The organism is Bifidobacterium amazonense (assembly GCF_018555435.2).
GTDB lineage: Bacteria > Actinomycetota > Actinomycetes > Actinomycetales > Bifidobacteriaceae > Bifidobacterium > Bifidobacterium amazonense.
Map to the genome: position 1 here is coordinate 1 of NZ_JAFEJT020000010.1, position 57,671 is coordinate 57,671.

46 protein-coding genes and 2 tRNA genes (1 of these 48 running past the window's edge) are annotated in these 57,671 nt (G+C 66.1%); 18 read left to right on the plus strand and 30 right to left on the minus strand.

Features of this window, described 5'->3' with window-relative positions; genetic code table 11:
* The 6 genes from JS533_RS03700 to JS533_RS03725 form a co-directional block, all read right to left on the minus strand.
* A partial coding sequence (locus JS533_RS03700) for an Nramp family divalent metal transporter (RefSeq protein ID WP_241513178.1) occupies positions 1-1,234 on the minus strand: 1,234 nt, incomplete at its 3' end.
* 272 nt (positions 1,235-1,506) lie between these two features.
* Positions 1,507-2,265 (minus strand): HNH endonuclease family protein, encoded by a 759-nt coding sequence (locus tag JS533_RS03705; RefSeq protein ID WP_241513179.1) that lies wholly within the window; start codon positions 2,263-2,265, stop codon positions 1,507-1,509.
* Positions 2,266-2,441: 176 nt separating this feature from the next.
* The gene (locus JS533_RS03710; protein WP_241513180.1) at positions 2,442-3,290 is read right to left on the minus strand and encodes an aldo/keto reductase; all 849 of its coding nucleotides are present in this window, start codon (positions 3,288-3,290) and stop codon (positions 2,442-2,444) included.
* A gap of 83 nt (positions 3,291-3,373) precedes the next feature.
* Complete coding sequence (locus JS533_RS03715; protein ID WP_241513181.1) at positions 3,374-4,432, minus strand: LacI family DNA-binding transcriptional regulator; 1,059 nt, start codon at positions 4,430-4,432, stop codon at positions 3,374-3,376.
* A 27-nt stretch (positions 4,433-4,459) separates the two neighbouring features.
* Positions 4,460-6,616: a beta-galactosidase gene (locus JS533_RS03720; protein WP_241513230.1), complete on the minus strand. Its 2,157-nt coding sequence runs from the start codon at positions 6,614-6,616 to the stop codon at positions 4,460-4,462.
* 280 nt (positions 6,617-6,896) lie between these two features.
* Positions 6,897-11,087, minus strand: coding sequence for a thiol reductant ABC exporter subunit CydD/CydC (locus tag JS533_RS03725; protein ID WP_241513182.1), 4,191 nt, complete (start codon positions 11,085-11,087; stop codon positions 6,897-6,899).
* A gap of 260 nt (positions 11,088-11,347) precedes the next feature.
* Here JS533_RS03725 and JS533_RS03730 point away from each other — a divergent pair, with 260 nt between their 5' ends.
* Positions 11,348-12,919, plus strand: a complete 1,572-nt coding sequence (locus tag JS533_RS03730; RefSeq protein ID WP_241513183.1) for a M81 family metallopeptidase — start codon at positions 11,348-11,350, stop codon at positions 12,917-12,919.
* 132 nt (positions 12,920-13,051) lie between these two features.
* Here the strand turns inward: JS533_RS03730 and JS533_RS03735 are convergent, their stop codons facing one another.
* Positions 13,052-14,626: a sugar porter family MFS transporter gene (locus JS533_RS03735; protein WP_241513184.1), complete on the minus strand. Its 1,575-nt coding sequence runs from the start codon at positions 14,624-14,626 to the stop codon at positions 13,052-13,054.
* Positions 14,627-15,133: 507 nt separating this feature from the next.
* Positions 15,134-16,597: a glycoside-pentoside-hexuronide (GPH):cation symporter gene (locus JS533_RS03740; protein ID WP_241513185.1), complete on the minus strand. Its 1,464-nt coding sequence runs from the start codon at positions 16,595-16,597 to the stop codon at positions 15,134-15,136.
* Positions 16,598-16,991: 394 nt separating this feature from the next.
* Between JS533_RS03740 and JS533_RS03745 the strand changes: the two genes are divergently transcribed.
* Positions 16,992-18,812, plus strand: coding sequence for an AMP-dependent synthetase/ligase (locus JS533_RS03745; protein WP_241513186.1), 1,821 nt, complete (start codon positions 16,992-16,994; stop codon positions 18,810-18,812).
* A 75-nt stretch (positions 18,813-18,887) separates the two neighbouring features.
* Here the strand turns inward: JS533_RS03745 and JS533_RS03750 are convergent, their stop codons facing one another.
* On the minus strand, positions 18,888-19,841 hold the full coding sequence (locus JS533_RS03750; RefSeq protein ID WP_241513187.1) for a hypothetical protein: 954 nt from the start codon (positions 19,839-19,841) through the stop codon (positions 18,888-18,890).
* 192 nt (positions 19,842-20,033) lie between these two features.
* Here JS533_RS03750 and JS533_RS03755 point away from each other — a divergent pair, with 192 nt between their 5' ends.
* Positions 20,034-20,711 (plus strand): response regulator transcription factor, encoded by a 678-nt coding sequence (locus JS533_RS03755; protein ID WP_241513188.1) that lies wholly within the window; start codon positions 20,034-20,036, stop codon positions 20,709-20,711.
* Positions 20,712-20,715: 4 nt separating this feature from the next.
* On the plus strand, positions 20,716-22,377 hold the full coding sequence (locus tag JS533_RS03760; RefSeq protein WP_241513189.1) for an ABC-2 family transporter permease: 1,662 nt from the start codon (positions 20,716-20,718) through the stop codon (positions 22,375-22,377).
* Between the two features lie 302 nt (positions 22,378-22,679).
* Here JS533_RS03760 and araA read toward each other — a convergent pair whose 3' ends face one another.
* From araA to pgi, 11 genes are all read right to left on the minus strand, one after another.
* Positions 22,680-24,197 (minus strand): L-arabinose isomerase, encoded by a 1,518-nt coding sequence (araA, locus tag JS533_RS03765; protein WP_241513190.1) that lies wholly within the window; start codon positions 24,195-24,197, stop codon positions 22,680-22,682.
* Between the two features lie 157 nt (positions 24,198-24,354).
* Complete coding sequence (locus tag JS533_RS03770; protein WP_033494540.1) at positions 24,355-25,047, minus strand: L-ribulose-5-phosphate 4-epimerase; 693 nt, start codon at positions 25,045-25,047, stop codon at positions 24,355-24,357.
* A 173-nt stretch (positions 25,048-25,220) separates the two neighbouring features.
* Complete coding sequence (locus tag JS533_RS03775) at positions 25,221-26,864, minus strand: xylulokinase (protein ID WP_241513191.1); 1,644 nt, start codon at positions 26,862-26,864, stop codon at positions 25,221-25,223.
* A gap of 298 nt (positions 26,865-27,162) precedes the next feature.
* On the minus strand, positions 27,163-28,245 hold the full coding sequence (locus JS533_RS03780) for a LacI family DNA-binding transcriptional regulator (protein ID WP_420838616.1): 1,083 nt from the start codon (positions 28,243-28,245) through the stop codon (positions 27,163-27,165).
* A 179-nt stretch (positions 28,246-28,424) separates the two neighbouring features.
* Positions 28,425-29,138: a ribonuclease HII gene (locus JS533_RS03785; RefSeq protein WP_241513193.1), complete on the minus strand. Its 714-nt coding sequence runs from the start codon at positions 29,136-29,138 to the stop codon at positions 28,425-28,427.
* 148 nt (positions 29,139-29,286) lie between these two features.
* A complete protein-coding gene (gene lepB, locus JS533_RS03790) occupies positions 29,287-30,042 on the minus strand; it encodes a signal peptidase I (RefSeq protein WP_241513194.1) in 756 nt (251 codons plus the stop codon).
* 146 nt (positions 30,043-30,188) lie between these two features.
* Complete coding sequence (gene rplS / locus JS533_RS03795) at positions 30,189-30,554, minus strand: 50S ribosomal protein L19 (protein WP_241513195.1); 366 nt, start codon at positions 30,552-30,554, stop codon at positions 30,189-30,191.
* Between the two features lie 557 nt (positions 30,555-31,111).
* Positions 31,112-31,588 carry a DUF1893 domain-containing protein gene (locus tag JS533_RS03800; protein WP_241513196.1) on the minus strand — a complete coding sequence of 159 codons (477 nt, stop codon included), beginning with the start codon at positions 31,586-31,588 and terminating at the stop codon, positions 31,112-31,114.
* 74 nt (positions 31,589-31,662) lie between these two features.
* Positions 31,663-32,253 (minus strand): ECF transporter S component, encoded by a 591-nt coding sequence (locus JS533_RS03805; protein ID WP_241513197.1) that lies wholly within the window; start codon positions 32,251-32,253, stop codon positions 31,663-31,665.
* Positions 32,254-32,416: 163 nt separating this feature from the next.
* Positions 32,417-33,319 (minus strand): DUF362 domain-containing protein, encoded by a 903-nt coding sequence (locus JS533_RS03810; RefSeq protein ID WP_241513198.1) that lies wholly within the window; start codon positions 33,317-33,319, stop codon positions 32,417-32,419.
* 200 nt (positions 33,320-33,519) lie between these two features.
* On the minus strand, positions 33,520-35,220 hold the full coding sequence (gene pgi, locus JS533_RS03815; RefSeq protein ID WP_241513199.1) for a glucose-6-phosphate isomerase: 1,701 nt from the start codon (positions 35,218-35,220) through the stop codon (positions 33,520-33,522).
* A gap of 347 nt (positions 35,221-35,567) precedes the next feature.
* Between pgi and JS533_RS03820 the strand changes: the two genes are divergently transcribed.
* Positions 35,568-35,640: transfer RNA gene (locus JS533_RS03820), tRNA-Thr, on the plus strand.
* 78 nt (positions 35,641-35,718) lie between these two features.
* Here JS533_RS03820 and JS533_RS03825 read toward each other — a convergent pair.
* The 6 genes from JS533_RS03825 to JS533_RS03850 all read right to left on the minus strand — a co-directional run bounded on the left by JS533_RS03825 (position 35,719) and on the right by JS533_RS03850 (position 40,957).
* Positions 35,719-36,720: an AEC family transporter gene (locus JS533_RS03825; protein WP_241513200.1), complete on the minus strand. Its 1,002-nt coding sequence runs from the start codon at positions 36,718-36,720 to the stop codon at positions 35,719-35,721.
* An 82-nt stretch (positions 36,721-36,802) separates the two neighbouring features.
* Positions 36,803-36,883: transfer RNA gene (locus JS533_RS03830), tRNA-Leu, on the minus strand.
* Positions 36,884-37,022: 139 nt separating this feature from the next.
* Positions 37,023-38,294: an aminoacyltransferase gene (locus tag JS533_RS03835; protein WP_241513201.1), complete on the minus strand. Its 1,272-nt coding sequence runs from the start codon at positions 38,292-38,294 to the stop codon at positions 37,023-37,025.
* A 219-nt stretch (positions 38,295-38,513) separates the two neighbouring features.
* Positions 38,514-39,242, minus strand: coding sequence for a non-canonical purine NTP pyrophosphatase (locus tag JS533_RS03840; RefSeq protein WP_241513202.1), 729 nt, complete (start codon positions 39,240-39,242; stop codon positions 38,514-38,516).
* A 25-nt stretch (positions 39,243-39,267) separates the two neighbouring features.
* Positions 39,268-40,032, minus strand: a complete 765-nt coding sequence (rph, locus tag JS533_RS03845; protein WP_241513203.1) for a ribonuclease PH — start codon at positions 40,030-40,032, stop codon at positions 39,268-39,270.
* Between the two features lie 289 nt (positions 40,033-40,321).
* On the minus strand, positions 40,322-40,957 hold the full coding sequence (locus tag JS533_RS03850) for a Pr6Pr family membrane protein (protein WP_241513204.1): 636 nt from the start codon (positions 40,955-40,957) through the stop codon (positions 40,322-40,324).
* Between the two features lie 133 nt (positions 40,958-41,090).
* Between JS533_RS03850 and JS533_RS03855 the strand changes: the two genes are divergently transcribed.
* Positions 41,091-42,410 carry a nicotinate phosphoribosyltransferase gene (locus tag JS533_RS03855; protein WP_241513205.1) on the plus strand — a complete coding sequence of 440 codons (1,320 nt, stop codon included), beginning with the start codon at positions 41,091-41,093 and terminating at the stop codon, positions 42,408-42,410.
* Positions 42,411-42,424: 14 nt separating this feature from the next.
* On the opposite strand, the gene JS533_RS03860 is transcribed toward JS533_RS03855, so the two are convergent.
* Positions 42,425-42,724, minus strand: a complete 300-nt coding sequence (locus tag JS533_RS03860) for a DUF3039 domain-containing protein (protein ID WP_420838617.1) — start codon at positions 42,722-42,724, stop codon at positions 42,425-42,427.
* Between the two features lie 207 nt (positions 42,725-42,931).
* Between JS533_RS03860 and coaD the strand changes: the two genes are divergently transcribed.
* From coaD to JS533_RS03915, 11 genes are all read left to right on the plus strand, one after another.
* Complete coding sequence (gene coaD, locus JS533_RS03865) at positions 42,932-43,459, plus strand: pantetheine-phosphate adenylyltransferase (protein ID WP_241513206.1); 528 nt, start codon at positions 42,932-42,934, stop codon at positions 43,457-43,459.
* Between the two features lie 2 nt (positions 43,460-43,461).
* Positions 43,462-44,490: an ATP synthase F0 subunit B gene (locus JS533_RS13770; RefSeq protein WP_338024159.1), complete on the plus strand. Its 1,029-nt coding sequence runs from the start codon at positions 43,462-43,464 to the stop codon at positions 44,488-44,490.
* Positions 44,491-44,493: 3 nt separating this feature from the next.
* Positions 44,494-45,108: a YceD family protein gene (locus JS533_RS03875; protein WP_241513207.1), complete on the plus strand. Its 615-nt coding sequence runs from the start codon at positions 44,494-44,496 to the stop codon at positions 45,106-45,108.
* Positions 45,109-45,290: 182 nt separating this feature from the next.
* Entirely contained in the window at positions 45,291-45,485 is a 195-nt protein-coding gene (gene rpmF / locus JS533_RS03880; RefSeq protein ID WP_033494557.1) for a 50S ribosomal protein L32, read from the plus strand.
* A gap of 133 nt (positions 45,486-45,618) precedes the next feature.
* Positions 45,619-46,392: a ribonuclease III gene (rnc, locus tag JS533_RS03885; protein WP_241513208.1), complete on the plus strand. Its 774-nt coding sequence runs from the start codon at positions 45,619-45,621 to the stop codon at positions 46,390-46,392.
* 273 nt (positions 46,393-46,665) lie between these two features.
* Complete coding sequence (locus JS533_RS03890; protein WP_241513209.1) at positions 46,666-48,585, plus strand: acetolactate synthase large subunit; 1,920 nt, start codon at positions 46,666-46,668, stop codon at positions 48,583-48,585.
* Between the two features lie 36 nt (positions 48,586-48,621).
* Positions 48,622-49,176 (plus strand): acetolactate synthase small subunit, encoded by a 555-nt coding sequence (gene ilvN, locus JS533_RS03895; RefSeq protein WP_033494561.1) that lies wholly within the window; start codon positions 48,622-48,624, stop codon positions 49,174-49,176.
* A 219-nt stretch (positions 49,177-49,395) separates the two neighbouring features.
* The gene (locus JS533_RS03900) at positions 49,396-49,956 is read left to right on the plus strand and encodes an ArsR/SmtB family transcription factor (protein ID WP_241513210.1); all 561 of its coding nucleotides are present in this window, start codon (positions 49,396-49,398) and stop codon (positions 49,954-49,956) included.
* An 11-nt stretch (positions 49,957-49,967) separates the two neighbouring features.
* Positions 49,968-51,425, plus strand: coding sequence for an MFS transporter (locus JS533_RS03905; RefSeq protein ID WP_241513211.1), 1,458 nt, complete (start codon positions 49,968-49,970; stop codon positions 51,423-51,425).
* Positions 51,426-51,503: 78 nt separating this feature from the next.
* Complete coding sequence (locus JS533_RS03910) at positions 51,504-51,782, plus strand: FitA-like ribbon-helix-helix domain-containing protein (protein WP_241513212.1); 279 nt, start codon at positions 51,504-51,506, stop codon at positions 51,780-51,782.
* Between the two features lie 5 nt (positions 51,783-51,787).
* Positions 51,788-52,222, plus strand: a complete 435-nt coding sequence (locus JS533_RS03915; RefSeq protein WP_241513213.1) for a type II toxin-antitoxin system VapC family toxin — start codon at positions 51,788-51,790, stop codon at positions 52,220-52,222.
* Positions 52,223-52,344: 122 nt separating this feature from the next.
* Here the strand turns inward: JS533_RS03915 and JS533_RS03920 are convergent, their stop codons facing one another.
* The 3 genes from JS533_RS03920 to JS533_RS03930 form a co-directional block, all read right to left on the minus strand.
* Positions 52,345-52,860 carry a type III secretion system chaperone family protein gene (locus JS533_RS03920; protein WP_241513214.1) on the minus strand — a complete coding sequence of 172 codons (516 nt, stop codon included), beginning with the start codon at positions 52,858-52,860 and terminating at the stop codon, positions 52,345-52,347.
* 100 nt (positions 52,861-52,960) lie between these two features.
* Positions 52,961-55,213, minus strand: a complete 2,253-nt coding sequence (locus JS533_RS03925) for an ABC-F family ATP-binding cassette domain-containing protein (RefSeq protein ID WP_241513215.1) — start codon at positions 55,211-55,213, stop codon at positions 52,961-52,963.
* Between the two features lie 281 nt (positions 55,214-55,494).
* Positions 55,495-56,220 (minus strand): type 1 glutamine amidotransferase, encoded by a 726-nt coding sequence (locus JS533_RS03930; protein ID WP_241513216.1) that lies wholly within the window; start codon positions 56,218-56,220, stop codon positions 55,495-55,497.
* Positions 56,221-56,356: 136 nt separating this feature from the next.
* Here JS533_RS03930 and cysS point away from each other — a divergent pair, with 136 nt between their 5' ends.
* Positions 56,357-57,671, plus strand: the 5' portion of a protein-coding gene (gene cysS / locus JS533_RS03935; protein WP_241513217.1) for a cysteine--tRNA ligase. Its footprint extends 335 nt past the window's final position; the window shows 1,315 of its 1,650 coding nt (coding positions 1-1,315); its start codon is at positions 56,357-56,359; its stop codon lies beyond the right edge, outside the window.

The window sequence follows — 57,671 nt, forward strand, 5'->3', positions numbered from 1 at the left end:
CGATCGAGAGGATCACCTGACCGACCACCAGCGCCTGCGTGGGGTTCGGCGCGAACCACAGCACGATCAGCGCCGGCACGAGCGTAACCACACGGCACGCCCACATCGGGGCCTTGATGCGCAGCAGGCCGTGCATGATCTCCGAACCGGCATACGTGCCGACCGACGTGGAGCTCAAGCTCGAGGCCAGAAGCCCGATCGAGAAGATCGTGCCCACGACCGGCCCGAGCACGCTCACGATCGCATGCTGCGCGCCTTCGATCGAATCGGTGCCTTTCATGCCGTACAAGGAATTCGCGGCGATGATGAGCAGCACCACGTTCACCGTGCCGGCCAGCAGCAGCGCCCACGCCACGTCGATCTTCGACCCGTGGAGCAGCTGGCGCACGCTCGGCTTCTTCTCCCCCGGCCCGTAATGGTCGTTGACGAGCGTCGAATGCAGGTAGATGGCGTGCGGCATCACGGTCGCGCCCAGCATCGATGAGGCCATGAGCACCGAATCGGTGGTGGTGAAGTGCGGAATCAGGCCGCGCAGCACCTCGCCCGGGTCCGGCGGCGCGATGAACAGGCCGAACACAAAGCCGAACGTGATGACCAACAGCAACGCGATCACGATCTTCTCGAACAGACGATGCGTCTTGCCGCCTTGGAACCACAGGAGCACGGTGGAGATCGCGCCGATCACCAGACCGCCCACGAACAGGTGCATGCCGAACAGCAGGTTGAGCGCGATGGCCCCGCCGATCACCTCCGCCAGATCGGTGGCGATAGCGATCACCTCCGCCTGCATAAAGAACATGAACCGGCCGGCGTCGCTCATGCGCTCGCCGAGCAGCTCCGGCAGGGATTTGCCGGTGACGATGCCGAGTTTCGCGGACTGGTATTGGATGAGCACGCTCATCGCGTTGGCGAGCACGAGCACCCACACGAGCAGGTATCCGTATCGTGCGCCGGAGGTGATGTTGGCGGCCACGTTGCCCGGGTCCACGTAGGCGACGGCCGCCACGAACGCGGGACCGAGGATCGAGGCGAGCGCGTGCCCCTTGCGCCCGTTGGTGCGTTTGGAGCCGCGGGCGCGCTGTTGTTCGGCGACGTGCTCCCGTTCGATGTCGAGTTCGGCGAGTGGATGCTCGGCGGGGTCGCCCTGGGTGCCGGTGGCGTCGGGGTTCGTGTTGGTGTTCGTATCGTTGGTATTCGCTGCGCTGTGTGCGCGCGCTGCAGTATTCTCTTCCATTCCGCGCCCCGTTATAGCGGCGCAATGTTACATCTGGTCAACACCCAAGTGGACCGGGCGAGAATTCTGGCTACGCATGTATTCCGATGCTCACTGTTTTTCGCATCTTGTCGTATATGGGTGTTGCCGATGCGTCCGCATGGCCTCGGAATCGCGCTGCGCGCGATGCCTGTTTATCGGCGGCCTTGCGGCCGCGGAGCTCCCCCAGTCGAGCTACGCTCGACAGCCCCCTCAGTGAGGGGGGCCGAGGCTCCGCCAGCTTCACTTACCGGCTATGACAGCTCCTGCGCGGGGCAGGCACGCAACACGGCCTGCATGGCCCGGCGCTCCGCGGTGGTGACGGTGAGCCCGTACGCGGTTTTGACGCCGATCTGCCGTGCCACGTACTCGCAGCGGTAGTCGGCGTTGGTGGGCAGCCAGTATGCGGCGGACGCGGACCCCTTGTCCTGGTTGGCCGGCCCGTCGACGGCGAGCAGATTGGCAGGATCGTTGCCGAACCGCATTCGCGTGGCCGCATCCCAATCGCGCGCCCCGGACTGCCACGCGTTCTCGAGTGCGACGACGTGGTCGATCTGCACGGCCGAGCTGGTGTCGCGCCCCCGCTCGAACCGTATGGTCTGCCCGGTGTACGGATCGTCGAGCGTGCCGGACTGGACCTGGCAGCCGCCGGCCGACCGGTAGGTCACGTCGGTCAGGTCGCGGGCGAGGATGTCCTCGCGGATGTCGCAACCGTTGCCGTCGTCATCGGTCTGCCGGTAGCCGAACAGGTCACGGTCATAGCCGGCCGTGCTGGGAGCGTCATCGACGGCGAGCGCCGCAAGCGCGTCGGCCGCGGGTCCGCTGGCCGTGTACAGTCCGGTGATCTGTCCGACGGTCGGGCTCACATGCGGCAGGACCAGCCCGACGGCCACGCCGGCGACCGCCGCGAGCGTGAGCAGCGTGATCAGTCGCCCGCCCGGACTGTTCACGTCGAAGCGACGCGCACGGAAGTGGGTCGGCTGCGAACCGCGATGCGGGCGACGGCTGGGCATGACCGGACTCCTTACTGGCGGGCGACGGCACCGACAACACGCCGGTGCAGCCGACACATTGGCCGGACGTAATGCGCCGGATATGACCACCCCTCAGTCACGTGACAGCCCCCCCTAGCAAGGGAAGCCAAGAGAGCAGAAACGCTTCGGTTTGGCCCCGACACGATAGTGGCGGATCAGGCGTAGGTGAAGGTCATCGGATCGTGGCCGGCGCGGGTGGGGCCGTCGAGCGCATCGATCGCGGCGTGCTCGTCCGGAGTAAGCGCGAAGCCGAACAGGTCGAGGTTCTGCTTCTGGCGGTCGGCATGCACGGACTTGGGGATGATGATCGTGCCGTTTTCGATGTGCCAGCGCAGGATCACCTGCGCTTCGGTGACGCCGTGCGCGGCGGCGATGCGTGCGATCGTGCCGTCGCCGGCGTTGAGGTCGGCGCCGCGGGCCATCGGCGAGTATGCTTCGACGGCGATGCCGTGCTCCTTGCAGAACGCGACGACTTCGCGCTGCTGCCAGGTGGGGTGCAGTTCGATCTGGTCGATGGCCGGCCATTCGCCGGTCTCCCGATGCAGCCGTTCGAGGTGCTCGGGCAGGAAGTTGCACACGCCGAGCGTCTTCACGCGGCCTTCGGCGCGGAACTCGTCGAACGCCTTCCAGGTTTCGCCGCTGCGCCAGTTGAACGGGGTGGGCCAGTGGAGCATGTACATGTCCACATAGTCGACCTGCAGCAGGCCAAGCTGGCGGTCGAAGGCGCGGCGGGCGGAGTCGTAGCCCTGTTCGGAGTCCTTGAGTTTGGTGGTCAGCCACAAGGTTTCGCGCTGCGAGCCCGTGTTGTATCCGGTGGCGGCGAGCGCGCGGCCGACGCCGCCTTCGTTGTTGTAGCCGGCGGCGCCGTCGATGTGACGGTAGCCGGCGGCGAGCGCCGATTCGACGACGGGCACTACGCCGTCGTCGTCGATGCGCAGCACGCCGAGGCCGATCTGCGGGATCGCGTTGCCGTCGTTGAGGGGGATGTTCGGGATGGTCGTCATGGCTTGCTCCTTGGTTTGGGTTACGTTACCTGGATGGCGCCGTTGTTGCGTCGTTGGTCCTGCAAGCCACAATACACGCCCGTTCAGCGCGTGGTGGCGCGCGGGATGACCTCACTGCGGGTGGTGAGCAGCTCGGGCCGGTCGACGTCGCCGCGAATGCGTCCGAGGATGCGTTCGACGGCGGCGGGCGCGGTCCATTCGAGTCGCGAATCCATGGTGGTGAGCGGAATCTGCAGGTATTCGGCCTCTTCGATGTTGTCGAAGCCGATCACCTGCACTTGGTTCGGGATGTCGATCGCGTTGGCGCGCAGGCTGGCGATCGTGCCGATGGCGAGCTGGTCGTTGAGCGCGACCACGCCGTCGAACGGGACGCCAGAGTCGATGAGCCGCTGCGTGACGCGTGCGCCGGAGCCGATCGTCCAATCCTGCCCGGTGTAGCCGATGAGCCTCGGGTCGACGGCCATGCCGCGCCGGTGCGTCTCCTCGATGAATCCGCGCAGTCGTAGCTGTGCGTTGCCTTCGACGGCGCCCAGCAGCGCGGCCTCGTCGTAGTCGTCGCGCGCGCCCACCACGGCGAGCCGGCTGGAGCCGTGGTCGTACAGGTATCCGGCGGCGGTGGCCGCCGCGGCCGTGTCGTCGGGGGTGACGTGGTCGGCGACGCCCCAAGTGGTGCGCGCACCCACCACGACGAGCGGGAAGTCGACGGCGAGGTCTTCGGGTGTGATGTCCTCGACCTCGCTCATGGACAGGATCATGCCGTCCGAGACGGTGGAGTTGAAGTTGCGCAGCAGGTCGCGCGCGCCTTTGGCGGAGCCTTCCGCGTAGGTGGTCACGTAGACGAGGTAGTCGTGCTGGCGGGCCGCGTCGATGATGCGGTTGGCGAGTTCGGCGAGGTAGGGGGCGGTCAGCGACGGCACGGCGAGCGTGATGAAGCCGGTGTGGTCGCGGTTGAGGTTGCGTGCGGCCACGTTGACCCGGTAGCCGAGGTCCTTGATGACCTGTTCGACGCGGGCTCGCGTCTCGCCGCTCATGCGCCCGTTGCCGTTGATCACGTTCGACGCGGTTTTGAGCGACACGCCGGCGGCCTGGGCGACGTCGCGCAGCGTGACGCGCTTCTTGTCCGCTTTGGTCGTGTCTGCCATGGTGCTCTCCTCGCTTGTGCCGTGCGCCTACTTGCGGCTGGTCTTGGTGACGTTGGTCCTGGTGACCAGTATGCCATTGCGGCCGATTGCGCAGGCGTCTGACGCGCCGCTGGCGGCATCAACGCGTTGCGCGACGATCATCTCGCCGGCGATGCCGTTCACCGCGACATGGTCGCGGCTGCGGTTGAGGTAGAAGTCGAAACGGACCGTGTCGGATTCCCGCACGGTATGGATGATGCGCGGATCGGTTTCCGTACCGGCCACGCCGACCACGCCCAGTTCCGCCAGCAGCCGCGCGATGTCGCCACGTTTCAGATCACAGCCGACGTAGATCGCCTCGCCCTTGCCGTACGGATGCCTCACGATCGCGGGTGTGCCGTCCAGCTCCCAGTCGGCGGCGTCCGGCCCGGCATACGAGGCGACCACAGACGCGTCGGGCGCGACTGACGTCACGTCGTTCTGCCACAGGCGTGTCGTCATCCCGTTCGTAAGTGTGATCTCGTCCGGTTCCCCGTCGGCCTCGCCGCCGAGGATGTTGAACTCCTCGCCGCGCACACCGAGCATGTCGCGCAGCAGTCCGCCGCCGGCGCCCGGGTAGCCGCCGAGTCCGACGTGGAACCGGTCGTCGACGAGTCCGGTCGCGTATCCGACGATCGCTCGGCCGCCGTCCCTAACGAACGCCGCGATGCGGCGCACGTCGTCGTCGGACATCATGAGCACGGTCGGCAGCACGATCGTCTCGTATCCATTCCAGTCGTAGGCAAGGGGCGTCACGTCGGCACGCTTCCCCGCGTCGAGGAACGCACGGTACCAGTCGCGCACGTCGTGCCAGTGGCTGAGCCTCATGCTCGGCAGGGTCTGGCTCCACGTGGCCCATTCGGATTCGGCGTGGAACAGGATCGCGGTGCGCGAGCGGCGCAGTCCGGTACCCTGCACACCCGCGTCGGACAGCGTGCGCAGCGCCTCGCCGAGCTCGCACACGCCGCGGTATACGGCGCTGTCCTCGCCGGCGTGCGGGACCATCGCCGAGTGAAACGCCTCCGCGCCGGCCTCGGACTGCCGCCATTGGAAGAAGTTGATCGCGTCGGCGCCCATCGCGATGTGGGCGAGCGAGTCGCGCATCAGCTCGCCACCGCGTTTGCGCGCGTTGAGCGGCTTCCATTGCACGGCGGACGTGGAATGCTCCATCACATACCACGGCTTGCCGAGCGCGAACGAGTCCATGAGCGCGTCTGAGCAGGCGAGTTCGTCGAGATGCGATTCGCCTTCGTGGAAATAGTGGTCGTTGGAGACGAAGTCGACTTCGTTCGCCCATTTCGCGTAGTCCATCGAACACTGGTCGGTGGAGACCATGAAGTTCGTGGTGAACGGCTTGTCGGGGCAGACCGCCTCGATCGCGTCGCGTTCGGCCTTGTAGAAGTCGAGGAGCATGTCGTTGCCGAAACGGGTGAAGTCGAGCTGTTGGGCGGGGTTGACCATCGAGTCGCCGCCCATGTGGTACGGCAGGAGGATCTCGTCGAACGAGTTGACGTGCTGCGACCAGAACGCGGTGCCCCACGCCTCGTTGAGCATGTCGATGGTGCCGTACTTGGCCTCGCACCACCGGCGGAACGCGGCGAGCGAGTCGTCGGAGTAGTCGTTGCGGTTGTTCCAGCCGTACTCGTTGCCCATATGCCATGCGGTGACGGCCGGGTTGTCGCCGTATCGTTCGGCGAGGCGACGGCACAGGTCGAGTGCGTACCGTTTGAACACGGGGCTGGTGGGCCGCCACGACTGGCGTGAGCCGGGGTTGACGACGTGGCCGTACCGGTCGCGCGGCAGAATTTCGGGGTGGGTCTCGTACAGCCACATGGGCGCGCTGGCGGTGGCGGAGGCGAGGTCGACGGCGATGCCGGTCTCGCCGAGCTTGCCGATGATGCGGTCGAGCCAGCCGAAGTCCCACGTGTGTTCCGTTGGTTGGATGCGTGCCCAGCTGAAGATGCCGAGGGCCACGGTGTTGACCCGGGCCTGCTTCATCAGGCGGATGTCGTCGTCCCAGACCTCTTCGGGCCACTGGTCGGGGTTGTAGTCGCCACCGTAGGCGATGCCGCGGCCGGTTTCGGTGAGCAGCGCGGGCCAGCGGAACGGGCGGCGCGCGGACGGCGGGATCGCCGTCGGGGATGCTGCGGCCGTCGACGACGTCATGGCGGACGCCGTGCTCGAAGTGGTCTTCCCGTTCGTATCAATCGTTGCAGTCGTCCAAAGCGTCGCGTTCGCCGCGTTCGCCGCATCCGTCGCCGTGGTTGTCGCGTTTGTCATGGTGGTCATGTCGTACCGTCGTCCTTGCCTGGTTCGTTCGTTATTGATACACCAGTGTATCACTTGCGGTGACTATGATACACCAGTATATCAATGACGTGTCGGCGGACTGAGCGACGACGGACCGTCCGACGACGACGACGGACCGCCCGACGACAGTGAAACGTCAGGCGGCGACGATGCGGTCGGCGATGCGCATGGCGGATTCGCGGTGGGAGACGAGCACGATGGCTGCGTCCCGTTCGCCGGCGAGCGCGTTGATCGACTGGAGGATCACCGCCTCGTTGAGCGCGTCGAGACGGCTGGTCGGCTCGTCGAACAGCACAAGATCGGCCTGCCTGAGGAAGATGCGGGCCAGTCCGATGCGCTGTCGTTCGCCTTCGGACAGTCGGTCGCCGAGCTCGCCGACCGGTGTGTCGAGCCCTGCCGGCAGCGAGTCGATCAAGTCGAGCACGGACGCCTTGCGGCACGCCTCGCGCAGCAGATCATCGACGGACGGCATTCCCGCCGTCGGCGCATCAGCCGCCGAGGCTCCACCAACGGCCGACGCGCGACGCTCGCCGGCATCGGTCTCTGGCGTCGCGACCGGCGCGGCCGCGTCCATCGCCCCGGCTTCAGGCAGGGCGATGAGCAGGTTGTCGCGGATCGTGCCGTCGAACAGGGCGGTCTCCTGGCTCATCATGGTCTGGACGCGCCGGCGGTGGTGCGCGTCGACTCGCGGCAACGGCTCGCCGGAGAGCGTGACTCGGCCGGACTGCGGATCCCAGTAGCGCATGAGCAGTTTGAGCATGGTGGATTTGCCGCGCCCGGACGGCCCCTGAATGCCGAGGATGCCGGTGCGGGGCACGTCGAGCGACACGTCGTCGAGCACCGTGGCCGAGGCTGTGGCAGACGGCGTCACGACGGCATGTCCGTCCGCAGTGGGCGAACCGGCGGAAACAGAGGTCGGGCCGGCTTCACTCGTCGTGCGGAGACGCTCGCCATCGTCGTCCCCACCAGTCATGACCGCCGGATAGGCGAACGTGACATGGTCGAGCGCCATGCCGTCGTATGCGGGCCGGTCGATGCCGGTCTCCGTGACGGCCGGAGCCTCGTCCATCAGCGAGAACAGTCGGCGCGCGGCCGCGAACGTGTTCGTCAGGTTCGCCGGCAGCGCGGCGAGCGCGAGCGTCGGGCCGAACGAGCTGGCGATGAGCACGACGGCGACGACCAGCTTCGGGGCTCCCATAAGCACACCCGCAGTCCCCGTCGAACCGGAAACGCCGACGATGCCGGCCGCGCCAGCGACCGCCAGCAGCGCCGCGACGGCGGTGAACACGAGCACCAGCACGCCGCCTACGCCCGCATAATGCCCGTTGATGCGACTGAGCTTCGCCCGGCGGGCCCACAGGTCGCGAGTGCGTTCGACGATGTCGGTCACGCGCCGCTCCCCCGCACCGAATCGGATGATCTCGCCGATGCCGCGCATGCCGTCGAGCACCTGATTATCAAGCGCGGACGCCGCTTTGCGCAGCCCGTCGCCGATGCCGTGCACGCCGCGCGCGAACAGCCATGGCAGCAGCACGCCGACCGTCAGGTGGGCCGCGACGAGCAGCAGCGCGGACCACGGGTCGAGCGCCAGCAGCGCGAGCGTGTAGATCACACTGGTGGACAGGGCGATGACGACCGGGGAGATGGTGTGTGCGAAGAAGATCTCGAGCATCTCCACGTCGGTGGTGATCAGGGCGATCAGGTCGCCCTTGCCCTTGCCGTCGAGCTTGGCGGGGGCGAGCCGGCGCAGCGCGGCGAACGCCTTGGCTCGGAACAGGGCGAGCAGGCGGAAGGCGACGTTGTGGTTCATGAACTGTTCGGCGTAGCGCATGAGTCCGCGCACGACCGCGCACACGGCCATCGCGACGACGGACGGCGCCACGCCCATGCCCCACACGGGGTGGCCGGCGGCGGCGAACAACGCCATCGTGCCGAACACCGGCAGGAACGTGGCCGCAAGGTGGCCGAGCGTGCCGCACACGCAGGCGAGGATCATGAACCGCGACAGCGGCGCCGCCTCGTGCAGCAGGCGCGGAATGAGCCGGGTGCCGCGGTTCGGCTGCTTCGCGGAACTCACGGACTTCGCGGAACGAGTCTCATCATCCGGACCGGACGGGGTCCGGTCGCCGGTCGCGGAATCGCCGGCCGTATCGGAGACGGCTGTTGCCGTACGAGCGGCTTTGGAGCGCGGCTTCCGCGCCCGTTTCGTCGTGTGCGTCGCGGCATGACGGTCGCTCTCGGCAGCCGATGCCGTCGTCTTCGCGACGGGATCCGCGGCATCGGCCGCATCTTCCGAAACGTCCGCGCCGTCGCGTCGTCCGACCTGTTCGACGGCCTGCTGGGTGCGGAACAGCCTCGCGTACGTGCCGTTGGCGGCGAGCAGTCGGACATGGCTGCCGGATTCGACGACATGCCCGTGGTCGAGTACGACGATCGCGTCCGCGTCGGCCGCGTTCGCCATGCGGTGCGTGATCATGATGACCGTCTTGCCGGCGTCCGCGAGCTCGCGGATCGACGCGAGGATCAGCGATTCGCTGTCCGCGTCGACGCTGCTGGTCGCCTCGTCGAATACGATCACCGGACTGTCGTGCAGCAGCGCGCGGGCGATCGCGACGCGCTGGCGCTGTCCGCCGGACAGGTTCGCCGCGTCCGGCTCGATCGTCATGTCGAGCCCGCCGTGCGATCGCACGAAGTCGTCGATGCGGGCGCGTCGCAGCGCGTCCCACATCGCGGACTCGTCCGGGCCGGCGGTCATGGCCATTGCGAGATCGTCGCGCAGCGTGCCGGCGAACAGGTGGCTGCGCGCGCCGACGACGGTGACCGCACGCATCAGCGATTCGTCCGTCAGGTCGCGGATCTCGTGGCGTCCGGCGAAGTCGAACAGCGCGATCGAGCCGGTGTAGCCGGTCAGCGTGCCGGACAGCAGCGCCGCCGCGGTCGACTTGCCCGAGCCGGACACGCCGACGATGGCGGTCACCTGGCCGGGATTGGCCATGAACGTGGCGTCGGCGAGCGCCGGGCGCGCAGAGGTCACGTCCGTGGTTCCACTGGGCACGGTCGACGTGCCGGACGCCACATCCCCGGCCTTCCCGACACCATCGATGTACCCGGCACCAGCGTTTTCGGCACCGGCAGGCGTGGCCGGCTTGCCATCATCCGCAACAACATCGGCATCCTCGTACGTGAAGCCGACGCGTTCGAACGTGACGACCGGGGCTCCCGAGTCGGCGGGGAGCGTTTCGGTGCCGTGCTGCGGTTCGGGCGCGTCGAGCAGCGCGAAGATGCGCTTGGTCGAGGTCATGCCGTTCATCGCGACGTGGAAGAACGAGCCGAGCTGGCGCAGCGGGATGAAGAAGTCGGCGGACAGCAGCACGATCATGATCGCGCCGGGCAGGCCGAGCGAGCCGGCGGCGAACTGCCAGACCGCGACGCCGATGCCGGCTGCGGCGCCGCCGTAGGCGACCGTGTCCATCGCGGTGAGCGAGCGCAGCTGGATCTGCAGCACGTTCATCGTCATCACGCGGAATTCCTCGGCCTTGCGGTCCATGTCGCGCGCGGCGCGTTCGTCGGCGTCGAAGATCTTGAGCGTTTCGAGGCCCTGTAGGTTGTCGAGGAACGCGGCGCCCATGTCGGTGTATTTGCCCCAGTATTTCTTGAACACGCGGGCCGCGCGCATGGCCACGAGCCCCACGATCACCACGATCAGCGGCGCGCATACGAGCAGCGTGACGGCGCCCGGCAGGTTGACCGGCAGAAGCACCACGAACAGGGTGAGCGGCGCGAGCACCGCGTAGAAGAGCTGCGGCAGGAACAGCTCGAAGAAGCTTTGGATCTGTTCGACGCCTTCGCCGGCGGATTGGACCACGTCGGCGGTTTTGACGCGCGAACCGTACGAGGGGCCGAGCGCGAGCATCTTGCGGTACAGCTTCTCGCGCAGCGACAGTTTGACGCGTTCGGCGGCCTCGAAGCCGAGTCTGGTCGCGCCGCGCGTGGTCGCGTACCGCACGGCCGCGATCAGCGCGAGCGCGAGCAGATACCATGGCAGACGGCCTGCCGCCGTGCCGCCGATCGTCGGCAGCATCGCGTCGATCGCGTCGATCGCGGTGGTCGCGGCCGAAACGCTCCCCTGCGCCGATCCCGACGCCGCATCCGACGTCATGCCCGACACGGCGCCCGGCACGAACGGACGCAGCAGATCGGACAGCATCGTCACCAGCGTCGCTACGAACGCGACGTTGGCGAGCAGTCCCAGCCACATCAGCGCCACCTTGCCGGCGACGAGCCGGCCGATGCCGTCGGCGAGCGAAAACAGCCGCTTATCGAACATTCCCCACCTCAAGTCAGTCGTCATGCACGACGTTCCGGGCGTCGTGCGTCGTGCGGCCGTACCGCGCCGCGAAAATCACCGTGTCCACGGTAACAGCCGCCGCCGGGTTTCGCCAGTGTTTCGCCGCATCTCTTCGATCCCGTCGCGCCCGACACTCCATACCGGCATGTTCGCCTAAGATGACAGCGGATGCACTGCCGATGCAGCTGTTGCAAAGAGGCTGCTGGAAAGCGAGGTTTTCTACTATGGCGAACGATGGCATGCAGAGCACGCACAGGGGGCCGCTCGGCCGCAAGCCGGTGATCGCGATCGCGGGTCTGGCGATCGAGGCGAGCACGTTCTCGCCGGCGCGCACGGACGCGGCCGCATTCCATCCGCGCCGCGGAGACGAGGTGTTCGACGCGTACCCGTTCATGGCTCCCGGCTCGCCGCTGCGCGAGGCGGCGGACTGGCGGCCGGCGCTGGTGGGCCGTGCGCTGCCGGGCGGCATCGTCACGGCGGAGGCGTTCGAGTCGCTGACGGGCGAGATCGTGGATCGTTTGCGCGCGATGCCGCCGCTGGACGGCCTGTGGTTCGACATCCACGGCGCGATGACCGTGGAGGGCATGGACGATGCGGAGGAGGTGCTGCTGCGTCGCGTGCGTGAGGCGGTCGGCCCGGACGTGCTGGTGAGCGCGTCGATGGACCTGCACGGCAACGTGTCGCGTGATTTTGCGCATGACGTAGACCTGATCACCTGCTATCGCATGGCCCCGCACGAGGATGAGCTGGAGACGAAGGAGCGGGCGGCGCGCAATCTGGTCGACCGGCTGGCTTCCGGCCAGGGCCGGCCGCTTAAGGCGTGGATTCCGGTGCCGGTGCTGCTGCCGGGCGAGAAGACGTCGACGCGCGTGGAGCCGGCGAAGTCGATCTACGCGCGCGTCTCCGAGGTGGCGGCGCGCGACGGCGTGCTCGACGCGGCGATCTGGGTGGGCTACGCGTGGGCGGACGAGCCGCGCAACCATGCGGCGATCGTGGTGACCGGCGATGATCGCGCGGCCGTTGCGGCCGGCGCGCAGGAGCTGGCGCAGGCGTACTGGGACGCGCGCGACGAGTTCGAGTTCGTCGCACCGGTCGGCACGCTTGACGAGGCGGTGGACGCGGCGGTCGCCAGTCGCGTGACGCCGTATTTCATCAGCGATTCCGGCGATAATCCGACGGCCGGCGGCGCGGGCGACGTGACATGGACGCTCGCGCGGCTGCTGGCCGATCCGCGCATCACGAACGGCGGGAGGACGGTGATCTATGCGTCGCTGCCGGCTCCCGAGGCGGTCGAGACGGCCGTCGCCGCCGGCGTGGGCGCGACGGTGACGGTGACCGGCGGCGCGGCGGTGGATGCGGTGCACTCGGGTCCGGTGACGATGACCGGCGTGGTGCATGCGATCAAGCACGGCGACCCGCATGCACGGACCGAAGTTGTGCTGCGGGTCGGCGGCGGGGACGGCGACGGCATCATCGGCGATGGCGAGACCGGCGGCGGGCTGTACGTGATTCTGACGTCGCTGCGCAAGCCGTACCATCACGAGCGTGATTTCACCGATCTCAACCTCGATCCGCGGCATGCGGACGTGGTGATCGTCAAGATCGGCTATCTGGAGCCGGAACTGTTCGACATGGCTCGTGACTGGATGATGGCGCTCACGCCGGGCGGCGTGGATCAGGATCTGATCCGGCTCGGCCACCACCGCATCCGCCGGCCGATGGTGCCGTACGATCCGTCCGATTTCGAGCCGGATCTGCACGCGCGCCTTATCCCGCCGTCGAACGAGCCGCTTACCGGACCGGACGAGTGACGCGGAGCGTGACACGGAGCGGGGCATCGTATCATCACCACGGCAGAAACGTTGGAAAATCAACCTTCCGCGGATGACTGCATAATCAGACGCCGCGCCGTGTCACGCTCCGCGTCACAAAACGGGACCGTGTCAGTGCTGCTTTTGGGCGGCGACGAGCGCTTCGGCGGCGGCCTTGGTGGCGATGGCGCGTTCCTTGGCGCGGCGGGCGCGGGCCAGTTCGGCCTCGGCGGCGCGGATGTCGGATTCGGCCTGCTTGAGCTCGGCGGTGGCGCGCACCACTTCGAGCTGCGCGTTGGACTGCTCGGACTTCGGCTTCCACAGTTCGGCGATCTCCTCGAGCGTCTTGTCCTTGGTTTCGGGCACGAACGTGACCACGCCGAGGAAGCACAGCAGGTTGGTGCCGGCGAACACGAGGAACGTGCCCATGCCGCCGATCGAGCTGATCATGACCGGCGTGAACTGGCCGATCGCCCAGTTGGTGGCCCACAGGAACACGGTGCAGATGCCGGTCGCGCGGCCGCGCAGGTAGGTCGGGAACAGCTCCGGGATCATGATCCACGGGATCGGACCCATCGAGAACGCGAACGCGGAGGTGAAGCACATGACGAAGATGAGCATGAGCAGCTGGTAGTTGTTCGCATACGCGAAGCTGATGCCGAGCGCGAAGACGACCATCAGGCCCGAGCCGACGGCCATGAGCTTCTTGCGGCCGGCCGTATCGATCAGGTACATGCCGACGACGGTGAACACGAGCTCGATGCCGCCCACGCAGGAGGAGGCGAGGAATTCGGTGTTGCCGCCGAAGCCCATGTCCTTGAACATGACCGGACCGTAGTAGCTGATCGCGTTCATGCCGATGGCCTGGTTGAAGATGGCGAGGAAGATGCCGATGAGCAGGGCCTTGCGCAGGCCGGGCTTGAACAGGTCGGAGAACTGGGCGTTGGCCTTCTTCTCCTCGGCGATCTGGTTCTGGATCTCCTCGACGTCGCGGCGGGCCTTGTCGGTGCCGTTGATGCGTTCGAGCACCTTGAAGCCCTCTTCGACCTTGCCGGCCTGCACGAGGAATCGCGGGGACTCGGGGCTGAACCACAGCGCGGCGAAGAAGATCGCGGCCGGGATCGCGCCGATGCCGAGCATCCAACGCCAGCCGACGTTCACGCCCCACTGGTGCGAGCCGGAGGAGGCGATGAAGTAGTTGATGACGTTGGTCAGGAAGATGCCCGAGATCGTCAGCAGCTGATAGGCGCTGGTGAGGGCGCCGCGGATGTTGGTCGGGGCCGATTCGGTGATGTACGTGACGGCGAGCGCCGCGGCCAGGCCGATGCCGATGCCGCCGACGATGCGGGCGAGGATCAGCGTGGCCGGGCTGAACGTGAACGCGCTCCACAGGGCAGCGACGAAGAAGAACGCCGCTCCGAACATGAGCAGCTTGCGACGGCCGTAGCGGTCGGACAGGAAGCCGGAGAAGCCGGCGCCGATCACGCCGCCGATCATGATCGACGAGATGACCATGCCCTGCAGCGCGGGGCTGAGCGCGTACTTGGTCTGCAGGAAGTCGATCGCACCGGAGATGGAGACGGTGTCGTAGCCGTATAGCAGGCCGGCGAGGCCGGCGCTCAGCGCGAGGCCGACGATGTAGCGGCCTGAGCCGCGCTGTGCGCGCCCGTCCGTTCCGAGCGCGATGGAATCATTGGGATTGCTCATGGCAAAACCTCATTCACTTTGACTGTTGATTGCCGCACCACAAGTTGCGGGTGGTGCCGCATGTTCTTCTCTCATACTGTTGTGATGGTCGGGCATCATTGTCGCCTGTCACGCGTAGTGAACGCTCACAATCACAAACCGGAACATATAGTAGTCGTTTCCCGACACGATTCAACTCGATATGGCACAACAAGATAACAATTCGGCAAAGCAACACCGCACGTGGCCCGCACGCGCACCGCCGCCGGCACCGTGGGGACGCACGCGCGGTCATGCACGGCGGAACGCGGCAGGAGACAGCGGGACAAAAAACCGCCCGTGGCCCCTATTGCGGGGATCACGGACGGTCATGTATTGTCCGACGGCATACGCCACCGGTCGGGATGGTCGGGGCTGCCGGACGGAACGGCCGGGGCGGCCTGACGGAACGCCGACCTTACGGAACGCCGGACGGACAGAAGCCGCGCGAACGGAACTTCGGACGGACGGAACGCAGGACGGGCCAGATCAGGCCGCGGCGTCCGCGATCGCGCGGCGCTTGGCCAGCTCGGCGCGGATGGCCGGCTCGTTCTTCTCGAACTTGCGGTAGAAGAGCATGATGAAGATGCAGATCGCATAGACGATGATCGGCAGCCAGATGAAGCAGAACTTGATCGCGCCGAGCGCCTGCGCGCTCTGCTGCTGGTTGGCGACGTAGCCGGCGGCGGCCATGATCTTCGACGGGATCAGGTTGCCCAGGCCGGAGCCGAACTGGATGCAGAACGACGCGCCGACGGCGGACAGCAGGCCGGCCGCGCGGATGCCGTTCTTCCACTCGCCGTAGTCGACGGTGTCGGCGAGCATCGCGAACGGCATGGCGAGTGCCATGGCCGCGCCGAGGATGGAGATGGCCCAGAACACAACGAACAGGGCGAAGCTGTTGGAGGCGGTGAGCAGGAGCAGCTGGCCGATGATGGCCATGACCATGCCGAGGATCATAGTGTCGGTCTTGCCGGCCTTGCCGAGGCGCTTGGAGATGACCGGGATGAGGAACGTGGTCACCAGGCCGAGGATCTGCATGCCGTTGAGCACGGTGGCGAGGTTCTCGTTGTTGAGGTTGTACTTCGCGTAGTACACGGCCACGGACATGCGGTCCTCCTGCGCGATCCAGAAGATGACGAACGCGATGATCAGCGTGATCCACGGCCAGTTGCCCTTGATGGCGTGCAGGCTTTCCTTGAACGGCAGCGGGTTCTGGGTCTTCGGGTCATAGTTGTGCTCTCGGATGTTGCGGAACGCGAACCACAGCAGCGCGATGGCGATGACGCCGTAGACCGCGAAGGTGAACATGAAGCCGACCTTCTGGTTGGTCTGGCCGGTGATCGCCTTGCCCGCCCAGTTGACCAGCGGGATGGTGCACACGGCGGTGATGAACGTGCCGAACAGACCGCCGGAGAGGCGGAACGTGTTGGCCTTGACGCGTTCGGCCGGGTCCGGGGTCAGGTTCGACAGGATCGCGGTGATCGGCGTCTGGATGCCGGTGTAGACGAGGCCGGCGGCGAGGATGTAGGTGATGGTGGCGTAGACGACCTTGCCCATCGGCGGCAGGTCGGGCGCGGTGAAGGCGAGGAAGACGGTGAGCGCGAACGGCACGGCCATCCACAGGAAGAACGGGCGGGACTGGCCCCACTTGGTCTTGGTGTGGTCGACGATGGAGCCCCACACCGGGGCGGAGATGCAGTCGCCGATGCGGGCGATGAGCAGGATCCAGCCGGCGGCCGCGGCGGTGATGCCGAACACGTCGGTGTAGAAGAACATGATGTAGGTGCCGAGCGATGAATACAGCAGATTGCCCGCCATATCGGTGCTCAGGTAGGAGATCTTCTCCTTGAGCGGCAGGACGCCGTTGAAGTGGTCGTCCGCCTCGGCTTTCATTGCATGCGACTTGGCGGCGGATGAGCGCGCCAGCCGTTCCGTGGCAGCAGCAGACATGGTTTCCTCTCTTTATGTGAACGCTAACAGCCAAGTATGGTTTACGCTTACTCGATTCAAGTCAAACATGCGGCCAACAATACTTCACAATTTCTTCACACAGCAATGCACACGATGCTCACATCATCCGCACATGGCATCACACGACGGCACAGACGACGCCATACGCAGCGCCACGCCAACGACACACGACCGATCGTCGGCATCGTCGCCGACGTTTGTGGCCGCATACAAACGCGCGGGCGCGAATTCGTGGCCGCCTACAACGCGGCGCAACCTACGGCATCGTAAGTTAGTTGACGGAACAGAAGCAAACGTCAGCCACACCATGACGCAACGGCACAACACCAGGCGACCGGCCGCAACCGGCCGCGGAAACGGAACACGGCACATCATGCGCACCGAATACACCACCCCCGGCTCGATCGTCGTACGCGACGACGAAACCCTGTACTCACTGCTCACCGAACGCATCGAGCGCACCGGCGAGGACACCATCATCGCCTCGCGCAAACTCGGCCCGGGCCGCTGGGACGACATCACCACCGGCGAGTTCCACAAGCTCGTGCTCGCCGCCGCCAAAGGCCTCATCGCGTTCGGCATCGGCAAAGGCGACGCGGTCACGCTGTTCTCCGCGACCCGCTACGAGTGGGGCGTGCTCGACTTCGCGCTCGCCGCGATCGGCGCGGTGAACGTGCCGATCTACGACACCGACTCCGCCGCGCAGGCCGAACGCATCCTCAACGACTCCGCTGTCAAGCTCGCCATCGCCGACGACCGCGAGCGCTTCGACCGGCTCGACTCGGTCAAGGACCACTGCCCTGCGCTGCGGCAGATCCTCATGATGGACGGCAACGCGCTCGGCGCACTGCAGGGCTTCGGCGTCACCGTCTCCGACGAGGAGCTCGACGAGCGCATCGCGTCCGTCCGCGCCGACGATCTGGCGACGATCGTGTACACGTCCGGTTCGACCGGCGCACCCAAGGGCGCGGAGCTCACGCACCGCAACTTCCTGTCGATCGTGCGCGCGGGATACGAGTGCCTGTCGGAGATGATCTGCGACAACCATCCGCGGCTGCTGTTGTTCCTGCCGCTCGCGCACTGCTTCGCCCGCTACATCCAGTACTGCTCGATCGGCTCCGACGACGGCGTGGTCGGCTACCTGCCGGACACGAAGTCGCTGCTGCCCGACCTGCGCTCGTTCGAGCCGACGTATCTGCTCGGCGTGCCGCGCGTATTCGAGAAGGTGTACAACGCGGCCTCGCAGCGGGCCGGCATGGGCTTCAAGGGCCGTCTGTTCGCCAAGGCCGTGGCGGCCGCGCGCCAGTGGAGCCGCGACGAGCAGGCCGGCACGCCGCATTCGGCGAAGGCGATCGCCGAGCGGGCGACGTACGAGGCGCTCGTCTACCGTACGATCCGCGGCGCGCTCGGCCCGCGCATCCGGTTCGTCGCGTGCGGCGGCGCGCCGCTCGACCCCGATCTCGCGCACTTCTACAACGGCATCGGTCTGCCGATGATCCAGGGCTACGGCATGACCGAAACGGCCGCCCCGTTCACGGTGACGCGCGTCGACGACAACGTGATCGGCACGGTCGGACAGCCCGCGCCCGGCTCGTCGGTGCGCATCGCGGAAGACGGCGAGCTACAGGTGAAGGGCGAGAACGTGTTCCGCGGCTACCATAATCTGCCCGAGAAGACGGCGGAGGCGTTCACGTCGAACGGCTGGCTGCGCACGGGAGACCTGGCGTCGATCGACGACGAGGGCCGCGTGACGATCACCGGACGCAAGAAGGACATCATCATCACCGCCGGCGGCAAGAACGTGTCGCCGATCCCGCTCGAGCAGGAGATCGTCAAGTGCCCGATCGTCGAGCATGCGGTCGTGGTCGGCGACCAGCGGCCGTTCATCGGCGCGCTCGTGACGCTCGACCCGGACGGGCTGGCCGCATGGCTGCCGTCGCACGGGTTCGCGGCCGATCTGCCGATCGCGGAGGCGGCCGTGCTGCAGGACGTGCACGACGAGATCCAGAAGTACGTCGATCGTGCCAACGCCACCGTGTCGCGCGCCGAATCGGTACGCAAGTTCGTGATCCTCGACCAGCAGTTCACGCAGGACAACAAGTGCCTGACGCCGAGCCTCAAGGTCGTGCGTCCGGCCGTCAACCGCGTCTTCGCCGACGTGATCGACCGTCAGATCTACGCCGGCAAGCGCTGAATCAGTGCGTGGCGGTTTTCTCTCGCTGAATGTCCGTGAGCGAGAGAAAACCGCCACGCGGGGCAGCCACGCGGGTCAGTCGCCGCCGAGCTGGTAGAGGTTCTCGTCGTATGGCGTGATGACGGTGTCGGTCGAGTCCGGGTCGGCCGGGATCGCAGGCTGATGCTTGAGCACGTAACTGCGGGATCCGGACGAATCGTCGCGCTGGATGCCGCGCGAGAAGCGCTTGTCGGACGTGACGATCTCGCCGTCGCGCCACCACCATTCGCGGATCTGCCCCTTGCCGTCGTGATGGATAACGGCCGGCTGACGGGGATCGTCCTTCTCCGCCCAGTCGGCGGAAACGTTCGGATCGAACCACAGTATGCGCACCGACACGCCTGCCTCGGCCACATTCCCGGATATGGCCGCACCGCCTGACTCGGCCGCGTCCCCGGATGCTCCCGCATCCCCGTAACCGACCGTATCCCCGGACCCGGCCGTGCCGCCGTTCGCATCACCAGCCGAATCGCCGACCGCGCGTGAAGGACCGACGCCACGGACGACCAGTCTGAGCACGGACTCGCGACCTGCACGCACGTCGTCCATGAACCGGTCGATGCGCGCCGGGTCCGCCGTCACATACCGCGGGAACTCGTCGTCGAGGACGATACGCCCGTACTCCCCGTATTCGGCGCGGCCGCCGTACACATACCCCTGCCCGACCAGCTGGTCCACGGTGACGCGCTGATCAAGCGAGACGAGCTCGTCGTAGATCCTCTGCGCGCTCATGCGCGTGGCGCGCTGCCAGACGAACGCGCCGGTGACGATCACCGCGAGCGCCAGAAACGCGGCGAGCAGCCACCACCACATCGGTCGGCGGCTGGCGATCGGCCTTCGGTCCGTGACCGGACGATCTGACACGATCGGGTGACCGGACGCCGTATGCTCCGCCGACTGCGGCGTCGCGCCCAAAGTCACGTCCGGCATCGCGCCGGGCGACGCATCCGATCCGCCTCCGCGCGGATCATGCTTGATCGTGGGGTTCATGGCGACCTCCTTGTCTTCCGTGCGCCCGGTGCCGCGGACCCGCCGCCCGCCGCTTCCGAACCGTCGTCCGGAGCCGGCCTGCCGGCCTGCCAAACTGCCAACCTGCTGGCCTTCCGGTCATCTGCCGTCGCGGCCGGCCCCGTCGATGATTCCACGGTACGACTCCCCCATTGTCGCGCGACAGTGCACGACATGCGGCGCATGACATGGGGTGCCGGCCGCGTGTCGCACAAGCCTAGACTGGACGGCATGGAGCAGTATGCGCAGTCTCGGCCGGTGTCGGTCGCGATCGTGGACAACGATCGCATGGCATTGATGGCGTTGTCGTCGTTGCTGGCCCGCAGCGGATGCACGGTGATGTGGACCGCACAGCTGGGTACGGCCACGATCCAGCGTTGCATTCGTGCGCAGGACCGGCCGAACGTGCTGCTGGTCGACATGGCGCTTGCGGACATGACCGGCATCGACGTGTGCCGTGAGGTGCGCAAGTGGGCGCCGACGCTACCGATGATCGGCGTGACCGCCTACGATCCGGACGTCTACCGTGATGCCGCGGTCGCGGCCGGTGCGGCCGACGTGATCAGCAAGGACGATGTCTCGTCCATCGCCGCCGCCATTCGCGCGCTTTCCACAAGTCAACCATCCGATCCCGCATCGTCAACCCAACCGGAGCGATCGTTCGCACTGTCCTCGCAGCAGGCCGCGATCATGCGACGATACGCGGACGGCCGGTCGACCGACGAGATCGCCACCGAACTCGGCGTATCGAAGGGCACGATCTTCTCGCAGGTCGCGCGCGTGCGGGAGAAGCTGCATGCGCGCGACCGCGACGAGGCCGTCGCCCTGTGCCGCCGGTTTCTAAGGATGTGACGCGATGAGGAACACCACGAACGCCACGAACACCACGAACGTCAGAGATGCCGGCAAGCGCACTGGCAGGAGAAACCGCCGGCACATCGCCGTCCCCATTTCGGGAGTGTCGGCCATCAGGGGACGCTTCCGCAGAAGCATCAGCAAACGTCTGCTGTGGGATTGGCGCACCCGCGTGCTGCTGGCATGCGCGTCGATTCCCGCGGTGATCGAGACCACGTATCTGATCGGCGTCGGTGATGTGGGTGACACTGCTGTGTTGTTCGCGCTGCTGGCGATCGTCGGCTGTCTGCTGATGGCCTTGCTACCGCGCGTCGGCGGGTGGGCGGTCGTCGCCCTGTGGGCGGCGCGTTGCATCACACCGGAGACGACGCCGTTTTCGCTGCTGTTCTGTCTGCTGATGGCCGTGACGATCATGGCGTATCTGGGCATCGGCATGGCGTTGCTGGCGGTGGTTGCGGCCCAGATCGCGGCAACGTCGCGCATGTGGCTGTATCCGTGGGATTCGTCGGTGTTCGTAATCGTCTGCGCGACCGCCGCGTTGTCGATGGTCTCGCTATGGCTCGGGTCGATGATGGGCTGGAGGGAACGGCAGGAGATCGAGGATCAGGAGCGCGCCGAACTACTGCATCGCATCGCCGACCAGCAGCTCGCCACACAGTTGCATCATTCGGTCGCCAACGACCTGACCACGATCCTGCTGCTTACGCGTCAGCTGCATCCGGACGCGGTCGTCGGCGACGAAGCCGATGTCGGCGATTTCGGCAGTCGCGGTAATCCCAGAAATGCTGACGGCCCCGGCAGTCGTGACGACGATCGTGACGATATCGACGGCAACGTACGCACCGGCACGAACCACATCGACGCGAACGCCGACGGCAACGTCGACGATCGCGAGGCGACGATCACGTTGATCGAGCGGACCGCGCAGGACTCACTGCGCAAGGTGCGCATGCTGATCGCAGGACTGGACCGAAGCGACGGTCGGGAGCAGGTCCGACCAAGCCCGACCGGAATCGTCGATCGCGTCGATCGCGCCGGCATTCACGATTTCGACTATCCCGAGCATCCCGACGATTCGGAGGATCGCAACGATCCCAGCGGCGTTGACGGTCCCGAATGTCTTGGGAATCCCATCACTTCCGACGATATTCGCGACACGGTCCGCCGATGCGATCAGTCGCAGCGGCAACTCACCGTGATCACTTCGGATGAGCTGCACACAATCGCAGAGGAATACGATGCACGGCTGCACGCCAACAGGCTGGACGGCTCGATCATCGTCACCGGGGAACGGCGCTGCTTCTGCGCCGCGGGACGCAAGGCCGCGTTGTTCGACATCCTGCGCGAGGTCGTCGGCAACATGATGAAATACGCCGATCCGGCTGCCGGCTACTGCATCGCGGTCGCGCTCGCGCCCGGATTGGCCACGCTGTCGGCGTCCAACGGCGTGCGCGGGCGGAACGGTGCGGCCGGCGGTTCGGCCGTGACCGGCGCGGCAACCGCAACCGGTACAGCAAGCGCAACGGACGCAGACGATGGCGATCTGTCCGGCGGCACGGGACTCGCCCGATGCCGACGGATGGCGGCATCATTCGGCGGCGAATTCACCGCCGAACACGACGACGGGACATGGACCATCCTGCTCAGGCTGCCGCTGGTCTAACCGGATTGCCTGACAACGGCCTGTTGTGAACCGTATCTTGCAGTTCTAGGTCGTCACGCTGGGTATCCGAGGTTTGCGTGATGATCCGATCATTGGAATTCCGCCGTTTTTGGATTTCCGCAAACGCGTGATACTCGGGCTGATGACCTAGAACTGCAAGATGCGGACTCAGCGAAGCCACTGCAGCCCTCAGCGAAGGGGGATACGGATCAAATTACCTGCAGATGACGCAAATAAGGCCGCCCGGCATGGTGCCGGACGGCCTTGTGATCGGCTACCGATCAGCGATCAGGGAATCGCGATCAGTGCTGGTTGTTGAGACGGTGGTACATCTCGGACAGCTGCAGTTCCTTCTCGAACTGGCGGGCGGTGGTGTCCTTGTCGATGACGGCGAGCTCCACGCCGGCGATGCGGGCGAAGTCCTCCCAAGCCTCACGGCCGACGGAGGTGGTCATGCAGGTGTGGTGCGAGCCACCGGCGGTGATCCAGCACTGGACGGCGGTCTTGAGGTCCGGCTGCGGCTTCCAGACGGCGCGGGCGCACGGCAGCTCCTTGAGGGAACCCTGCGGCTCGACGACGTCGACGACGTCCATGAGCAGACGGAAGCGCTCGCGCTCGTCGGCCATGGAGACCACGACCGCGTCCTTCTTCGGGGCGCCGGAGAAGACCAGGCGCACCGGGTCGGCCTTGCCGCCGATGCCGAGCGGGTGGATCTCCAGCTTCGGCTTGGCGATGGTGCCGATGGCCGGGGAGACCTCGAGCATGTGGGAGCCCATGTCGAGCTCGTCGCCCTCGGTGAAGTTGTAGGAGTAGTCCTCCATCAGGGAGGCGCCGCCGTCGAGGCCGTAGCCCATCACGGCGCCGATGCGCACGAGGACGGCGGTCTTCCAGTCGCCTTCGGCGGAGAAGCCCCAGCCGTACTCGGACGGGAAGCGCTGCGGGCCGACGCCCGGCAGCTGCGGGAGGGCGCCGAGGTCCTCGAAGTTGTCAACGCCGGCGGTGCAGCCGTTGGCGCGCATCATGTTGACCATCGCGGCCTCTTCCTTGGCGGCGATGAACAGGGAGTCGTACTTGGCGTCCAGCAGGGCCGGATCGACGTCGTACTTGGCCTTGTAGTCCTCGATGATCTCCTTGACCTGGTCGTCCTTGACGGCGTCGTACGCGGCGACGAGCTCGTTGACGGCCCAGGTGTTGATGGAGGCGCCGAACACGCGCTCGGCTTCGGTCTTGTCGCCTTCGGTGACGGCGACGTTGCGCATGTTGTCGCCCCAGCGCATGACCTTCATGTTGTTGGAGGCGTCCCAGCCGGCGCAGGCGCGGGCCCAGGTGCCGACCTTCTCGGCGACTTCCGGATCGGTGTAGTGGCCGACGACGATCTTGCGCGGGATGCCGAGGCGGGAGACGATGTAACCGAACTCACGGTCGCCGTGGGCGGCCTGGTTCAGGTTCATGAAGTCCATGTCGATGGTCTCCCACGGGATCTCCTTGTGGTGCTGGGTGGCCAGCTGCAGCAGCGGCTTGGTGAGCACTTCGAGGCCGCGGATCCACATCTTGGCCGGGGAGAAGGTGTGGCACCAGGCGATGACGCCGATGACGTTCGGGTTGGCGGAGGCCTCGACCATGAACTGCTTGACGCCGTCGGAGGACTTCAGGGTCGGCTTGAGGACGATCTTGGCCGGGATCTTGCCGGTCTTGTTCAGGTAGTCGACCATTTCCGCGGAGTGCGCGGCGACCTGACGAAGGGCTTCCTCGCCGTACAGGTCCTGCGAGCCGACGCCGAACCAGATTTCCTTGCCCTCAAAGGGGTTTTCCATTGCCATGATTGGCTCCTTTGTTACTTCGTTGTGGAACAGTTTGTTGTTATCTCAGTGCTGACGCAGTCAGCGGTGATTTGGCGCGTGTGTCCGCAAGGCGCGGAAGGCGAAGACGTACGAAGGTACTTCGAGCCTTCCGCAACGCAGCGGACACTCCGCCAAATCAGTGCTGGCCGTAGACGTTCTGGTAGCGGTCGTTCAGCTTATCGATGTCGGCCTGCGGGATCTCGATGATGTCGCCGAGCTGCTTGGCGGCCCACATGGTGTGCGCGACCTCCTCGGTCATGGCGGCGGCCTTGACGGCGGCCTCCGCGTCCTTGCCGATGGTGAACGGACCGTGGTTCTGCATGAGCACGGCCGGGGACTTCGGGTACTTCTTGAGCGTCTCGACGACACCCTCGCCGATGGCCTCGGAGCCGATGAGACGGAACGGGCCGACCGGCACCGGGCCGCCGAACTCGTCGCCCATCATGGTCAGGCCGCACGGGATGTTCTGGCCGGTGGCCGCCCACGCGGTCGCGTAGGTGGAGTGCGTGTGCACGACGCCGTACACGTTCGGCATGTGACGGTAGATGTACGCGTGGGACGCGGTGTCGGAGGAAGGGGCCTCGGTGCCGTCGACGACGTTGCCGTCGAGGTCGCACACGACCATGGAGCCCGGAGTCAGGTACTCGTAGCGCACGCCGGACGGCTTGATGACCATGAGGTCGGCGGTGTGCAGACGCTGGGAGACGTTGCCGGCGGTCCACACGACGAGGTTCCACTTGATGAGCTGCTCGTGCAGGGTGGCGACGACTTCGCGCACCTGCTTGACTTCGGCGCGGACTTCCGGACCGTAATCGGCGAGAGTTGCCATGATTGTTCCTTTCGGTATTGCTTGTTGACGGTTGTTTGTTTTGCGCTGTACTGTTACGTTTTTTTGCAATTACGGACTCGCCTGCGGCGAGACTTGTTGCTACCTCGCGGCTGTCGCCGCTCGGCTGAGCCTACAAACAGCCCACTGGGCTGTTTGCTTAACGGCTCAGCGGTTCAGCCTTCCAGCGGAACCGCGGCGATGGCGGCCTTCTCGATGGGCAGGCCCTTGCCGAAGCGCTCGAAGAAACGCTCGAAGCCGGCCACGTCGTTCGGATCCGGCGTCTCGGTGGTGGACTGCGCGTCCTTGAACACGCGGCCGTCGAGGTAGTCGGCGAGGTTGGTGTGGTCCTCGTTGGTGTTCCACAGGTAGTCGGCGAGCACGGCCATGCCCCAGGCGCCGCCCTCGGCGGCGGTGGTCATGACCTTGATCGGGGTGTCGAACGCGGCGGCGAGGATCTTCTGCGCGACCTTCGGGGTGGTGAAGATGCCGCCGTGGCCGACGAGCGAGTCGATTTCGACGTGCTCGTCCTTGGTCATCACGTCCATGCCGATCTTGACCGGGCTGAACGCGCTGAACAGCTGGGCGCGCATGAAGTTCGCGAGGCTCATGTGGGCTTCGGGGTTGCGCACGAAGAGCGGGCGGCCCTCCTCGAGGCCGGCGAGGAATTCGCCGGAGCGGAACGGATAGTTGATCAGGCCGCCGCAGTCGGCGTCCGCGTCGTCGGAGATGGCGGTGCGGAACAGCGTGCCGTACAGCGTGCCGGCGTCGACCGGCTGGCCGATCGCGGCCGCGAACTGGCCGAACAGGCCGACCCACGCGTTGAGGTCGGAGGTGAAGTTGTTGGCGTGGCTCATGCCCGCGAGGTCGCCGGCCGGGGTGGTGACGAGGTCGACTTCCGGATGCAGGGCCTTGAGCTTGTGCTCGAGGACGACCATCGCGAAGATGGAGGTGCCGGCGGAGACGTTGCCGGTGCGCACGCGCACGGAGTTGGTGGCGACCATGCCGGTGCCCGCGTCGCCTTCCGGCGGGGCGAGCGTGATGCCGGGCTTGAGGGTGCCGGTCGGGTCGAGCAGCAGCGCGCCCGCCTCGGTGAGCGTGCCGGCCGGGGTGCCGGCGACGAGCGGGGTCGGCAGCAGGTTCTCGAGCTTCCACGGCTGGGCGGCGACTTCGGGCAGCGCGTCGAACTTCTCGATGAACGCCTGTTCGTAGGTGTGGGTGGTCGGGTCGATCGGGAACATGCCGGAGGCGTCGCCGATGCCGAGCACCTTCTCGCCGGTGAGCTTCCAGTGCACGTAGCCGGCCAGCGTGGTGAAGTAGGCGACCTTGGAGACGTGCTCCTCCTTGTTGAGCACGCACTGGTAGAGGTGCGCGATGGACCAACGCTCGGGGATGTTGTACTGGAACAGCTCGGAGAGCTTCTCGTGGGCCTCGTGCGTGTTGGTGTTCTGCCAGGTGCGGAACGGCACGAGCAGTTCGCCGTCCTTGTCGAAGGCGAGGTAGCCGTGCATCATGGCGGAGAAGCCGATGTGGCCGATCTTGGTGAGCTTTTCGCCGTAGGCGGTGTGCACGTCGTTGGCCATGGCGGCGTAGGCGGACTGCAGGCCCTTCCAGATCTCGTCGACCGAGTAGCTCCACAGGCCGTCCTCGAGGTGGCTGGCCCAGCTGTAATCGCCGGAGGCGATGGTGGCATACGTGTCGTCGATCAGCACGGCCTTGATGCGGGTGGATCCGAATTCGATGCCGAGCGAGGTCTTGCCGGCGCGGATCTTTTCGGCGATGCCGGCGATCTGTTCGGTGTCGCTCACGGTTGCTGCCATAGTGCGAACTCCTTGTCGTTACCTAAGCTCCCAAGCGCCGCATCCACTCCATCGGAGAACTGTTAGCGCTCACATCAACGGTTTCATTGTAGCGAGGTGGGCGGATGAGCACAACCCCGCCGTGTCTTGTGTTGATAGCCGGCCATAAACGCGGCATATGGCCGTTTTCCCGCGACGTGCACGATGCGCACCGTCAGCGAAACAGCCGATCGCCGAGACATCTGATTGCCGACGACAATCGTTTCCCGATGCCAGACAGCCGGCCCAGCCGGCCAGATCAGCCGGCTGGGCCGCCCGGTCAGCGACGCGGCGCGGCCGGAGCCAGAGACGCGCGGTCGATCACCGCCGCCGGGATCAGTCCCACGCCATGCGCTGAGGCGGGCAGGGAGACGCCCTCGCCCTCCCCCAGCAATCGCAGCGCCTCGCGCATCGCCACGCGGCCGAGCTGTTCGAAATCGGGCCGCACCGTGGTCAGCGGCGGATACATGTTGTCCATCGCGGGCATGTCGTCGAAGCCGACGAGGCTCACGTCCTGCGGAATGCGCACGCCGTGCTCGTGCAGGGCGCGCGCCACGCCGACCGCCATCGCGTCGTTCGCGGCGACGACGACCGTCGGCAGCACGCCGCCGGACCGTCCGATCGAATCGAGCAGATGGTTCATCCGACCGTACGCCTCGGACGAATCCCACGTGTCGCAACGGACCGTGACCGAACTGATCGAGCGCTCACGCGACAGCTTGACCCACGCATCCAGTCGCGTCGTCGCGTCGCGCCATTCGGACGGTCCGGCGAAATACAGCGCACGACGGTGCCCGTACTCGCCGAGCAGACGCACGACGTCCTCCATCGCGCCCCACTGGTCGACGCCGACCATCGACACCTTGCCGTGGTCGCGCGAACGGATCAGCCGCAGCCCCTCGCTCACGCTCAGCGCGCCGTGCGTGGACGTGACGAACACGCGCGGCTGGCTGATCTGCGTGCGGCAGGCCGCCTCGAACATCGCGTCGGTGGGGGTCAGGAAGATGAACGCATCGACGTTCTGCTCGCTGAACGTGCCGCACAGGTCCTCGAATTCGGACTGCGTGCACAGCGCCTCGTGCACCATCATCACCGACATGAACAGGCCGTGCTGGCGGGCGAGCGTCTCGATCGACGTGATCGCCGAGATCGGTCCGAAGAAACGCAGGCCGCCTGCGATCAGGCCGATCGTGCGCGAACGGCGCGAGGCGAGCGCACGGGCCGAGTTGCTGGGATGATAGTCGAGCTGCTTGATCGCGGCCTGCACCTTGGCCCTGGTCGCGTCCGAGACGTCGGGGGAATTGTTGATGACCCTGGATACGGTCTGGTGGCTGACCCCCGCCAGTTTGGCCACTTCGAACATCGACGGGCGCTTGCCCGCCCCGCGCTTGCCTGCCATACGTAAACCTCCCCGCATGTCTGCCTCGGCATCGGTGGTTTCGAGCTTACCGCGTCCGCGGGCGCAACACGGTGAGAACGCTCACAATCGCCGAAAATCACGGAAATCAGCGATAGGTGACACGCGCGCCGCCGCTCAGGTGGTCAGGTGAGCTTCCAGCTGACGCGGTGCAGGGGCGTCGGCCCGAGCTCGGCGATGGCGGCGCGATGCGCGGCCGAACCGTAGCCCTTGTTGTGCTCCCACTCGTACGGGGCCCATTCGGGGTGGGCGTGCGCGAGCTCGACCATAAGCCGGTCTCGCGTGACCTTGGCGATCACGGCCGCCGTGGCGACCGTCGCGCAGTGCCGGTCGGCCTTGACCAGCGTGGTGATGCGCGCGGGCGCAGGCACGTCGGGCGCGTCGAACGTGTCGAGCGTTTTGGTGATGTAGTCGTTCGGCCCGTCGAGGATGCCGGCGACGCGCACGGCGGCATCGGTCCGATCGGCATCGGTTCCGTCGAGTCCCAGCCTGCGTTCCGCTTCGGCGAGCGCGCGCAACGCCGCGACGCCGAGCGCGTGGGAGATGCCCCATTCGTCGATTTCCGCGTTGCTGGCCGACCCGACGGCCCAGGCCGCGCACCATGACTTGAGTTCGTCGACGATCGCCTCGCGGCGGCGTTCGGTGAGCATCTTCGAGTCGGCCACGCCGTCGGGCACGGCGAGCGACGGCAGGTCGCACGCGCGGATCATGGCCGCGCCGACCATCACCGGTCCGGCGAGCGAGCCGCGGCCGACCTCGTCGAACCCGACGATCAGTTCCGCTCCCCCGTCTGCAAGTTCACGTTCCAGCCGCAGCGTCGGCACTTCCTGAATCGACATGGTCTTCCTTTCGTCATCGTCATATCCGGCGGAATGTGACTGTCCACGGCCCGCAACCATCGCGCGAATCACTGCCGCGGTACGGATCGCGGCCGTCGACCGGACCGGACTTGTCGATCGTTCTGTATCGTCGTGCGGACCCCGGCCGTTACGACTGCTGCGATTCACTGCCGTCCGGCACGTCGGCGAACACGTCGTGATGATCGGCGAACGTGCCGATGCGGTCGATCGGCCAGTATCGCGCGATAGCGACGCCGACCACGTCGTTCACCGGAACGAGCCCGTGGTCGCCGTCATCCTGATGGTAGCGGGAGTCGGCGGAATTCGCGCGGTTGTCGCCGAGCACGAAGACGTGGCCGGCGGTGACCTCGACGCGGAACGGGAACGCGCTCGGCTCGACGCCGGGGCGCAGGTAGGAGCTTTCGTCGACGGCGACCCCGTTGACCTTGACCGGCTGACCCGCACCCTCGCATTCGACCACGTCGCCAGGCAGGCCGATGAGCCGTTTGATCAGATAGTCGCCGCCGAGGTTGCCGCTGTGTTCGGCCGACAGCCAGTTGGCCGGATCCTTGAACACGACGACGTCGCCGCGCCGCAGATCGAAGACGCGTGGAGTGAGCTTGCTGGTGACGACCTTGTCACCGGGTTCGATGGTGTTCATCATGGAGCCGGACGGGATCACGTAGCAGCCGATGAGCAGGATGCGTACGAGCAGCACGATGAGCACCGGCACGCCGCACCAGATCAGGAAATCGCGCCAACCGGACGTCTCCGTCCCGTCGGAGGCCGCGTGACCCGCCGGACGGGCGGCCGTATCGAACGCCGCACGCGACGGCAGCGGTTCCGGGTTCACCCCGTGGTCGGACACCATCAGCGTATGCCGGTCCTCGTCGTTCGACTGCATGTGCAACTCCTTGTCCATTCCGCGCCGCGTTCGGCATTCCATCTTACGGGACTCTTGCGGGACTCTTGCGGATCTCCCGCCGGACGAATACGCGAACAGCCCGGAACCAGACGGTCCGGGCTGTTCGTTCACGCGCTAGGCGAAACTCACTTGGCGGAGTTGTCGCGACGCTCGACGATGCGAGCGGCCTTGCCGCGCAGGGAGCGCAGGTAGTACAGCTTGGCGCGACGCACGCGGCCGCGACGGACCAGCTTGATGGAGTCGATGGACGGGGAGTGCACCGGGAAGCGGCGCTCGACACCCGTGCCGAAGCTGATCTTGCGGACGACGAAGGTCTCGTGCAGGCCGGCACCGTGACGGGCGATCACCACGCCGGTGAACGTCTGGATACGGGAGTTGTTGCCTTCCTTGATCTTCACGTTCACGTCGACGGTGTCGCCGGGACGGAAGGCCGGGATCTCCTCGGCCGGCTTGAGGTGCTTGGCGTCAAAAGCGTCAATAGCGTTAGCCATGATATTCCTTAGTCGCTGCCGCATATCAGCCACAGTCAGGGTACGCCCTCGCGTGTTGCGCGGTTGCGAACGCTGTTGCGTATTCGCCCGCCCGCGATCGGCGACCAATGTCGTTCTCCCTCGGGTTTGCCCTCGGGATGCCTGTCAATCCGCCGGAAGTCAGGCGTCCGCATCTCGCGCACGCCGTCCGGCTGGACCCTTGGAGAGACCGGCTTATGCGGCGGCCCGCCTCTCGACACAGCAATCGACAAGTCTATGCTCCTGCCCGGACAGTCCGTCCGGCCAGTGGCACGCCTCCCCGGATCCCCTACTCGACACAAGCCAACGCCGATCCGCCTTCTGTCGTTGGCTCCCGGCGAGCCAAGCCACCCCACTCACCACAAACCAACGCAAACCAACCTCCCCGCGTTAGCTCCCGGCGAGCCGAACCACCCACTCACCACAAACCAACGCCAATCCACTCCTCAGCGTTGACTTCCGGCGAGCCGAACCACCCCACTCACCACAAACCAACGCAAACCGACCCTTCAACGTTGGCCCTTGGCGAGTTGTATGAGCTACCGACGCATGAGCTCGGCCACGGCGGCGCGGATGGCGGGTTCGGCGGCGGCCGGGCTGTCGATGGCGGCCACGGACCGCTCGATCGGGCACATGCCGTCGCCCGCGCGGTTGAGAATCATCGGCACCAGCGTGCCATAGCCCGCCGCGATGCCGTTCGCACGTAGCGTCGCAAGACCGGCCTCGCTCATGGTCTGCGCGTAGACGGCCGCAACGCCGAGCTTCGCATACAGCAGCGCCGCACCTTTGCCGACAACCCGGTCGGCGGCCGAGAATCCGTCGAGACACTGCCCGGCGGCCAGCCATTGCAGCAGCGGACGCACGCCGCGACCCGTGCCGGTCAAGGTCAGCGTCCGCCCGGTCGCATCATCGGTACGGCAGGCCGCGCAGCCCAACTCGTCGTCGCCCAGCAGCACGGCCTTCGCACGCGCAAGATCATCGGGATCGGCGTGCTTCGTCGTCACATCATCGGTCATACAGTTTCTCTCCCATGACAAGGCCCCTCCGGATGGAGGGGCCAACGCAACCCGGCAACGCCGCCTGCGACCGCCTACTTGCGGCGGTCCACCGCGGTCATGACCACGGGCACCAGCACCCACTGCAGCACGAGTCCCGGCAGGCCGGTCACGACGGCGGCCGCGACGGACGCGACGGTCATCGTCGTATTGCCGAGCAGCGACACGGCCACGGCGATCGCCAGCGCATCGACGATACGGCCCGCGACCTGCGCGCCGAGCAGCCTCACCAGCCACGCGATCGGCGACGGCACGGCGGCCGGCAGCCGCACGCCGCGCAGGAGACCGGCGAGCAGGCCGTACGTGACGAGCTCGATCACCATGAACGGCACCATCGGGGCCATCGGCATGCCGGTGAGCAGGAAGCTCACGATCGGGGCGAGCGCGCCGGTCGCGAGCCCGGCGAACGGTCCGGCCAGCAGGCCGACGAGCAGGACGGGCAGGTGCATCGGCAGCAGGGTCTGGCCGATCATCGTGCCGAGGCCGAGCGCCGCACCGGCGACGTGGAACACCTGCGGCAACGCGACCGCGGCCACGACCGCGATGATCGCGGCGGCGGTCTGGAACCTCACGGACGGCAGGGCGGCCGTGAACGTACGGTCGGACGTGGTTTGGGTTGATTGCATGACATGTTCTCCTTGCTTCTTATGGCTTCTGTCTATGGCTTCCGTGACGTTGACGGACACGATGCGGCGGGCGCGGCCGCCTGATTCCCGCAGCCGTTCTCGCGGCGAACACGTTCCACCGGCAACGCGTCACGATCCGGCCCGGCACCTGGCTCGGTCCGGTTCAGCGCTGGTCCAGATCGACGAGCTGGTATTCGCGGCTGCCGAGGTCCATTTCGACGGCGTGTTCGATGGTGTGGATGCCGTGGCGCGATTCGATGCGTTCGACCATCGCGGCATTGTCCTCGTCGGCCGTGTAGATGCGGTCGACGCACGCCTGGTCGACGGCCACCGGGTCAAGCGAGCCGAACACGCCGATGTCGTGCATACACGGCGCGGATGCGTTGCCGTCGCAGTCGCAGTCGACGGACAGGTTGTTCATCACGTTGATGAACAGCATGTTGCCCTTGAGCGCGTCGAACACGGCGGTTGCGGCCTCGGCCATCGCCTCGAGGAACGCGTCCTGGTCGCCGCTGAACGGGTTGTTGAGGATCTTGTCGCCGCCCGAATGCAGCCGGCGCTTGCCGTTCGAGGACGCCATGCCGATCGAGATGTTCTTGAGCGCTCCGCCGAAGCCGCCCATCGCATGGCCCTTGAAATGCGAGAGGACCGCGTAATAGTCGTAGTTTGGGAAATGCGAGCCGACGATGTCGCCGGTGATGCGCCTGCCGCCGGCGACGGGGATGGTGATCTCGCCCTCCTCATCCTGGATGTCGCACGGCGCGATGTCGGTGAAGCCGTGCTCGCGGATCGTCTGCCAGTGATGTTCGCTCGTGTTGCGCGTGCCGGGGTACGCGGTGTTGCACTCGACGATCGTGCCGTCGAGTTCGTGCACGAGGTCGGCGATGAGCGACGGCTGCAGGTAGTGGCTGTTGCCGCCTTCGCCGGAGCTGAGCTTGACCGCCACCTTGCCCTGCGGCCGGGCGCCGAGCGCCTTGTAGACGCGCATGAGTCCGGCGGGGCTGATGTCTCGTGTGAAGTAGACCTTGGCCGCCATCGGATAATCGGTCTGGTAGGTCGTTACCATGCTGCCTCCTTGCTTCATTGGTTGCTCCCATGGTCCACCATACTCAGCCCGCGTTACACGTGCGGAGCAAGGATTCCGGGGAATCATCGGCAGGGGATGACCGGCGGCGCACGGCGGCGATACGACAAAACGGCCCTCCGCCGAAGCGGAAGGCCGTTTCATTCGCTCAGATCCCGTTACGCGACGGAATCAGGACGGAATCAGAACTCGCGGTTGGCGCGGTAGAACTGGATGAGCGCCTGGGTGGACGCATCCTGCTGGGCGAGCGCCTCGTCGTCCTTGGAAATCGCCGGGGTGATCTGCTTGGCGAGCTGCTTGCCGAGCTCGACGCCCCACTGATCGTAGGAGTCGAGGCCCCACACGGTGCCCTCGACGAAGGTGATGTGCTCGTACAGGGCGATGAGCTCGCCGAGCGAGAACGGGGTCAGGGCCACGCCGAAGATCGAGGTGGTCGGGCGGTTGCCGGTGAACACGCGGGCCGGGACGATCTCCTCCGGGGTGCCTTCGGCACGGACCTCGTCGGCGGTCTTGCCGAACGCGAGGGCCTTGGTCTGCGCGAGGTAGTTGCCGAGGAACAGCTCGTGCACGTCCTGGTCGCCGTCCTTGGTCGGGTTCGGGGTGTTGACGAACGCGATGAAGTCGGCCGGGATGAGCTGGGTGCCCTGGTGAATCAGCTGGTAGAAGGCGTGCTGGCCGTTGGTGCCCGGCTCGCCCCAGAAGATCTCGCCGGTCTCGGTGGTGACCGGGGTGCCGTCCCAACGCACGGACTTGCCGTTGGACTCCATGGTCAGCTGCTGCAGGTACGCCGGGAAGCGGTGCAGGTACTGGTCGTACGGCAGCACGGCGTGCGAGGCGGCCTTGAAGAAGTTGCGGTACCAGACGTTAAGCATGCCGAGCAGCACGACGACGTTCTTCTCGAACGGGGTGTTGGCGAAGTACTCGTCGATCTCGTGGAAGCCGTGCAGGAACTCCTCGAAGCGGGCCGGGCCGAAGACCACGGCGAGGGAGGTGCCGACGGCGGAATCGACGGAGTAGCGGCCGCCGACCCAGTTCCAGAAGCCGAACGCGTTGTTCGGATCGATGCCGAACTCGGCGACCTTCTCCAGGTTGGTGGAGACGGCCACGAAGTGCTTCTTGATGGCTTCGGCCTTCTGGGCCTCGTCGCCGTCGGCGATGGCGCCGTTGGCGGTGAGCTCCTCGAGCAGCCAGGTGCGGGCCTCACGGGCGTTGGTGAGGGTCTCCAGCGTGGTGAAGGTCTTGGAGACGATGATGAACAGCGTGGTCTCCGGATCGAGGCCCTTGGTCTTCTCGGCCAGGTCGTTCGGGTCGATGTTGGAGATGTAGCGGGCGGAGATGCCGGCGTCCGCGTACGGCTTGAGCGCCTCGTACGCCATGACGGGGCCCAGGTCGGAGCCGCCGATGCCGATGTTGACGACGGTCTCGATCTTGCGGCCGGTGATGCCGGTCCACTTGCCGGAACGCACTTCGTCGGCGAACTTGTAGATGCGGTCAAGCACCTCACGCACGTCCTTGACGGTGTCCTGGCCGTCGACGATGTACTTGCCCTCGTCCTCGACCGGGCGGCGCAGCGCGGTGTGCAGCACGGCGCGATCCTCGGTGTTGTTGATGTGGACGCCGGAGTACATGGCCTTGATGCGGTCGCCCAGCTTGACCTCGTCGGCGAGGAAGGTGAACAGGCGCAGGGTCTCCGGGGTGATCAGGTTCTTGGACAGATCGAAGTGCAGATCACCGGCGTCGAAGCTGAGTTCCTTGACGCGGTCGGGGTCCTCGGCGAACCACTTCTTGAGGCTGATGCCCTCGGCCTGCAGCTCGTCGTAGTGCTTCTGCAGCGCGACCCACGCCGGGGTCTTCGTGGCGTCGATAGGAGGATTGATGGCCATAGGTATTGGTCCTTTCATCATCACTTAGCGAAGCGGCGCGGCGCTCCGGCCAACCTGACGACGGCCGAATGCCACTCCGGTTACTTCACCTCACAAGATACTCACAAAAGCAGACATGATCACACAAAACAACGATTCGACAACGTAACCGTGAACGCAAAGCAAACGATCGCAGTACAGTATTCCATCGCAGCGCACCCTGCCATACGCGCCAACCGGTACAACGACATCATGCCGCACGCGACACACAGCGCGACACACCGATCGACACGCGATTTGGCGAAATCAAAACCATGCTGTATGCTTTCAGTCTTGTGCGCGGAAAGCGAATGCGATCCGGGTAACAAGCCACTTTAGCTCAGTCGGTAGAGCGGCTCACTCGTAATGAGCAGGTCGACAGTTCGATTCTGTCAAGTGGCTCCCTCCACAACCCCGGTCCAACGACCGGGGTTTTTGCATATTCCGGCATATCCCGCCGAACGTGGCCCGGCAGTCAGGTCAGGAGGGCAGCAGGAACTGCACGCCGGTCATCAGCAGAATCGCGACGATCGCGGACGCGGCGAGCGTGAACCCGGCGAGCTTCGCATTGCCGAGCACACGGTCGGTGAACAGCGTCGAGAACACGGCGGTCGGCGCGAGCGTAAGCATCACCACGGCCTTGCGCACGCCCGCGTCGAACGGCAGCACGAACCAGGCGAGCGCCGAGAACGCAATCCCCAGCGGCAGTCGCCACGCGAGCACGCGCAGCACGTCACGCACGTCCTTGCCGGTCTGCGGCAGATCCATGAGCATGCCCACCATGAACACCGAACAGAACGAGTTCGCGTTCGCCACCGGCTCGAGCAGCGTGGGGATGAACGCGGGGATCGGGATGCGGCAGAACATGACGACGAGCATGAGCATGTAGATGTCGAACGGCACCGATGTGAGGAAGCCCTTCGCGATCTTGCGCAGCTTCGCGCGGCGGGCGAGCCGGCGCGCGTCCCGGTCCTTCGGCCGCGTGTACGGCAGGGTCGGCGCGTTGCCGGCGTGCTGTTCGGTGATCGGCTTATCCATGTCGATGTGCAGCATCGACGTGGTCATCACGTTCGTGCCGGCCGTGACCATGACCGAATTGCCGATGTCGAACATGGAGGCCGTCACCAGCGCGGAGGGGCCCATGAACGCCTGCAGCACCGGGAAGCAGAAATTGCCGACGTTGAAGCCGGACGCGTTGAGCATCAGGAACGCACGGTCGGCGGCCGGTTTGCGCCGCGAGGCGAGAAACGTGAGCGGCAGCGGCAGCAGCGCGCACAGGAACGCGAATCCGGAGATGAGCAGCATGTTCGGATGGTGCGGATTCGTGGCGAACGAGACGATGATCGACGCGGGCAGCGTGAAGTCGAACACGACGACCTGCATGACGCGATAGTCGCGCGGGCGGAACAGTCCGGCGCGCTTGACCAAATACGCGGCGAAGATGATGAGCAGGAACGCGATGGGCTTGAGCATGGCGGACATGGCTGCGTGTTTCCTCTCCCGTACTCGACCCGGCCCGGGCGGGGTGCGGCGGACGCCACGTCACGCGGAAAAGTCGGGGAAGTGCGCGCGATGGGACTCGAACCCACACGTACAAGACACAGGAACCTAAATCCTGCGCGTCTACCAATTCCGCCACGCGCGCGCAAGTCGCCAATCTAGCATAAGCCCTGCCTTACGCGCCGCACGCCTGACTGTACGCCTGGCTGTACTCCGAGACGCACGCCTGGCTGCACGCCCGCCCGCTGCTTCGACCCGGGCCGTGACGCTCCCCCGTCGTCGCGTTACCGCCGCAGCAGCCTGTGCGCGAACTGCTTGACCGCGTACCGCACCGGCATGACCGGCAGGTTGAACTCGCCCGGCATCTCCTCGACGTAGCCCTCGAAGCCCTGCTTGAATTCGAGCACGCCGCGGCCCGGATCGTCCGGGTCGTCGAACACGCCGTCGATGCCGTAGAAGTTGTACCGGCCCACGCCGCGTTCGAGACACTGCATCATCACATGATGCTGGATCGCGGTGGGCGCGTAGAACTTCGCGTACTTCTCGTCGCTGCCGGAGAACAGGTACACGCATTCGCGCGCATGCCAGACGAACAGTCCAGCCGCGACCGGCACGCGCGAGCCATCCTGTTCGATGTATTCGTGCGCCTTCTCGATGCGCTTGAGCGACGCCTCGTACGTGGAGCGCGCGGTGGCGATCTTCTTGTTCACCGTGTCCGGATACTTGGTGGTCTCCAGCGAGCGTTCGAGCTTGTCGATGTCCTTGAGGAAGCCGTCGCGCTTGCGTTCCCACGAGGCGAGGTACTCGTCCATGTCGATCGAGGCGACGAGGAATTCGGCCTTGTCGCCGAACGCGTCGAAGATGGCCTCGAAGTATGAGAGCGGGCGGTTTTCGAAGCCCTGCTTCTCGCAGCTCAGCTCGCAGATGCGGTGGAACACGTCCAGCTGGTCGCGGCGCAGCTTCTCCACATGCACCGCGCTGTTGCGGGCGATCTTCACGTTGCGGCGCGTGTTCTTGGCGTAGGAGTCGAGCAGCGCCTTCTCGTCCTTGAACCCGGCAAGGTCCTTGACGTAGCGCCAGCGCGGCACGGCCGTGTATCCGACGGTGAAGCCGGAGTGCTCGAAGCCCGCCGCCTTGAGCGCATCGACCGTTTCGTCGTCGGGCGCGCCGCCCTGATCGGCCGGCAGTTCGCCGCCGAACGAGTCGCGCAGACGGTACGGCAGTTCGGGCGTGATCTCGAGCTGGGCCGCTCCCTTGGCCTTGGCGTGCCGTTTGAGCTGTTCGACGAGGAACGAGACCAGTTCACGGTCGTGATAGTCGCACAGCGGACCGTCGTGGATGGTCGCGAACGTGGACAGTCGCGACCGGTGCGTTTCGAACAGCATGGCCGCGATCGTCTCGCCATGCTCCTTGACGGCGAGGTATTCGACGTCGACGCCTTGGCCGGCGCGCAGGCGGCCCATGGCCGAGGTCTGCTGGAAGTTGCCCTGCGGATGCGACGCGGAGAAGGCGTCGCATTCATCCGGGGTGAGCGTGGCGAGAGTGAACGAGCGCACTGGTGGGAACCGTCCTTTGACTCGAAGTCTGACTCGATGTCCCGCACGGCCGATTGTCGCCGGCCCATCGCCGGGGCCATGCGGATTGCTCAGCCGATATTAGCACCGGCGTTCCACGTGCGCCCGGGTCTTCGCCCGAGCGCACATCCTTTTCACACCGGTTCGTACCGGTTCATACCGGTTCGCGCCGGTTCTCTCACCGGTCGGGCCGGCTCGCGGCTATCGCAGCAGCCGTTCGACGGCGGGCACGAGCGCGCGCAGGGCCTTGCCGCGGTGCGAGATCGCGTTCTTTTCGGCCGGGTCGAGTTCGGCGCTGGTGAGCTTGCCGTTCATGCCGTCCGTCGCCGCGCGGGCCGGCTGGTCGTCGGGTTCGAACAGCGGATCGTAGCCGAAGCCGTGCTCGCCGCGCGGTTCGCGGATGATACGGCCGGTCATGTCGCCGATTTCGACGATCTGTTCGGCGATCGGATAGCGGTGCTCGAGTTCGGTCTGCGTCTGCGGCGAATCGGACGCGACGACGACCGGGATCTCGTCCGGCAGCGCGTCGACCTGCGGCACGACGAGCGCGGCGGCGCAGCGGAAGCGCGCGGCGCGCTTGTCGTCGGGGATGTCGGCGATCTGGGCGAGCAGCAGCGCGTTGTTGGCCGCGTCGTCGCCGTGGCGTCCGGCCCAGCGGGCCGAGAGGATGCCGGGCGCGTTGCCCATCACGTCGACGATGAGACCGGAGTCGTCGGCGATGGCCGGGCAGCCGGTGCGTTCGGCCACGTCGCGCGCCTTGAGCAGCGCGTTCTCCTGGAACGTGACGCCGGTTTCGACCGGGTCGGGCAGGTTGAGGCTGCCGGCGGAGACGAGGTCGATGCGCTCCGCGTCCGCGCCGAGTCCGGCCTCGAGGATGCGGCGGATTTCGACGAGCTTGCCTTCGTTGTGCGTGGCGACGATGAGTTTCACTGCGTGTTCCCTCCGATCCGATGCGTCAGTCCTGCGCGAGCGCGGCCTGCTGGGCGGCCTGCAGTTCGCGGTTGCCCTTTTCGGCCAGGTCGAGCAGCGTGTTGAGTTCCGCGCGGTTGAACGGGCGGTGTTCGGCGGTGCCCTGGATCTCGATGAACGTGCCGGAACCGGTCATCGCAACGTTCATGTCGGTCATCGCGCGGCTGTCCTCCGGGTACGGCAGGTCGAGCATCGGCGTGCCGTCGATGATGCCGACGGAGACGGCCGACACCACGTCCTTGAGCACGCGGTCGGCGGACCTGATGTGCTTGTTCTTCTCGGCCCAGCGCATCGCGTCGACGAGCGCCACGTACGCGCCGGTGATCGACGCGGTGCGCGTGCCGCCGTCGGCTTGCAGCACGTCGCAGTCGATCTGCACCATGTTCTCGCCGAGCGCCTTCATGTCGACGACGCCGCGCAGGCAGCGGCCGATCAGTCGGCTGATCTCGTGCGTGCGTCCGCCGATCTTGCCCTTGACGGACTCGCGGTCGGTGCGTTCGGCCGTCGCGCGCGGCAGCATCGAGTATTCGGCCGTCACCCAGCCGAGTCCGGAATCCTTGCGCCAGCGCGGCACGCCGGGCGTGAACGTGGCGGTGCACATCACGCGCGTGTTGCCGCATTCGATGAGCACCGAGCCTTCCGGCACGTCGGTGAAGTGGCGGGTGATGCGCACCGGGCGCAGCTGGTCGACCGCGCGTCCGTCGCCGCGCAGCACGGTATCGTTTCCAAGCAAATCCTTGATCTGAGCCATGAGGCCCAACCTAGCACCAACCGCCGAAGCAAGCCCGCCGGACGGACGGACGGGCACCATACTTCACAAAGTTCGCGTGATCCCGATGCGTGCGCGAACTTTGCGAGGATATCGGCGTCCGAAACTTCGCAAAGTTCGCACGGCCGTCGAGATCGCGCGAACTTTGCGAAGTTTTGGACCCCTGTTTCTTCGCAATGTGCGCGCACCCGTCGAGATCGCGCGAACTTTGCGAAGTTCCCGCGGATGGACGACGGACGGGAGCTGGCACCGGCCCGTCAAGCCGGCCCGTTCAGCCGAGCAGCGGCTTGGCGGGCTCGATGCGGTCGATGACGAAGAGGATGAGCGAGACGGCGAAGAACGCGCCGAGTAGTTCGAGGCAGTTGATGCCGAACTGCTGCCAACCGAGCGTCTTGGGATCGATGAACGTGTACGGGTACGGGTTGCCGCCGGCTGCGGGTCCCGAACCGAGCAGCGTCGGGGCGAGCCATGCGCGGCCCATCACGAACGCGAACCAGACGGGCACGTAGATCAGCCAGCTGAACATGTAATGCCATTGGAAGCGCCGATGCGGATCGAACAGGAGAAAATCGACCACGGCCATGATCGGCGCGATGCGGTGCAGCATCGTGTTGGTCATGATGCCAAGCACTTGCGGCACGTAGTTCGGGTCGTCCGGCGGCATGAGCAGGAACGCGACCGCCGCGGTGACCACCGCATACAGGGTCACCACGCCCTTGAGCCATGCCGGCGGCTGAATGCCCTTGAGAATCGTGGCCGCGCCGGCCCAGAGCATCACGAAGTCGAGCACGGCCCCGGTCTGGAACGTGAAGTACACCCACAGCACCGGGCGCTGCCACGCCTCATAGGTGCCGACGAAGCACAGCGCGGCGATCGCCAGCCGCCACAGACCCGCGAAGAATCTCATGCCGCCAAGTCTACGCGCAAGGGGTTCGCTTGGCAGGACACAGGACAGTTCGTTGCCGGCGGACCGTTGCCGACGGTTGAGGGAGGGCCTCTGCAGCGAGTAGGCTGGGAGCATCCGAAACGAGGGAGATTCCATGGACTATTCACCGGCCCTGATGACCGACATGTACGAATACACGATGCTCGATGCGGCGCTGCGCGACGGCACCGCGAACCGCAAATGCGTGTTCGAGGTGTTCACCAGGCATCTGCCCGAAGGCCGCCGCTACGGCGTGGTGGCCGGCACCGGTCGCATCCTCGACGCGCTCGAACGCTTCCGGCTGGACGACGAGGACCTGAAATTCCTGTCCGACCGCAAGGTGGTGAGCCCCGAAACGATCACGTGGCTCGAGAACTTCCGCTTCTCCGGGTCGATCAAGGGCTACCGGGAGGGCGAGATGTTCTTCCCGAACTCGCCGATCCTGCAGGTCGAAGGCACGTTCGGCGAGTGCACGCTGCTCGAGACGCTGATCCTGTCGATCCTCAACTACGATTCGGCCGTCGCATCCGCCGCCAGCCGCATGGTGAGCGCCGCCAAGGACCGCCCGTGCATGGACATGGGCGGGCGCCGCACCAACGAATGGGCCGCGGTCGCCGCCGCGCGAGCCGCCGTCGTGGGCGGATTCAAGGGCACCGCCAACCTGCTCGCCGCGCAGATGTACGGCCTCAAGGCCATCGGCACCGCCGCGCACTGCTTCACGCTCGTGCACGACTCCGAACGCGACGCATTCCGGTCGCAGATCAACGCGCTCGGCCGCAACACGACGCTGCTCGTCGACACGTACAACATCGAGGAAGCCGTGAAAACCGCCGTGGAGGTGGCAGGACCCGAACTCGGCGGCGTGCGCATCGACTCGGGCGACCTCGCCTCGCTCGCGCAGCGCGTACGCAACCAGCTCGACGCGCTGGGCGCGACCAACACGACCATCACCGTCACCAACGACCTCGACGAATACGCGCTCGCCGCGCTGCAGACAGCGCCCGTCGACTCGTACGGCGTGGGCACGATGCTCGTGACCGGCTCGGGCGCGCCCACCTGCGCGATGGTGTACAAGCTCACCGAACGCGAGAACGCGGACGGCGTGATGCAGCCGGTCGCCAAGAAGTCGAAGAACAAGGCGACCGTGCCCGGCCGCAAGCTCGCCTACCGTTCGTACGAGTACAATCTCGCCGACTGCGAGCATGTGGTCTCCGGATCGGAGGACGCGCTCGCCGCGTACCGGCCGGCAGACGGATGGAAGAACCTGCTCGTCGACTTCGTCGACCACGGCGAGATCGATGCCAAGTGGCAGGGCCACGACGCGATCACGGCCGCGCACGAGTACCGTGCGAAGGCGCTCGCCGAACTGCCGATCACCGCGCAGTCCCTGATGAAGGGCGAGCCGGTGATTCCGACGGAGACCACGGTCCTCTGACGAGGGGACTCGCCCTACTTCATCATCTCTTCGTAGATGCGCTTGCAGTCGGGGCAGACGGGGTACTTGGACGGGTCGTGCTTGGGCACCCACACCTTGCCGCACAGCGCGACGACCGGGCGGCCGGTCATGCGCGACTCGGCGATGCGGTCCTTGGACACGTAGTGCGCGTAGCGGTCCGCATCGCCGCCATCGTCGCGCTGCGTCTGCTCCTTGGTCTCCGGGCGCTCAAGCACGGCCGTGCCGGTACCCGGGTCCGGCGTGGACAGGGGCGAGACCGGATCGGCCAGATCGCGTGCGTCGCCGGTCGTCATCGCAGTCGTCATCGTCTCAGCAGACATATCGCATACTCCATCCTCGTGGGCAACAATCAACCCCATCATAGGACCGTTCCCGGCATCCGCCAACGGATCCGGCCGGGGCGCGCACCGGGCGCGCGACCGGCCCGGCGCACAACACGGCGCCGCAACCGTCGGCAAAACCCGCGCCGAACTCGCCGCGACGGGGTACGCTATGGTTTTATGACTATCGCAGTGTGTCCAGGATCGTATGACCCCGTCACCGCAGGGCATTTGGACGTAATCGAACGATGCGCGCACTTCTTCGACGAGGTGCATGTGGTGGTGGCGGTCAACGCCGCGAAAACGCCGATGTTTCCGGAATCCACGCGCGTCGAGGTGATCCGCCGCGCCATCGCCAAGGACGGGTATTCGAACATCACCGTCGCCTCGACCGACGGGCTCATCACCGACTATTGCAAGCGCGTCGGCGCGACGGTGATCGTCAAGGGCCTGCGCCAGAACGGCGATTACGAGGCCGAGCTCGGCATGGCGCTCGTCAACCGCAAGCTCGCCGGCATCGAAACGTTATTCCTGCCGGCCGATCCGATCCTCGAGCATATTTCCAGCTCGATCGTCAAGGATGTGGCGCGCCACGGCGGCGACGTGACCGGCATGGTGCCGGATTGCGTGGTGCCGATGCTCACGGACGCGCTGTATCGCGAGCGCGTGCGTCGTGAGGAACGTGCGCGGCGCGAGGGAGGGGAATGATCATGACCGATGATGCAGTGAACGACGGCACGGACGCGACCGGACAGCAGTACGCCGCCGGCACGTCCGACGCGACGGCCGATGCCGTTTCGTCGAACGGTGGCGCGGCTGATGCGAACGCCGCGTACGCCGCGGGATACGCGACGGCCGACGGACAGTCGGCTGCACAACCGACCGACCAGCCGGCGGGACAGTCCGAAACGCAGCCGTTCCAGCCGTTCCAGCCGATGCCGATCAATCCGAACGCCGATCCGGCCTCGTACCAGCCGGCCGACCAGCCGATCGCGCAGTCGTACGGGCAGTCCGCGGACGGATCTGCCGACGCGAACGGCGCCGGACAGGACGGACATGACGATCCGGCCGGACAGTCCGGCGATCCGAACGCCGCGTCCCGGCCGTCGTTCCTGATGGACTCGCTGCCGGACCTGCGCGAGAACGCGGGCGCGGGTTCGGCCGACGGCGACGCGGACGGCGCGAACCCGCGCGACGAGTTCACCACCGTCTACGACATCCTCGACCAGATGGAATCCATGCTGGAGGAGGCGAAGACCAGCTTCTTCGCGCCCGGCGTGGTGAAGGTGGACCGCGAGGAGTTCGTCGGACATCTGGACGATCTGAAGAAGATGCTGCCGGTGCAGCTCGAACGCGCGTCCGCGCTGATGCGCGAGGCCGAACGCCGGCTCGAGTCGGCGCAGACGCAGGCGAACGCGATCATCGCCTCGGCGCAGAGCCGCGCGGCCGACATGGTCAAGGACGCGAACGACCAGGCGCAGTTCCTCGCCGGCCAGGAAAACGTGACCGAACTGGCCCGCCAGAAGGCGCGCGCGATCCTCGACCAGGCGCAGACCAAGGCCGACCGGCTCACGCAAGGCGCCGACAAGTACTGCACCACCGTCATGGAAGGCCTCCAGCAGCAGCTCGGCAAGCTCGACCGCGACGTGCAGGCCGGACTTAATGTACTGTATGAACGCCAGCGCACCGCCGGCGAACAACTCCCCCATCTGAACAACAACGACTATCCGGAAAGCTGAACCATGCCCCGTCCTGAATATTCCCCGTGGGCCGTGTCCGTGGCGCAGGTCGCGTCGCGCGCCGGCCAAAGCAAGCCCATCGACGCCGTGTTCCCCGCGCCCAGCGGCATCGGCGACAACATCGTCGGCATTCCGGAAGGCTCCGACGTGCACGTGGTCGGCTCGTTCGACTCGATCGTCGACGGCCTGATCCTGACCGCACGCATCAGCGCGCCGATCAGCACGGAATGCACGCGCTGCCTCAAGCCGATCAACAAGGACTGGACGGTGGACGTCACCACGTTCTTCCCGTACGAGTCGGCCAGCGCCGACGGCAGGCACGGCGGCCGCGGACGCGACGACGACAAGGGCGAGATGGACATCATCGCCGGCGAGGACGAGTCGGAGGACACGTATCCGCTCACGCCGGACGGCGCGTTCGCCGACCTCGAGGCGCTGATCCGCGACACGCTCGCCGAATCGCTGCCGCTGCAGCCGCTGTGCCGCGAGGACTGCCTCGGCCTGTGCCCGCAGTGCGGCGCCGACCTCAACGAGGATCCGGACCATCACCACGACGTGGTCGACGACCGGTTCGCCTCGCTGGCGGCGCTCAAGGCGAAGCTCGAGTCGGGCGAATAGGCCACCCATCTTGGCTCCCCTTGTCAGGGGAGCTGTCGGCTTTGCCGACTGAGGGGTAGGCATACCCGTCGCATCAACAACTCGGGAAACTCACCGAGTGCCCTGACTGGACTTTGTACGCCCGGTGCGCTAAGATACCGAACGCTTAAGCTCAATCGTTCGATCGAAACAGAGGAATACAAATGGCACTGCCTAAGTACAAGACCTCGCGCGCCAACACGCACTCGCGCCGCGCGAACTGGAAGGCGTCTGCTGTGCAGACCGTCAGCTGCCCGAACTGCGGCGCTCCGTCGCTGCCGCACATGGCCTGCCCGAACTGCGGCAACTTCCGCGGCCGCACCTACCGTGAGGCCATCCGCTCCGCCCACACTAAGTGAGCCTGAGTTCGCGGTAACCAAGCGATAAGAAAGCCCTGCCATCGACGGGTGGCGGGGCTTTTTCGTATCCGAGGCCGGGACCGCAGGCGTCCGCGGCGGCCACTGTCCGCGCTCCGGGCTAGATAAGGTGACCATGACCGCAGAAGCAACCCAGGCATCATCGCAGAACACGAATCACGCCGCGCAGCACGACACGCGACACGCAACGCCGGCACCGATCAGCCCGACCAACGTGCTGCTCGAAGCGCTGGGCACCACGATCAGCCCCGAACTGCTCGTGCAGGCGCTCACCCACCGCTCGTTCTCGCACGAGCATCCGGGCGCGCCGAACTACGAGCGCCTCGAATTCCTTGGCGACGCGGTGCTCGAGCTTGTCTCCACCGAAACGCTGTTCGCCGCCCACCCGGACATGACCGAGGGCCAGCTCGCGAAAATGCGCGCCAAGGCCGTCTCCGAAGAGTCGCTGAGCGCGATCGCGCGCACCAAGCTGCACGTGAGCCCCTACATTCTGCTCGGCCACGGCGAGGCGAAGGAGGGCGGCGCGGAGAAAAGCTCCATTCTGTGCGACATCGTCGAATCGCTCATCGGCGCGACGTTCCTCGAGCACGGCATCGACGGCGCGCGCGAGGTGATCCACCGGCTCATCGACGACACGCTCGCCGAGGTCGCGACCGAAGGCCCGGCGCTCGACTGGAAGACGTCGCTGGAAGTCAAGTCGCACGGGCTCGGCAAGGGCGACCCGCACTACCGCATGTCCGTGAAAGGCCCCGAATACGCGCAGATCTTCACCGCGCGCGTCACGCTCGGCGACGACGAGCAGACGGTGTGGGGCGTCGGCGAGGGCTCCAGCAAGCGCAAGGCGCAGCTGGCCGCAGCCGAAGTCGCGTGGAAGGCGCTCGACAAGTAGCGCACCGGTTCACGCCGGTTCGTGCCGACGTGCGTTCGACGGACGCTCCAGCCAGCATCGCTCCAGCCAGCATATGGGCGAAGAATCGCCGTATCTCAGCGCCTGTGATTAGGATGGGGTGAATCATCGCCCGGCATCCCGCGCGCGGGGCCACAAGCGCCGCGACCGCGGGCGAGGCCGGCCGCCGTCGAACGAGCCGATCATCCTGCGGCCGTCGCACGACGCGCGCACCTTCACGATCACACAGTCGATTACGAGAAGTTGAGAGGAACCATGGCGACACCAACGCCCCTTCAGGCATTCAGCGGCGTGCCGAAAACGCACGCGGACGACACGCAGACCATTGTCGACGGCGAAAAGATGACCGGCGCGCAGGCGCTGGTCCGCGCGCTGGAGGACCTGGGCGTTCAGGACGTCTTCGGCCTTCCCGGCGGCGCGATCCTGCCCGTCTACCACGCGATCAACGACGACACGAAGTTCCGCTTCACGCTCGTGCGCCACGAGCAGGCCGCCGGCCACGCCGCCGAAGGCTATGCGGTGGCGACCGGCCGCGTGGGCGTGTGCATCGTCACGTCCGGCCCGGGAGCCACGAACATGATCACGCCGATCGCCGACGCGAACATGGACTCCGTGCCGCTCGTCGTCATCACCGGCCAGGTCGGCGTGAACGCGATCGGCACCGACGCGTTCCAGGAAGCCGACATCGTGGGCGCGACCTACCCGGTCGTCAAGCACTCGTATCTGGTCACGCGCGCGCAGGACATCCCGCGCGTCATCGCCGAAGCGCACTACATCGCGCGTTCCGGTCGTCCGGGCCCGGTCGTCGTCGACCTGACCAAGACCGCGCAGGTCGGCGAAATGTACTACTCGTGGCCGCAGCGCATGATCCTGCCCGGCTACAATCCGATCACCAAGGCGCACGGCCGCGTGCTGTCCGACGCGGCGAAGCTGTTCGCGCAGTCGTACCGCCCCGTGCTGTACGTCGGCGGCGGCGCGTCGCGCTCCAACGCGTCCAAGGAAGTCGCCGAACTGGCCGAGATCACCGGTGCGCCGATCGTGACGACGTTGCCGGCGCGCGGCATCGTGCCGGACGACAATCCGAAGAACCTCGGCATGCTCGGCATGCACGGCACCGTTGCGGCGACGGCGGCCGCCCAGCGCTGCGACCTGCTCGTCGCGATCGGCGCGCGCTTCGACGACCGCGTCACCGGTAAGCTGGACGCGTTCGCGCCGCTCGCGCGCGTCATCCACATCGACATCGACCCGGCCGAAATCGGCAAGAACCGCGCGCCGGACGTGCCGATCGTGGGCGACGTGGCGACCGTGCTCAACGATCTCATCCCCGAAATCAAGCGTTCGCAGGCGATCGGCGGCAAGCCGAACCTCAAGCCGTGGTGGGACGAACTCAACGCGCTGCGCGAAAAGTACACGATCCACTACGACGAGCCGGAGGACCAGCCGACCGACGGCACGCTGCAGCCGCAGTGGGTGGTCGAGCAGCTGTCCAAGATGGCCGACCCGTCGACGATCTGGGTGTCCGGCGTGGGTCAGCATCAGATGTGGGCCGCGCAGCTCATCGACTTCAAGAAGCCGCATTCGTGGATCTCTTCCGGCGGCCTCGGCACGATGGGCTTCGGCCTGCCGGCCGCGATCGGCGCGCAGGTCGGTTCCGCGCGCGACTTCGGCGGCAAGAAGCCGGTATGGCTGATCGACGGCGACGGCTCGTTCCAGATGACCAGCGAGGAGCTGGCCACCGCGTTCCTCGACCATACGCCGGTCAAGATCGCGATTCTGAACAACTCCGTGTACGGCATGGTCCGCCAGTGGCAGACCCTGTTCTACGACCAGCACTATTCGCAGACCAACCTGCTCGACGGCGAGGCACACACTGAGGCCGAAGAGGGCACGCCCGAATTCTTCGACGTGCCGGACTTCGTGAAGCTGGCCGAGGCGTACGGCTGCGTCGGCATGCGCGCGTTCACGCAGGAAGAGGCCGTCGAGGCGATCCGCAAGGCGAACGAGATCAACGACCGCCCGGTGCTCATCGACTTCCGCGTGTGGAAGGACGCGATGGTGTGGCCGATGGTTGCCGCCGGCGCGTCGAACAACGACGTGACGTACCGTCCGGGCACGCAGCCGCTGCGCCCGCAGGGCGAGGCCGGCGCCGTCAAGCTCGGCGAGGCCGGTTTCTAGTTCGTTCGTTCGCGAAGGGTTAAGGAGAAATCTCTCATGGCTAACTATCCCGCTTCCCAGCCCGGCGCCAAGCGCCACACGCTGTCCGTGCTCGTGGAGAACCGTCCGGGCGTGCTGGCCCGCATCGCCGGCCTGTTCGCCCGCCGAGCGTTCAACATCGACTCGCTGTCCGTCTCCCCCACCGAACGCCCGGACATCTCGCGCGTGACGGTCACGGCCGAGGTGGACGACCTGCCGCTCGAGCAGATCATCAAGCAGCTCAACAAGCTGCTGCACGTGCTCAAGATCGTCGATCTGGACCCGGACACGACCGTGGAGCGCGAGCTGGTGCTCATCAAGGTTGCGGCCGATCAGTCGAACCGTTCCGACGTGCTCGAGATCGTGCGCCTGTTCCGCGTGCGCGTGGTCGACGTGAACCCGGAGTCGCTGACGATCGAGGCGACCGGCGCGGAGGGCAAGATCGACGCGCTGCTCGGACTGCTTGATCACTACGGCATCATCGAACTGGTGCGTTCCGGTGCGGTTGCGGTGACGCGCGGCCCGCGCGCGCTGGCCGAGAAGGTCGTCGGTTCGGAGATCACCGGCCGCTGACGTTCTCTTTCTGGCTTCGGCTCGCTGCCGTTGCACTGTTACAGGCTCCTCGCTTATGGGCTCCCCGCCCGGGCGAGGAGCCTTTTTCGTTGCCTTCATTGCTTCCACACCAAAATGCAAGAGTTCTTGTTGATTTATACAAGATTTGTTGTACAATGATTCTTGTGAAATGAGATGCACAACCGGTCGGCAACGATTGCGCATCCACAAGGAGGTTTTATGCAGGACAACAGGCACCACGCCGATCTCACGCAGCTGCGCGCGGTATCGCATCCGACGCGCATCCGCATCATGAACATAATGGAACCCGGCACGGCATGCACCGTGGGCGACATCGCCGAACGCATCGGCGAATCGGCGGGCACGATCAGCTATCATCTCAGGCAGCTCGCCAAGGCCGGGCTCGTCGAACAGGTCCCCTCCCCCGACGGCGACGCGCGCAAAAGCTGCTGGCAAGCCAGCACGCCCAAACTCGTCGTCAACGCGGACAGCGACACCGACCAGGCGTCCGTCGAAGCCCTCGCGCAATCCGCGTCCACCGCGGCCACCGAAGCGCGACTGCGCTACTATCGCGCGGAATCGTCGTTGCCCGAACCGTGGCAGCACTCGTTGGACAGCATGTCGATCATCCGACTGACCGACGCGGAATTCAGCCAGATGCAGCAGGAACTGCTGGCCGTAGCCGACAAGTGGATCAACACGGTCGGCGACCGGCACACCGAAGGCGACGGCTCAGAACAGGTCATGGTCACACTGTCCGCCTTCCGCTATCTGGCGTAAAGGAGCGGATCATGACCGACATCACCGACAGCAATACCACTGACAACAGCCCCGCAGACGGCAGCAACACACGGTCTGCAACCGTAGTCGACGACCGCAGCGATCCGACGACCGATACGATCACATCCACGGCCACGGCCGAAACTCCGATTACCGCCGCAACGAATACGACCGCATCGACCTCCCCCGCACGCACCACGCACGCCTCGCTGTGGCGCAATCCGCAATACCGCGCGTGGTTCACCGCGGACACCGCGTCCGCCGTGGGTCTGGCGATGAAGGGCTTTGCAATCTCGCTGGTCGCCTTCTCGCTCACCAAGTCCCTGCCCACGGCCGGCTGGCTGGCCACGGCGAGCATGATCGCCGCGCAGACCGCCGACGTATTCGGCGGCACGCTGGTCGATCGACACAACCGCAAGCGGCTCATCATCCTCAACGCCATATGCGGCGCCGTGCTGTGGGGCGCGGTGTTCGCATTGCTGGCGAGCGGCCTGCTCACGTTCCCCGTGTTCGCCGTCGTCATCGTCGCGGCATCCACGATCAACGGCCTGCTCGGCAGCGCAACGAACGCGATGCTGCGTTCGATCATCCCCACCGCCGACTATCCGAAGGCGCAAAGTCTCAATCAGGGACGCGATTCGGTGATCGCCCTCGCCGGCTCGCCGCTCGGCGGCGTGCTGTACGCGTTCGGCATGTGGGTGCCATTCGCCGTCGCGTCGATCATGTACGCGATCGCCGGCATCAGCGCGGGCATGCTGCGCGTTGACGAGCACGTGCGTGACATGATCGGCCGCAACGGCGAGCGCAACGCGGCGAACGACACGTCCGCGGTCGCGCGTGGTTCGTTCGTCGACGATTTCGTAGAAGGCTGGCGTTGGACGCTGCGCCGGCGCACGCTGATGACGTTGACCACTATCGCCGCGCTGCTGAATTTCGGCGTCAACGGGATCTTCCAGTCGGTGCAGTTGCAGTTGGTCGGTTCCGGCGTGGATTCGGTGCGCATCGGTTTCGTGTCGACGGCGGTCGGCGCGGGCATGCTGATCGGCGCGGTGATCGCGGCGCGCGTGTGCGATCGGCTTGCCGTGGGCACCGGTCTGGTCGTCATGTCGGTGGCCGCGTTGGCGACGCTGGCGCCGATGATCGTCAGCGACGCCTATCCGGTGATGCTCGTCTCGTCGCTGCTGTGCGGACTGCCAGTGCCGACGATCAACACGCTGCTTATGGGCTTTATCTTCGCCAAGGTGCCGACCAAGATGCAGGGGCGCGTCAATTCGTCGTCGAATCTGATGTGCCTGCTGCCGACGATGTTCTGCTCTGCGATCGCAGGATCGCTGCTGCCGACGATCGGCTTCCGGATGACCGTCGCGCTGTTCCTGCTCGCGCTGGCCGCCAACGTGGCGATCGTGCTGGCGATGCCGGCCGTGCGTTCGATTCCGGCCGCCGACCGTTGGAATGAGGCCGAACTGTAGCGGCATGTTCTTGCGCATCATGTGCTAGCATAATGACAGCACTATTCGACGGCACCATGACAGCAAGGAGGCACATATATGGGAACGCTGACCATTCGCAGGATAGACGACGACGTGCTGAGGAAATTCAAGGAGATCGCCAAACGCAACAACCGCTCAGCAGAAGCCGAGGCGAGATCGCTGCTGGAGGAGATCACGGCCGAATATGCAATACGGTACGAGATGGAACACCATAATTTCTTCGATCGTCTGCGCGAGTTCATGGAAGAGGAAGGCGTCCAAGGATTTGACGATGACGAATACGCGACATCTGACCGTCACAACGAGCCCGAACGCCCGCCAATCACCCTGGAGTGACCGTCATGATCATCTTGGACACCAATGTCATCAGCGAGACAATACGTCAACAGCCAAACCCACAGGTGGCGGCATGGTATCGCAGTCAGCCCATATCAGATCTGTGCGTCACAGCGGTCACTCTGGCGGAATTACTCAACGGGGTGCGACGTATGTCGCATGGACGCCGCCGTACGCAATTAGCGGCAACCATCGACTATGCACTGCTCCCGCTCATCGACCGCATTTTCGCGTTCGATAACATCGCAGCCATCGACTATGCAGACATTCGAGCGGCAAGAGAGGCCAGCGGCCGACCGATCGGTGTGCAGGATGCGATGATCGCGGCGATCGCGCGGTCGCGCGGGGCAACGCTGGCCACGCGCAACATCAAGGATTTCGAACACACCGGCGTCACGCTCGTCAATCCTTGGGAAAACAACGAGTCAGCAACTGCATGAGCCGACGGCATTGGCGGCCGCTATGCAAGGCAAAGGCCGGCGGTGATTGCCGCCGGCGCAACCACGCGTCCGAATGATGTCGGCGACGCGCCAATGCCGGACATGCACCGGAATTTCCGGGACTACCGCTCATCGTCATCCGTATGGGAAGTCTCCGCCTCGGCTACGACCTCTTCCGGGGTGGACGCGCCCGTAGCCACCTTGAGGAAACCGTCGCCGTACCGCTTCCACATCAGGCAGGGTGTGAACACCGTCTGCTGGATCAGCTCACGGGACGGGTTGTTGCCATCGGTGAGCAGCACGTCCCAGTACCATACGTCGCCATCGTCGAAGCCAAGTTGGAAACCGCCCAGATCCGAGCCGGCATTGACGCGGCACACGTATTCGGCAAGAGCCAGCATGGCTTCCCGATCCTCGGGGTCGCATGCGAACGAGGAAACGGCGCCGACGCCGATTCGGCCCGATTCCACCCAGATCACCACGTTGACGGAGCCCACCGCCAGCGAGAGGTCAATGTCATACACGATCGTGCCCTCGTCCGGGTTCTTCGTATAGTCCAACCCCTCGAGGTCAAGGGCATCCTCCACCAAAGCGCGGAGAGCGGCGGCACCGTCATTCGTCATATCCTCAATGTCCATCAATGTCGTTCCTTTCAGCCGATGTTTCGTCACATCACTGATAACCGGACAATCCCGTGCCGACGCTCCGTCACGCATGCCGCCGCCCCGCGCGGCCCCGCTACTCGAGCTGTTCGGACAGCTCCATCCATTCGGCGGTCAGCTCGTCGGACTCGTCGGCGATGGCCTTGAGCTGCTCGTTGAGCTCACCCAGGCCCTCGTAGTCGCTCGGGTCGTGCGAGGCCATCTGCGATTCGATGTCGGCCTTCTGCTCCTCGAGCTTGGCGAGCTTGCGGTCGATGGCGGCGACGCGCTTGCTTGCGTCGTGGAACGCCTTGCCGGTGAGCTTGGGCACGGTCGCCGCGTCGGTCGCCGCGGCCGCCGTCGGCTGATCGTCCGCAGCCGGCGACGTTGCGGCGGCACCGCCGTTCTTGCCCTTCTTCTTGCCGTACTCCGGTTCGAGCGACGGCAGCGGCTTGCCGTTCTTCAGATCCTCGACCATGTCGAGATAATCCTGCACGCCGCCGGGCAGATGCCGCACCTTGCCGCCGATCAGCGCGAACTGCTCGTCGGTGACGCGTTCGAGCAGATACCGGTCGTGCGAGACGACGATGAGCGTGCCCGGCCACGTGTCGAGCAGGTCCTCCATCACGGCGAGCATGTCGGTGTCCAGATCGTTGCCGGGCTCGTCCATGATGAGCACGTTCGGCTCGTCGAGCAGGATGAGCAGCAGCTGCATGCGGCGCTTCTGGCCGCCGGACAGGTCGCGGATCGGCGTCATGAGCTGCGCGGATTCGAAGCCGAGCCGCTCCATGAGCTGACCGGGCGTGACCTCCTTGCCGTCGACGATGTAGCTCGGCTTGTAGCGCGACAGCACTTCCTTGATCTTGTACTTGCCAAGCTTCTCGAGCTCGTCGAGCCGCTGCGAAAGCACCGCGAACCGCACGGTCTTGCCGATGTTCACGTGGCCTGCGGTCGGGGTGAGCGTGCCGTCGAGCAGACGCAGCAGCGTGGACTTGCCGGCGCCGTTCGCGCCGACGATGCCAAAGCGGTCGCCGGGGCCGATCAGCCACGTCACGTCGTCGAGGATCTTGCGTCCGGTGACGGTGATCTTGCGCGCGGCGGACGTCGCGTCGGCGGCTGATTCGACGTCGGCGTCGTCTGCGCCGATCGTCTCGCCGCCGGTCAGGCGACGTCGCGTCGCGCGATCAGCGTCGTCGATCACGGCCGTGCCGGCCTCGACGCGAGCCTGTTCGGCCGCCTTGCGCGCGGCTTCGGCAGCTTCGATCGCCTCGGGCACGCCGGCGTCGACGAGCCGCGGATCGTCCATGTCGGTCACAGCGACTTCGACCGAACCGTGCACCTGCGGTTCGGCGTACATCGGCCGCACCACGTCCACGCGCGACGCGGAGTCGGCCATCGCGGCCACGTCCGGGTCGATGTCGGCCGCGACCGAACTGTCGGCGCCGCCCTGCACGTGTTCGAAGATCTGCGTCACGTCGATCAGGTCCACGACCTGCTTGCCGAGGCGCGAGGTCGCCATCTGCTTGAGTTCGAGCGTGTTGCGCACCGGCGGCACGTCGGCGATGAGCTCGCGCGCGGCCTTGACGTGGAACTTCTGCTTGGTGGAGCGGGCGCGGGCTCCGCGGGTGAGCCACGCGAGCTCCTTGCGAGCGAGGTTGCGGCGCTTGGTCTCACGCACGTCGGCCTGGCGGTCGCGTTCGACGCGCTGCAGCATGTACGCGGAGTAGCCGCCTTCGAACGGCTCGATCAGTCCGTCGTGGACCTCCCACATCGACTCGCACACCTCGTCCAGGAACCAGCGGTCGTGCGTGACGAGCAGCAGCGCGCCCTCGCCGCGCGACCAGCGGTTCTTGAGGTGTTCGGCGAGCCAGTGGATCGTGACCACATCCAGATGATTGGTCGGCTCGTCAAGCGCGAGGATGTCCCAGTCGCGCAGCAGCAGGCGGGCCAGATCGGCGCGGCGGCGCTGGCCGCCAGAAAGCGACCCGATCTTCGCGTCGAGGCTCATGCCGCCGAGCAGCGCCTCGACGATCTCGCGCGAGCGCGTCTCCGCGGCCCATTCGTAGTCCGCGCGCCCCTCCAGTGCGGCTTCGCGGATCGTAGCGTTGTCGTCGAGCGGATCGCGCTGGTCGAGCATGCCGAACGTGAGCCCGTTGCGCTTGGTGACGCGGCCCGAATCCGGTTCCTGCGTGCCGCGGAACAGGTGCAGCAGCGTGGATTTGCCGTCGCCGTTGCGGCCGACGATGCCGATGCGGTCGCCTTCGAATACGCCCTGCGTCACATCGGTGAAGATGGTTTTGGTGGCGAAGGCGAGCGAAACGTGTTCCAGTCCAATATCGTAAGTCGGCATAATCCACTAACTTAGCGGCACCACCGGGCATCGTTCGACCAGAAGACCAGCTTGGTATTTTGTCGAACGCAATGTGATGGATCCTGACTACCCCTCAGTCACTTCGTGACAGCTCGTCCTGCAACTATGGACGGAGCTTTGCTCCGCGCCGTTGCCGACTCGCCTGCCGGCTCGCACGTTGCCTGCAAACAGCGCTACTATTTGCTGCACGGCAACGTCCTGACAAGGGGAGCTAAGAAGGAAAGTACGGCAGTCACGGTCCTGTAGCATTCGCCGGCCGCTCAGCCGAGCGTCTTGGCGTACGTGTTGCAGCGCGCGGCGAACCCGGAGAACACCTGTTCGGCGAGCGGCTGAAGCTGCGGGTCATTGGCGGCGAAGTCCTCGCGCAGCTGCGACTTGGAGCCTCCGGCCGCCTTGAGATCCTTGACCATGGACGGTTCGGCCAGCCATTCCTCGAGGATCGGCGCGCTGACCTCGAGATGGAACTGCAGGCCCAGCGCGGAGGCGAAGCGGAACGCCTGCACCTTGGTGCCGGCCGAGCGGGCGAGCAGCTGCGCGTCGGCGGGCAGGCCGACCACGTCGTTGTGCCAGTGGAGCACGTTGATCTGCTTGTCCCACATGGAGAAGTAGTCGTGCTTGTCGACGCGCTTGATCGGACCGAAGCCAATTTCCGGCGCGTCGCCGCGGCTGAGCTTGGCGCCGAGCGCGGTGGCGATGATCTGATGACCGAGGCACACGCCGAGCACCGGCTTGCCGACGCTCACGGCCGCCTTGGCGAGCTTCGCCTCGACCTTGAGCCCCGGATACTCGTCGTAGTCGGTGGCGCCCATCGGCCCGCCCATGATGACCACGCCGGCGACCTGGTCGAAATCCGGCAGGTCGGGCTTCTTCTTGGTGGCGATGTTCAGGGTCAGCGTATCGAGCCCCAGCTCTTCGAGGTTCGTCAAAATGCGTCCCGGCTTCTCCCACGGGACGTGCTGCAGAATCAACACTTGCGGTTGCGTCATGGCTTCTATTGTGACATCACCTACGTAAAGCGAATTCGACGTTTCGTGCGGCCGCGTCAGTTCACGCTCAGCCACGGGCCGAAACCGGGCATGGGACGAGCGCGCATGTCGGCCAACCTGAATACGCTTTTGCAGTATGACAGAAGCTCAAGAACCGCATGATTCCAACATTTCCGACACCAAGCCCGCCGCCGGCGCGGATGGTGCCGTGGCTAAGGCCGCGGCCGATCTGAAGCTGTACGACACGGCCACGCACGCCGTCGCCCGTTTCACGCCGATCAAGCCCGGCAAGGTCGGCATCTACGTGTGCGGCGCGACCGTGCAGTCGTCGCCGCATATCGGCCACATCCGCGCGGCCGTCGCGTTCGACGTCGTCCGCCGCTGGTTCCTCAAGCTCGGCTACGACGTCACGTTCGTGCGCAACGTGACCGACATCGACGACAAGATCCTCGACAAGGCCGCCGCCGCGGGCCAGCAGTGGTGGGCGCGCGCCTACTACTACGAGCGTGAGTTCACGCAGGCGTACGACACGCTCGGCGTGCTGCCGCCGACGTACGAGCCGCGCGCGACCGGCCACATGATCGACATGATCGATCTGATCCGGAAGATCATCGACAACGGCCACGGCTACGTCGTGCGTGACGCCGACGGCAAGCCGACCGGCAACGTGTACTTCGACGTGGCCAGCTGGCCGCACTACGGCGAGCTGACCCACCAGAAGCAGGGCGCCGCGGAGGCGGACGAGGCGGCGGCCGTGGCCGACCGCATGGGTCCGAGCGTGGACGCGGCCGGCGACGACAAGTACAATCCGGTCGATCCGGCCGACATGTCGCCCGACAAGCACGATCCGCGCGATTTCGCGCTGTGGAAGGCCCCCAAGGACACCGATCCGATGGACGCGCGTTGGAACACGCCGTTCGGCACGGGACGGCCGGGCTGGCATATCGAATGCTCGGCGATGAGCCACCGCTATTTGAAGGACATGTTCGACATCCACGGCGGCGGCCTCGACCTGCGCTTCCCCCATCACGAGAACGAGATGGCGCAGACGCGCGCGGCCGGCTACGATTCGGCGGCGCACTGGATGCATTCGGCGTGGGTGACGGCCAAGGGCGAGAAGATGTCGAAGTCGCTGGGCACGGGCCTGTCGGTGCCGAGCGTGCTGGCCGAGCATTCGGCGTGGGTGGTGCGTTACGCGCTCGGCTCGGTGCAGTACCGTTCGATGCTCGAATGGTCGGACCAGGCGCTGGTCGAGGCGCAGGCCGCGTACGAGCGCGTGTCGAACTTCATCGAGCGTGCGGGCGTGGCGCTGGGCGGCCAGCCGTCGCGCGACGAGATCACCGCTGTGCGTGCGGATGATCTGCCGGCGGACTTCGTGGCCGCGATGAACGAGGACTTCAACGTGTCCGGCGCGACGGCCGCGATCTTCACTGCGGTGCGCAACGGCAATA

Coding starts and splice junctions, on each gene's coding strand:
- JS533_RS03715 (WP_241513181.1), bottom strand. CDS start 4,432: ATGGCAGACACGACCAAAGCGGACAAGAAGCGCGTCACGCTGCGCGAC.
- JS533_RS03860 (WP_420838617.1), bottom strand. CDS start 42,724: ATGACGACCGGCGACGCACGCGATCTGGCCGATCCGGTCTCGCCCCTG.
- JS533_RS03905 (WP_241513211.1), top strand. CDS start 49,968: ATGACCGACATCACCGACAGCAATACCACTGACAACAGCCCCGCAGAC.
- JS533_RS03745 (WP_241513186.1), top strand. CDS start 16,992: ATGCGCACCGAATACACCACCCCCGGCTCGATCGTCGTACGCGACGAC.
- JS533_RS03890 (WP_241513209.1), top strand. CDS start 46,666: ATGGCGACACCAACGCCCCTTCAGGCATTCAGCGGCGTGCCGAAAACG.
- JS533_RS03710 (WP_241513180.1), bottom strand. CDS start 3,290: ATGACGACCATCCCGAACATCCCCCTCAACGACGGCAACGCGATCCCG.
- pgi (WP_241513199.1), bottom strand. CDS start 35,220: ATGGCCATCAATCCTCCTATCGACGCCACGAAGACCCCGGCGTGGGTC.
- JS533_RS03910 (WP_241513212.1), top strand. CDS start 51,504: ATGGGAACGCTGACCATTCGCAGGATAGACGACGACGTGCTGAGGAAA.
- JS533_RS03900 (WP_241513210.1), top strand. CDS start 49,396: ATGCAGGACAACAGGCACCACGCCGATCTCACGCAGCTGCGCGCGGTA.
- JS533_RS03760 (WP_241513189.1), top strand. CDS start 20,716: ATGAGGAACACCACGAACGCCACGAACACCACGAACGTCAGAGATGCC.
- JS533_RS03775 (WP_241513191.1), bottom strand. CDS start 26,864: ATGGCAGCAACCGTGAGCGACACCGAACAGATCGCCGGCATCGCCGAA.
- JS533_RS03725 (WP_241513182.1), bottom strand. CDS start 11,087: ATGTTCGATAAGCGGCTGTTTTCGCTCGCCGACGGCATCGGCCGGCTC.
- JS533_RS03740 (WP_241513185.1), bottom strand. CDS start 16,597: ATGTCTGCTGCTGCCACGGAACGGCTGGCGCGCTCATCCGCCGCCAAG.
- ilvN (WP_033494561.1), top strand. CDS start 48,622: ATGGCTAACTATCCCGCTTCCCAGCCCGGCGCCAAGCGCCACACGCTG.
- JS533_RS03770 (WP_033494540.1), bottom strand. CDS start 25,047: ATGGCAACTCTCGCCGATTACGGTCCGGAAGTCCGCGCCGAAGTCAAG.
- JS533_RS03920 (WP_241513214.1), bottom strand. CDS start 52,860: ATGGACATTGAGGATATGACGAATGACGGTGCCGCCGCTCTCCGCGCT.
- JS533_RS13770 (WP_338024159.1), top strand. CDS start 43,462: ATGACCGATGATGCAGTGAACGACGGCACGGACGCGACCGGACAGCAG.
- JS533_RS03755 (WP_241513188.1), top strand. CDS start 20,034: ATGCGGCGCATGACATGGGGTGCCGGCCGCGTGTCGCACAAGCCTAGA.
- coaD (WP_241513206.1), top strand. CDS start 42,932: ATGACTATCGCAGTGTGTCCAGGATCGTATGACCCCGTCACCGCAGGG.
- rplS (WP_241513195.1), bottom strand. CDS start 30,554: ATGGCTAACGCTATTGACGCTTTTGACGCCAAGCACCTCAAGCCGGCC.
- JS533_RS03925 (WP_241513215.1), bottom strand. CDS start 55,213: ATGCCGACTTACGATATTGGACTGGAACACGTTTCGCTCGCCTTCGCC.
- rpmF (WP_033494557.1), top strand. CDS start 45,291: ATGGCACTGCCTAAGTACAAGACCTCGCGCGCCAACACGCACTCGCGC.
- JS533_RS03720 (WP_241513230.1), bottom strand. CDS start 6,616: ATGACGTCGTCGACGGCCGCAGCATCCCCGACGGCGATCCCGCCGTCC.
- JS533_RS03785 (WP_241513193.1), bottom strand. CDS start 29,138: ATGTCGATTCAGGAAGTGCCGACGCTGCGGCTGGAACGTGAACTTGCA.
- JS533_RS03800 (WP_241513196.1), bottom strand. CDS start 31,588: ATGACCGATGATGTGACGACGAAGCACGCCGATCCCGATGATCTTGCG.
- JS533_RS03810 (WP_241513198.1), bottom strand. CDS start 33,319: ATGGTAACGACCTACCAGACCGATTATCCGATGGCGGCCAAGGTCTAC.
- JS533_RS03750 (WP_241513187.1), bottom strand. CDS start 19,841: ATGAACCCCACGATCAAGCATGATCCGCGCGGAGGCGGATCGGATGCG.
- JS533_RS03930 (WP_241513216.1), bottom strand. CDS start 56,220: ATGACGCAACCGCAAGTGTTGATTCTGCAGCACGTCCCGTGGGAGAAG.
- JS533_RS03735 (WP_241513184.1), bottom strand. CDS start 14,626: ATGAGCAATCCCAATGATTCCATCGCGCTCGGAACGGACGGGCGCGCA.
- JS533_RS03780 (WP_420838616.1), bottom strand. CDS start 28,245: ATGTTCGAAGTGGCCAAACTGGCGGGGGTCAGCCACCAGACCGTATCC.
- JS533_RS03850 (WP_241513204.1), bottom strand. CDS start 40,957: ATGAGATTCTTCGCGGGTCTGTGGCGGCTGGCGATCGCCGCGCTGTGC.
- JS533_RS03825 (WP_241513200.1), bottom strand. CDS start 36,720: ATGTCCGCCATGCTCAAGCCCATCGCGTTCCTGCTCATCATCTTCGCC.
- rnc (WP_241513208.1), top strand. CDS start 45,619: ATGACCGCAGAAGCAACCCAGGCATCATCGCAGAACACGAATCACGCC.
- JS533_RS03875 (WP_241513207.1), top strand. CDS start 44,494: ATGCCCCGTCCTGAATATTCCCCGTGGGCCGTGTCCGTGGCGCAGGTC.
- araA (WP_241513190.1), bottom strand. CDS start 24,197: ATGGCAATGGAAAACCCCTTTGAGGGCAAGGAAATCTGGTTCGGCGTC.
- JS533_RS03730 (WP_241513183.1), top strand. CDS start 11,348: ATGCAGAGCACGCACAGGGGGCCGCTCGGCCGCAAGCCGGTGATCGCG.
- JS533_RS03805 (WP_241513197.1), bottom strand. CDS start 32,253: ATGCAATCAACCCAAACCACGTCCGACCGTACGTTCACGGCCGCCCTG.
- rph (WP_241513203.1), bottom strand. CDS start 40,032: ATGGCTCAGATCAAGGATTTGCTTGGAAACGATACCGTGCTGCGCGGC.
- JS533_RS03855 (WP_241513205.1), top strand. CDS start 41,091: ATGGACTATTCACCGGCCCTGATGACCGACATGTACGAATACACGATG.
- JS533_RS03915 (WP_241513213.1), top strand. CDS start 51,788: ATGATCATCTTGGACACCAATGTCATCAGCGAGACAATACGTCAACAG.
- lepB (WP_241513194.1), bottom strand. CDS start 30,042: ATGCAGTCGAACGACGAGGACCGGCATACGCTGATGGTGTCCGACCAC.
- JS533_RS03705 (WP_241513179.1), bottom strand. CDS start 2,265: ATGCCCAGCCGTCGCCCGCATCGCGGTTCGCAGCCGACCCACTTCCGT.